Annotated in this window: 54 protein-coding genes (1 of these 54 only partly in view); 21 read left to right on the plus strand and 33 right to left on the minus strand. The window is 55.3% G+C overall.

What is annotated here, in order from left to right:
* Positions 1-245: 245 nt before the first annotated feature.
* The 7 genes from fecE to fecI all read right to left on the minus strand — a co-directional run bounded on the left by fecE (position 246) and on the right by fecI (position 7,815).
* Positions 246-1,013: a Fe(3+) dicitrate ABC transporter ATP-binding protein FecE gene (gene fecE, locus FE839_RS13080; protein WP_138361240.1), complete on the minus strand. Its 768-nt coding sequence runs from the start codon at positions 1,011-1,013 to the stop codon at positions 246-248.
* A complete protein-coding gene (gene fecD, locus FE839_RS13085; RefSeq protein ID WP_138361241.1) occupies positions 1,014-1,970 on the minus strand; it encodes a Fe(3+) dicitrate ABC transporter permease subunit FecD in 957 nt (318 codons plus the stop codon).
* Entirely contained in the window at positions 1,967-2,965 is a 999-nt protein-coding gene (gene fecC, locus FE839_RS13090) for an iron-dicitrate ABC transporter permease FecC (protein WP_138361242.1), read from the minus strand. The genes fecD and fecC overlap by 4 nt, the downstream gene beginning before the upstream one ends.
* Positions 2,962-3,864 (minus strand): Fe(3+) dicitrate ABC transporter substrate-binding protein FecB, encoded by a 903-nt coding sequence (locus FE839_RS13095; RefSeq protein WP_138361243.1) that lies wholly within the window; start codon positions 3,862-3,864, stop codon positions 2,962-2,964. The genes fecC and FE839_RS13095 overlap by 4 nt, the downstream gene beginning before the upstream one ends.
* A gap of 56 nt (positions 3,865-3,920) precedes the next feature.
* Complete coding sequence (gene fecA, locus FE839_RS13100; protein ID WP_138361244.1) at positions 3,921-6,251, minus strand: TonB-dependent Fe(3+) dicitrate receptor FecA; 2,331 nt, start codon at positions 6,249-6,251, stop codon at positions 3,921-3,923.
* Between the two features lie 98 nt (positions 6,252-6,349).
* Positions 6,350-7,297, minus strand: a complete 948-nt coding sequence (gene fecR, locus FE839_RS13105) for a ferric citrate uptake sigma factor regulator FecR (protein WP_138361245.1) — start codon at positions 7,295-7,297, stop codon at positions 6,350-6,352.
* Complete coding sequence (fecI, locus tag FE839_RS13110; protein ID WP_138361246.1) at positions 7,294-7,815, minus strand: ferric citrate uptake sigma factor FecI; 522 nt, start codon at positions 7,813-7,815, stop codon at positions 7,294-7,296. The genes fecR and fecI overlap by 4 nt, the downstream gene beginning before the upstream one ends.
* A 261-nt stretch (positions 7,816-8,076) precedes the next feature.
* On the opposite strand from fecI, the gene FE839_RS13115 reads away from it, so the two are divergent.
* The 4 genes from FE839_RS13115 to FE839_RS13130 all read left to right on the plus strand — a co-directional run bounded on the left by FE839_RS13115 (position 8,077) and on the right by FE839_RS13130 (position 11,433).
* Positions 8,077-8,847 carry a class I SAM-dependent methyltransferase gene (locus tag FE839_RS13115; RefSeq protein WP_138361247.1) on the plus strand — a complete coding sequence of 257 codons (771 nt, stop codon included), beginning with the start codon at positions 8,077-8,079 and terminating at the stop codon, positions 8,845-8,847.
* A gap of 563 nt (positions 8,848-9,410) precedes the next feature.
* Entirely contained in the window at positions 9,411-10,325 is a 915-nt protein-coding gene (gene lpxP, locus FE839_RS13120) for a kdo(2)-lipid IV(A) palmitoleoyltransferase (protein ID WP_138361248.1), read from the plus strand.
* A gap of 88 nt (positions 10,326-10,413) precedes the next feature.
* Entirely contained in the window at positions 10,414-11,052 is a 639-nt protein-coding gene (gene leuE, locus FE839_RS13125; RefSeq protein ID WP_138361249.1) for a leucine efflux protein LeuE, read from the plus strand.
* A gap of 117 nt (positions 11,053-11,169) precedes the next feature.
* Positions 11,170-11,433 (plus strand): DUF2534 family protein, encoded by a 264-nt coding sequence (locus FE839_RS13130; RefSeq protein ID WP_138361250.1) that lies wholly within the window; start codon positions 11,170-11,172, stop codon positions 11,431-11,433.
* 47 nt (positions 11,434-11,480) lie between these two features.
* On the opposite strand, the gene FE839_RS24880 is transcribed toward FE839_RS13130, so the two are convergent.
* The 3 genes from FE839_RS24880 to FE839_RS13140 form a co-directional block, all read right to left on the minus strand.
* On the minus strand, positions 11,481-11,612 hold the full coding sequence (locus FE839_RS24880) for a hypothetical protein (protein WP_241675628.1): 132 nt from the start codon (positions 11,610-11,612) through the stop codon (positions 11,481-11,483).
* Between the two features lie 140 nt (positions 11,613-11,752).
* Positions 11,753-11,827 carry a protein YoaJ gene (gene yoaJ / locus FE839_RS25115; protein WP_138361311.1) on the minus strand — a complete coding sequence of 25 codons (75 nt, stop codon included), beginning with the start codon at positions 11,825-11,827 and terminating at the stop codon, positions 11,753-11,755.
* Positions 11,827-11,928 carry a YoaK family small membrane protein gene (locus tag FE839_RS13140; protein WP_138361251.1) on the minus strand — a complete coding sequence of 34 codons (102 nt, stop codon included), beginning with the start codon at positions 11,926-11,928 and terminating at the stop codon, positions 11,827-11,829. The genes yoaJ and FE839_RS13140 overlap by 1 nt, the downstream gene beginning before the upstream one ends.
* A 432-nt stretch (positions 11,929-12,360) precedes the next feature.
* Between FE839_RS13140 and FE839_RS13145 the strand changes: the two genes are divergently transcribed.
* On the plus strand, positions 12,361-12,600 hold the full coding sequence (locus tag FE839_RS13145; RefSeq protein WP_138361252.1) for a putative hemolysin: 240 nt from the start codon (positions 12,361-12,363) through the stop codon (positions 12,598-12,600).
* Between the two features lie 3 nt (positions 12,601-12,603).
* Here the strand turns inward: FE839_RS13145 and FE839_RS13150 are convergent, their stop codons facing one another.
* Positions 12,604-12,951, minus strand: coding sequence for a DUF488 domain-containing protein (locus FE839_RS13150; protein ID WP_138361253.1), 348 nt, complete (start codon positions 12,949-12,951; stop codon positions 12,604-12,606).
* A 251-nt stretch (positions 12,952-13,202) separates the two neighbouring features.
* Between FE839_RS13150 and FE839_RS13155 the strand changes: the two genes are divergently transcribed.
* Entirely contained in the window at positions 13,203-13,895 is a 693-nt protein-coding gene (locus FE839_RS13155; RefSeq protein ID WP_138361254.1) for a CTP synthase C-terminal region-related (seleno)protein, read from the plus strand.
* Positions 13,896-13,935: 40 nt separating this feature from the next.
* Here the strand turns inward: FE839_RS13155 and FE839_RS13160 are convergent, their stop codons facing one another.
* Complete coding sequence (locus FE839_RS13160; RefSeq protein ID WP_138361255.1) at positions 13,936-15,120, minus strand: CynX/NimT family MFS transporter; 1,185 nt, start codon at positions 15,118-15,120, stop codon at positions 13,936-13,938.
* A gap of 100 nt (positions 15,121-15,220) precedes the next feature.
* On the opposite strand from FE839_RS13160, the gene FE839_RS13165 reads away from it, so the two are divergent.
* Entirely contained in the window at positions 15,221-16,012 is a 792-nt protein-coding gene (locus FE839_RS13165) for an AraC family transcriptional regulator (RefSeq protein WP_138361256.1), read from the plus strand.
* Here the strand turns inward: FE839_RS13165 and FE839_RS13170 are convergent.
* Together FE839_RS13170 and FE839_RS13175 are read right to left on the minus strand one after the other, a co-directional pair.
* Entirely contained in the window at positions 15,996-16,442 is a 447-nt protein-coding gene (locus tag FE839_RS13170; protein WP_138361257.1) for a DUF441 domain-containing protein, read from the minus strand. The genes FE839_RS13165 and FE839_RS13170 overlap by 17 nt on opposite strands.
* A gap of 197 nt (positions 16,443-16,639) precedes the next feature.
* The gene (locus tag FE839_RS13175; protein ID WP_138361258.1) at positions 16,640-17,140 is read right to left on the minus strand and encodes a YbaK/prolyl-tRNA synthetase associated domain-containing protein; all 501 of its coding nucleotides are present in this window, start codon (positions 17,138-17,140) and stop codon (positions 16,640-16,642) included.
* A 476-nt stretch (positions 17,141-17,616) separates the two neighbouring features.
* Here FE839_RS13175 and FE839_RS13180 point away from each other — a divergent pair, with 476 nt between their 5' ends.
* Positions 17,617-18,759 (plus strand): glycosyltransferase family 9 protein, encoded by a 1,143-nt coding sequence (locus tag FE839_RS13180; RefSeq protein WP_138361312.1) that lies wholly within the window; start codon positions 17,617-17,619, stop codon positions 18,757-18,759.
* Between the two features lie 66 nt (positions 18,760-18,825).
* Here FE839_RS13180 and FE839_RS13185 read toward each other — a convergent pair whose 3' ends face one another.
* Together FE839_RS13185 and yeaG are read right to left on the minus strand one after the other, a co-directional pair.
* On the minus strand, positions 18,826-20,109 hold the full coding sequence (locus FE839_RS13185) for a YeaH/YhbH family protein (protein WP_138361259.1): 1,284 nt from the start codon (positions 20,107-20,109) through the stop codon (positions 18,826-18,828).
* A gap of 296 nt (positions 20,110-20,405) precedes the next feature.
* Entirely contained in the window at positions 20,406-22,340 is a 1,935-nt protein-coding gene (yeaG, locus tag FE839_RS13190; protein WP_138361260.1) for a protein kinase YeaG, read from the minus strand.
* Between the two features lie 427 nt (positions 22,341-22,767).
* Here yeaG and FE839_RS13195 point away from each other — a divergent pair, with 427 nt between their 5' ends.
* Together FE839_RS13195 and FE839_RS13200 are read left to right on the plus strand one after the other, a co-directional pair.
* Positions 22,768-23,514, plus strand: coding sequence for a MipA/OmpV family protein (locus FE839_RS13195; RefSeq protein WP_138361261.1), 747 nt, complete (start codon positions 22,768-22,770; stop codon positions 23,512-23,514).
* A gap of 93 nt (positions 23,515-23,607) precedes the next feature.
* A complete protein-coding gene (locus FE839_RS13200; protein WP_138361262.1) occupies positions 23,608-24,462 on the plus strand; it encodes an aldo/keto reductase in 855 nt (284 codons plus the stop codon).
* A 283-nt stretch (positions 24,463-24,745) separates the two neighbouring features.
* Here FE839_RS13200 and FE839_RS13205 read toward each other — a convergent pair whose 3' ends face one another.
* Together FE839_RS13205 and gapA are read right to left on the minus strand one after the other, a co-directional pair.
* Positions 24,746-25,621: a D-hexose-6-phosphate mutarotase gene (locus FE839_RS13205; RefSeq protein ID WP_138361263.1), complete on the minus strand. Its 876-nt coding sequence runs from the start codon at positions 25,619-25,621 to the stop codon at positions 24,746-24,748.
* A gap of 336 nt (positions 25,622-25,957) precedes the next feature.
* Positions 25,958-26,953: a glyceraldehyde-3-phosphate dehydrogenase gene (gene gapA / locus FE839_RS13210; protein ID WP_138361264.1), complete on the minus strand. Its 996-nt coding sequence runs from the start codon at positions 26,951-26,953 to the stop codon at positions 25,958-25,960.
* A gap of 352 nt (positions 26,954-27,305) precedes the next feature.
* Between gapA and msrB the strand changes: the two genes are divergently transcribed.
* Both msrB and FE839_RS13220 read left to right on the plus strand, forming a co-directional pair.
* Positions 27,306-27,719: a peptide-methionine (R)-S-oxide reductase MsrB gene (gene msrB, locus FE839_RS13215; RefSeq protein WP_138361265.1), complete on the plus strand. Its 414-nt coding sequence runs from the start codon at positions 27,306-27,308 to the stop codon at positions 27,717-27,719.
* A gap of 42 nt (positions 27,720-27,761) precedes the next feature.
* A complete protein-coding gene (locus FE839_RS13220; RefSeq protein WP_138361266.1) occupies positions 27,762-28,037 on the plus strand; it encodes a YeaC family protein in 276 nt (91 codons plus the stop codon).
* Positions 28,038-28,299: 262 nt separating this feature from the next.
* Here FE839_RS13220 and FE839_RS13225 read toward each other — a convergent pair whose 3' ends face one another.
* The 12 genes from FE839_RS13225 to sppA form a co-directional block, all read right to left on the minus strand.
* Complete coding sequence (locus tag FE839_RS13225; protein ID WP_138361267.1) at positions 28,300-29,586, minus strand: Zn-dependent hydrolase; 1,287 nt, start codon at positions 29,584-29,586, stop codon at positions 28,300-28,302.
* Between the two features lie 24 nt (positions 29,587-29,610).
* On the minus strand, positions 29,611-31,059 hold the full coding sequence (gene hydA / locus FE839_RS13230; RefSeq protein ID WP_138361268.1) for a dihydropyrimidinase: 1,449 nt from the start codon (positions 31,057-31,059) through the stop codon (positions 29,611-29,613).
* A gap of 162 nt (positions 31,060-31,221) precedes the next feature.
* A complete protein-coding gene (preA, locus tag FE839_RS13235; RefSeq protein ID WP_138361269.1) occupies positions 31,222-32,526 on the minus strand; it encodes an NAD-dependent dihydropyrimidine dehydrogenase subunit PreA in 1,305 nt (434 codons plus the stop codon).
* Complete coding sequence (locus FE839_RS13240; protein ID WP_138361270.1) at positions 32,519-33,919, minus strand: NAD(P)-dependent oxidoreductase; 1,401 nt, start codon at positions 33,917-33,919, stop codon at positions 32,519-32,521. Before FE839_RS13240 ends, preA begins: the two co-directional genes overlap by 8 nt.
* 242 nt (positions 33,920-34,161) lie before the next feature.
* Positions 34,162-34,812, minus strand: coding sequence for a TetR/AcrR family transcriptional regulator (locus tag FE839_RS13245; RefSeq protein WP_241675629.1), 651 nt, complete (start codon positions 34,810-34,812; stop codon positions 34,162-34,164).
* Positions 34,813-34,848: 36 nt separating this feature from the next.
* Positions 34,849-35,865, minus strand: a complete 1,017-nt coding sequence (locus tag FE839_RS13250; RefSeq protein ID WP_138361271.1) for an ABC transporter substrate-binding protein — start codon at positions 35,863-35,865, stop codon at positions 34,849-34,851.
* Positions 35,866-35,914: 49 nt separating this feature from the next.
* Positions 35,915-36,985, minus strand: coding sequence for an ABC transporter permease (locus FE839_RS13255; protein WP_138361272.1), 1,071 nt, complete (start codon positions 36,983-36,985; stop codon positions 35,915-35,917).
* A complete protein-coding gene (locus FE839_RS13260; protein ID WP_138361273.1) occupies positions 36,985-37,866 on the minus strand; it encodes an ABC transporter permease in 882 nt (293 codons plus the stop codon). The genes FE839_RS13255 and FE839_RS13260 overlap by 1 nt, the downstream gene beginning before the upstream one ends.
* Positions 37,856-38,695: an ABC transporter ATP-binding protein gene (locus FE839_RS13265; RefSeq protein ID WP_138361274.1), complete on the minus strand. Its 840-nt coding sequence runs from the start codon at positions 38,693-38,695 to the stop codon at positions 37,856-37,858. Before FE839_RS13265 ends, FE839_RS13260 begins: the two co-directional genes overlap by 11 nt.
* 441 nt (positions 38,696-39,136) lie before the next feature.
* Complete coding sequence (pncA, locus tag FE839_RS13270; RefSeq protein WP_138361275.1) at positions 39,137-39,778, minus strand: bifunctional nicotinamidase/pyrazinamidase; 642 nt, start codon at positions 39,776-39,778, stop codon at positions 39,137-39,139.
* 158 nt (positions 39,779-39,936) lie between these two features.
* Entirely contained in the window at positions 39,937-40,953 is a 1,017-nt protein-coding gene (gene ansA, locus FE839_RS13275) for an asparaginase (RefSeq protein WP_138361276.1), read from the minus strand.
* A 134-nt stretch (positions 40,954-41,087) separates the two neighbouring features.
* Complete coding sequence (sppA, locus tag FE839_RS13280; RefSeq protein WP_138361277.1) at positions 41,088-42,941, minus strand: signal peptide peptidase SppA; 1,854 nt, start codon at positions 42,939-42,941, stop codon at positions 41,088-41,090.
* A gap of 166 nt (positions 42,942-43,107) precedes the next feature.
* Between sppA and FE839_RS13285 the strand changes: the two genes are divergently transcribed.
* The 3 genes from FE839_RS13285 (at position 43,108) to FE839_RS13295 (ending at position 46,925) form a co-directional block, all read left to right on the plus strand.
* Complete coding sequence (locus tag FE839_RS13285; protein WP_138361314.1) at positions 43,108-43,659, plus strand: NAD(P)H nitroreductase; 552 nt, start codon at positions 43,108-43,110, stop codon at positions 43,657-43,659.
* A 262-nt stretch (positions 43,660-43,921) separates the two neighbouring features.
* Complete coding sequence (gene selD / locus FE839_RS13290; protein ID WP_138361278.1) at positions 43,922-44,965, plus strand: selenide, water dikinase SelD; 1,044 nt, start codon at positions 43,922-43,924, stop codon at positions 44,963-44,965.
* A 4-nt stretch (positions 44,966-44,969) separates the two neighbouring features.
* Positions 44,970-46,925, plus strand: a complete 1,956-nt coding sequence (locus tag FE839_RS13295) for a DNA topoisomerase III (RefSeq protein ID WP_138361279.1) — start codon at positions 44,970-44,972, stop codon at positions 46,923-46,925.
* A 669-nt stretch (positions 46,926-47,594) separates the two neighbouring features.
* Here the strand turns inward: FE839_RS13295 and gdhA are convergent.
* The 3 genes from gdhA to xthA form a co-directional block, all read right to left on the minus strand.
* The gene (gene gdhA / locus FE839_RS13300) at positions 47,595-48,938 is read right to left on the minus strand and encodes an NADP-specific glutamate dehydrogenase (protein WP_138361280.1); all 1,344 of its coding nucleotides are present in this window, start codon (positions 48,936-48,938) and stop codon (positions 47,595-47,597) included.
* Positions 48,939-49,447: 509 nt separating this feature from the next.
* Positions 49,448-49,885, minus strand: a complete 438-nt coding sequence (locus FE839_RS13305) for a pyrimidine (deoxy)nucleoside triphosphate diphosphatase (protein ID WP_138361281.1) — start codon at positions 49,883-49,885, stop codon at positions 49,448-49,450.
* 124 nt (positions 49,886-50,009) lie between these two features.
* A complete protein-coding gene (xthA, locus tag FE839_RS13310; RefSeq protein WP_138361282.1) occupies positions 50,010-50,816 on the minus strand; it encodes an exodeoxyribonuclease III in 807 nt (268 codons plus the stop codon).
* 438 nt (positions 50,817-51,254) lie between these two features.
* On the opposite strand from xthA, the gene astC reads away from it, so the two are divergent.
* The 6 genes from astC to spy all read left to right on the plus strand — a co-directional run.
* Positions 51,255-52,475 (plus strand): succinylornithine/acetylornithine transaminase, encoded by a 1,221-nt coding sequence (astC, locus tag FE839_RS13315; RefSeq protein ID WP_138361283.1) that lies wholly within the window; start codon positions 51,255-51,257, stop codon positions 52,473-52,475.
* The gene (astA, locus tag FE839_RS13320) at positions 52,472-53,506 is read left to right on the plus strand and encodes an arginine N-succinyltransferase (RefSeq protein WP_138361284.1); all 1,035 of its coding nucleotides are present in this window, start codon (positions 52,472-52,474) and stop codon (positions 53,504-53,506) included. Before astC ends, astA begins: the two co-directional genes overlap by 4 nt.
* The gene (gene astD, locus FE839_RS13325) at positions 53,503-54,981 is read left to right on the plus strand and encodes a succinylglutamate-semialdehyde dehydrogenase (protein ID WP_138361285.1); all 1,479 of its coding nucleotides are present in this window, start codon (positions 53,503-53,505) and stop codon (positions 54,979-54,981) included. Before astA ends, astD begins: the two co-directional genes overlap by 4 nt.
* A complete protein-coding gene (astB, locus tag FE839_RS13330) occupies positions 54,978-56,303 on the plus strand; it encodes an N-succinylarginine dihydrolase (protein WP_138361286.1) in 1,326 nt (441 codons plus the stop codon). Before astD ends, astB begins: the two co-directional genes overlap by 4 nt.
* Positions 56,304-56,312: 9 nt before the next feature.
* Positions 56,313-57,275 (plus strand): succinylglutamate desuccinylase, encoded by a 963-nt coding sequence (gene astE, locus FE839_RS13335; RefSeq protein WP_138361287.1) that lies wholly within the window; start codon positions 56,313-56,315, stop codon positions 57,273-57,275.
* Between the two features lie 352 nt (positions 57,276-57,627).
* On the plus strand, positions 57,628-57,671 hold the 5' portion of the coding sequence (spy, locus tag FE839_RS13340; RefSeq protein WP_138361288.1) for an ATP-independent periplasmic protein-refolding chaperone Spy. The gene runs 439 nt beyond the window's last position; 44 of the gene's 483 nt are visible here — the first part of the coding sequence; it begins with the start codon at positions 57,628-57,630; the stop codon falls past the right edge of the window.

A 57,671-nucleotide genomic window follows, 5' to 3' on the forward strand; every position in this document is an offset into this window, starting at 1 on the left:
CCTGGCGGCCAGTCCTGGATGCGCGCCTGCGTTCTCGCCAGGTTTCCTTGATGCGCCCAACCCCCCTGCGGTGAGCCCGAGTTAAATAAGGGAACGTCTTAGCCGCTGTCGGTCGTAAAAACCGATTTTTGCCACTGCATCAGGCGTTCGCCAAAACCACGCTAAAAAAGACATTTCCCCCTGGCAACGGGTCTGCTTAAAAATCCAGATAACGCATTTAACGGACCAGTATTACTTATACCGGCCTATTTCACTACGCACATCGGGCGCTGCGACACCGGTTCCGGATGAATCTCCGCCTCCAGATGAAAAACCTCACGCAACATCTCCGGCGTAAGCACCGTCTCCGGCGAACCCTGAGCCTGAATGCGTCCTCCTTCCAGCACAATCAGATGATCACAATAGCGGCTGGCCTGGTTAAGATCGTGCAGTACGGTGACCACGGTTTTTCCCTGCATTTGCAGCTCGCGCATCAGCTTCATCAATTCCACCTGATGATTGATATCCAGCCAGGTCGTCGGTTCGTCGAGCAACACCAGCGGCGTATCCTGCGCCAGCAGTAACGCCAGAAAAGCCCGCTGCCGCTGGCCGCCGGAAAGGGCGCTTAGCGGCTGCTCCGCCAGTGAAGCGACGCCGGTTCGCATCAGCGCGTCCTCGACTCGCTGGCGATCCCGCGCCGACAGTCGCCCCCATAGCGGCAGCCACGGGCTGCGGCCATAGCCGACCAGTTCGCGGACGGTCACGCCTTCCGGTACATGATGCTGTTGCGGCAGCAGCGCCAGTCGTCGCGCCAGTTGCCGCGTCGATATTCGGTTTAATGTCGTATTACCGAGCCAGATTTCACCCGCTGTCGGCGTCAAAAGACGAGAGAAGCACTTCAGTAAGGTGGATTTGCCACAGCCGTTTGGCCCCAGCAAGGCGGTGATTTTCCCGGCCGGTAGGGTCAGATTGAGATCGTTGATAATGCGCTTGCCGTTATAGCCAGCGGTCAGATTTTCCGTTCGCAGTTCCATTTAACGCATTCTCACAAGTAGCCAGATAAACCAGGGGGCGCCGATAATCGCGGTTAACACGCCAGCCGGTAGTTCCATCGGCGGCTGGAGGGTTCGCGCTAACAGATCGGCAAACAGCAGCAACAGTCCACCGGCCAGGGCCGAAACCGGTAATACATAGCGATGACGACCGCCGAAGAGACGGCGAACAAGGTGCGGCACCACGAGGCTGATAAAAGCAACAGGGCCGCAGACCGCGACGCTCACCGAAGCGAGAGCCACCGCCAGGGTTAAGCCGTAGCCGTTAAGCCAGCGCATATTAACGCCAAGCGTCCCGGCGCGGTCGCTGCCCAGTGCCGCCAGATCCAGATCGCGGTGGAGAGCGAAACTCAGAGGGAGCAACACGGCCAGCAGCGGCAGGGCGACGATGACGAATGAACCGTCTCTGGCCCACAGGCTGCCGGTCAGCCACAGCAGCGCGTTATTGATATCCTGGGGGCGTGACAATAAAAGGTAATCGGTTATGCTGGCCCAGCAGGTTGATAACGCCACACCGGTCAACGCCAGGCGCATGGGACGGGAAAACCCTGCCAGGAGACTCAGCACGCCCATCGCCGTCATTCCGCCGATAAAGGCCAACAGCGGAAGCCACAGCAGGGATAACGCGGGCAAAAACCACAGAGCGCACACTGAGGCAAGGCTGGCGGCGTGATTAATGCCCAGAATATCCGGCGAGGCCAGCGGGTTACGCACGATTCCCTGTACCAGTACCCCGGAAACCGCCAGCGCGGCGCCGATACACAGCGCCAGGACAACGCGCGGCAGGCGATATTGCATCAGCACATAATGAGAATCACTGCCGGGATGCCAGCCATCAAGCAGCGCCTGCCACGGCAGCGGCACTGCGCCCATTCGCAGGGACAATACGGTTAACAGCGCCAGTATGAGCAGCAACAAAATAATGCGGCGGAGTCTCATCCGCGCCTCCTTGCCAGCCAGACGAAACAGGGAGCGCCGACCAGCGCCAGTACCGCGCCGGCAGGAAGCTCGCCCGGCCAGGCCAGCGCCCTGGCGAGAATATCCGCCAGCAGCATGAACAGCGCGCCGAGTATGGCGCTCATAGGCAGAAGCACTCGATGATCGTGGCCCGCCCAAAGCCGCGCCAGATGCGGGATCAGCAGGCCAATAAACGCGACTGGGCCGGCCACGCTGACGCAGCTACCGGTCAGCAATAACGTTGCGGCGTTGATGAACAGACGCAGGCGGAACAAATTTACCCCCAGTGAATGGGCGGTGTTATCGCCGACATTGAGCAGATTAAGCGCGTTAGACAGCAGCAATACGCCGGGAATAATCAGCGCTGTAAAGGGAAAAAGCTGCCAGAATTCGGCCCAGCGTACGTGGGAAACGCCGCCCGCAAGCCAGGTGAGAATTCCGTACGCGTGATCTTCCGCCAGTAACAGGGTGATGCGGGTCAGCGCCATACAGAGTGCCGAAAGGGCAATACCGGCGAGGATCAGCCGATGACGATCCAGTTCCTGACGCCAGCCGCCGCCGGCGGTCATCACCAGAAGCCAGCTTATTCCACCGCCGCAGGCGGCGATCAACGCCAGCGAATAACCTGCCAGCGGCGCCGGGCTGAAAGCGCTGGTCAGGGCCATCGCCAGCGCGGCGCCGCTATTAATACCCAGCAGCGAGGGCGATGCCAGCGGGTTATGCGTCAGGGTTTGCAGCAGCGAGCCTGATATCGCCAGGCTGGCGCCGAGCATCATCGCCACCAGGCTGCGGGGCAGACGCAGATTAAGCACTAACGCCTCCGCAAGGGGAGGCGTGTCAGGGGCGAGCAGCGCGTGAAGAGCGTTGAGCGGGGAGATGGGGATCGCCGCATAGCAGAACAGACTCAGCCAGAACAGGCCGGTTAGCGTCAGCAGCGGCAGCCCCCAGATAAAAAACGAACGATGGAACGGTCTCATGGCGTGGTATCGACCGCCTGATGGTGGACAATTTTTACCATGTCGCTGGCGATACGTTCGGCGGCAAAGATACCGCGCATCCGCGCCCAGCTGTTGCTGTCGACGGCGACAACCTGCTGATTTTGCTGCGCCTGCAACATGGACCAGAGCGGATCTTGCTGCCATTTTTTAACGATGCTTTCAGCGCGGTAATGCGCCACCAGCAGCCACTGGGGATTTATTGCCAGCAGTTGTTCGAGATTAATCGCCGTCATCGGCGTACCGTTGATGGGCTGTGGAACCTTTAGCCCGAGCGCCGTCAGTACGCTGCCGGTATAGGTTTGCGCCGAGTGAAGATTAAATTGCTGTTCGCGCGACGTGCCAAACAGCACGCTGGCTCCGGCCGGTAACTGACGGGCAAACGCCGCCATTGTTTGCCGATGCTGTGCCAGACGCTGCTGCATCTGCGTATCTTTGCCGACGACTTTGCCGATAATGGCCGCTGATTGCAGATTTTCTGCATAGGTTTCATTGCGCGATTTTAACAGCAGTACCGGAGCAATTTGCCGCAGGGCGGGGTAAATGCCCGTATGACGACTGCTATCGGCGATGATCAGATCCGGGTGTAGCGCGCTGATTGCCTCCAGAGAGGGCTGAGCACGGGTGCCGACCGACTGCCAGGACTTCAGGCGCGCACGCACCTCCGGCAGAATCCGCGAGGGGTCGTTATCATCAGCGACGCCAGCCGGGCTAACGTTGACCGCCGCCAGCGCGTCGACAAAAGAGAATTCAAGCACCACGATCCGTTGCGGCGTTTTATCAAGGGTAAAAGTACCGTGCTCATCCTGCACGGTAACGGCAAATACCGGGCCTGCCAGAAGCAACAGACTGAAAAGAAACCTGCGAGCAAGGGTAAACATAGTGAACTCCAGTGGGCGGACAGGGCGCTGACGCCGCTATCCGCCAAAAACAATCATCAGAACTTCATTGAGCCTTGCAGATACAGCGTGCGCGGCTGACCGGCGTAAAGGCCTTTATTGTTATCGTCGTATGAGCGGATGTAATACTCATGATCGAAGATATTTTTTACCCCCAGGGCAAGGTTGAGCCTGGCCATCTGCGGACCGAAATCGTAGGCGACGCGCGCGCCCCATAGCATATAGCCGGGAATACGCCCGGTACTGCCGTCAGCGCTCTCGGCAACGGTATTGGCGTTATCCGCAAACTGACTGGACTGGAAGTCGCTGTTAAGGTTAAACGTCCAGTTGCCGGGCTTATAATCGACGCCAAAGGTGCCTTTATGCTTCGGCGAGAAGGGAACCTGATTGCCATAGGTGTCGCCTTTCTCACGGATCACCGCATTGACGTACGCGTAGCTGGCGTAAACCGAAAGGTTATCCAGCGCGGGCGACAGCTCACCAAGATCGTAACGGGTTTGCGCCTCCAGGCCGCTATGGCGGGTTTTACCGCGGGCGGTAACCGTGTCATTGATCTGATTGGAGTCGTACTGATTGTTGAAGTTAATCAGGAACAGCCCCATTTCAGCGCTCAGCGCGCCGTCGTCGTAGCGGGTGCCGACCTCCCATGTGCGTGCTTTTTCCGGTTCCACATTGCCGCTTTGCACAGCCTTGCCAATTTGGCTGTACTGTACGGTGCCGAATGATCCTTCTGTGTTGGCATATAAATTCCAGCTGTCGGTGAGGTGATAAAGCACATTTAGAGCAGGAAGCGGCGCATTGTAGCTGACCTGCTCATGTGTGCCTTTCAGGTTGTTGTTCTGGTAAGACTCGATGTGCTCGAAGCGCATACCCGGCGTAATCGTCCAGTTGCCGATATCAATACGATCATCAATATACCAGGCGTGGGCCTCGGTGCCGGAACGGGTATCGCGATCGTACGGGCTGGCGGTGTCGGGCAGCACGCCGCTGGCGGTCGCGGTGTAATAACGCATCTCGTGGGTCGATTCGTTCACATAGCGGTAGCCAACGCCGATTTCATGAGCGGAGGGGCCGATCATAAAGCTCTGGCTATAGCGCGGTTCGATGCCGCGGACCCAATATTCGCGCGGCGAAAGGGTAATGTGCGAACCCTGTTGCAGGTAACCGCTACGCAGGGTATGGGTATAGAACCCCAGGATGTTAAATTTATGCTGGGCATCGGGCTGATATTGATAGCCGAGACTGGCAAGCTGGCGGCGCCCCCAGAAGCGATCGTAAGGCCGCGTGGACTGCCAGCGATCGGCATTGTAGTCGGCGCGGGAGAGACCGCCTGGCATATCGGCTTCGCCATCGTAGTATTGCAGCAGGCTGTTAAAGGTATGCACCTGATTGGGCGCATATTTGCTTTTCAGCATCACATCGTCAATACGCGTCGCGCTGTGTTCGCGCCAGTCGCTGCCACGGGTGCCTGAGTAGAGCAGGGCGGAGCCGAAGCCGTTATCCGCCGTGCCGCCAATCAGCAGGTTATGGGTTTCTTTCGGATTGTTTTGCGACGAGGTGGGGCTGAGTTGCCCCTCGACGCCGCCCGCAATACCAAAATCCTGCGGAATGGCGCGGGTAACAAAGTTCACCACGCCGCCGACGCTTTGCGGCCCGTAGCGCACCGCGCCGCCGCCGCGAACCACATCAATGGCATCCATATTGCCGAGGGACACCGGCGCCAGCGAAAGCTGCGGCTGGCCGTAGGGAGCAAAGGGAACCGGGATGCCGTCCATTAGCACCGTGGAGCGGCTGGCAAGGCGCGGGTTGAGTCCGCGAATACCGAAGTTCATGGCCAGATCGTGACTGCCGGTACCGTTATTTTCCGGGGCGTTAACGCCGGGAATGCGGTTCAGGACATCGCGCATGGTTGTCGCGCCGGTTTTGGCGAAATCATCCCGACGAATAACATCGCGGGCGCCGGCGTGTTCAAAAACATCATTTTCACGCGCGTCGCCGAGCCAGTCACCCACCACGGTTAAGGTGGATTCTGCGCTGACAGGCGAGGGCTCAAGGGTCCAGACATTATTGCCCAAAGACTTGAGCTGCAGTCCGCTGCCGTTGAGCAGCGTGCGTAAGCCCTCTTCGGTTTCATAGCTGCCATGCAGGCCAGCGCTATGTTTGCCGCGTGTCAGACCGGCGTCGGCAGAGAGGGTAATACCGCTGCGAGCGGCATATTGGTTGAGTACGTTGTCTAAATCTCCGGCTGCAATATCAAACTGCGTGGCGGCAAAGGCCGACGCGGCAGTCAGCCCCACTAACGGCAGCAGGCTTAAACGGATTGCCATCACCAGAGGCATCGGTTTGCGTAAAACGCGTAAAGGTGTCATGACTTCTCCATGATCGTTTTTGGTTGTCTTCAATGAATAAGTCGAACGAGTGAGGGAAAAAGGACAACAGCGAATGAGAATTTTTTGTGTTTTTTTTATCAGGCAGGCGTAAGCGTGACCCAGTAGCGGGTGATAAAGTGCAATTTTATCGGCATTGTTTGCGCGATAACCTTAAGAATTGCGTCGGGATCACTCAACGGGAAGGTACCGCTCAGGCGCAATCCGGCTACGGCGGGATCGCAACGCAGTACGCCGTAGCGGTAGCGGGAGACGGTGGCGATAACGTCGCTCAGCGGCGTATCACGAAAGGTCAGAATGCCCTGGATCCAGCTCCCTTCACCGTCCTTAAGCTTTGTCAGGGGGGCAAAGCGATCGCGGGTAAACCACAGGCTTTCACCGGCATTGACGCGTTGGGTGCGGCCAGAAGGTAACATCGCTTCAACGGCATGTTGCAGCACCATCAGTTGGGTTGCGTCGACAAACTGGCGCACCGTAAATTCGGTGCCGAGCGCCGTCAGTATCCCTTCACGTGTCTGTACCCGAAATGGCCGTCGCTGGCTATCGCTGGCGGTTTTGATAGCGATTTCGCCATAGCGCAGGTGGACCAGACGCTGGTGAGCGTCAAACCGGACATCCGCCGCGCTTTCGCTATTCAGCGTAAGCAGCGTTCCGTCGGCGAGCCGCTGCTGGTGAGGCAGACCTTTCGCCGTACGGTAATCGGCGCGTAGCCCTTCCGCCAGTTCAGAATCCCATAGCCGCCATCCGCCACCGGCGGCCAGTAACAGTAGCAACCCTTTCAGCACATGGCGGCGGGCGAGGCGGCTATCGTGAAGCGCCCGGCTGGCCAGGCCACCCGGCAATTGTCCCATTTGCTGACGCAGGTTTTCCACCTGTTGCCAGGCCCACTGATGATCGTTGTTTTGCTCATACCACTGCTGCCAGCGCGCTTCCTGCTGCGGACTCACGCAACCATCGCTCAGGACGGCGTACCAGTGAGAAGCGGAGCGTAATGCCTGGCGGCGGGAATCGGTCAGCGTCCGGTTCACAGGCCATTCTCCAGACGAAACAGCAGACAGTGTTCGGTGGCTTTAGCCATATATTTTTTAACCGAACTGACGGAGACCGACAGGCGTCTGGCTATTTCAGCGTAAGTCAGCCCTTCAAGCTGCGAGAGCAAAAAGGCTTCCCGCGCTTTGGCGTTCAGCCCGTCCAGCATGGCGTCAATCTGCTGTAAAAGCTCAAGCTGGCTTTGCCGCAGTTCAGGCGACGGGGCCAGCGCCTCCGGTAACTCAGAGAGCATCTCCAGCCATGCGCGCTCCAGCGCATGGCGGCGGTACAGGTCGATCATCACCCGTTTTGCGATGGTGCAAAGGAAGGACTTTGGATCGCGAATCGTGGTCAGCGAGTCGCTCCCCATGATCCGCACAAAGGTATCCTGCGCCACATCATCGGCGTCAAACGCGGATTGTAGCTTATGGGTAAGCCAGTTTTTCAGCCAACTGTGATTGTCGCTATACAGCGAAGCAAGCGTTAGCGGTGACGTCGTGGCGGAAGGCTGGGACATGGCCGGGTTCAGAACAATTCATCAATAGGTGTATGTTAATATGAGAATGTTTCTCATTTCAATTAAAACAGGCGCGCACTTAACACGATGTAGCGCGCTCTGTATGCTAAGTAATTGTTAAATATTGAATAGATTTTTGGTCAATACGCGACATTATATGCCTGTGTGGCGCCATACCAATAAAATTTATTCACGGCATTCCCCCGGTAATCATAATGTTGTATTTATAATGCATCTTATAAAATCAGAAAGGGGATGCTGATGAACACAAGCGAACAAGCTGGACATACGTTTTTGGCCAGACTGGGGAAAACCCGTTTACGCCCTGGGGGAATAGAGGCAACAGAGTGGTTGTTTCAGCAGGCGGGCTTTACCGCGGAGAGTAAAGTCCTGGAGGTGGCCTGTAATATGGGCACCACCGCGATTGAGCTGGCGCAACGTTTTCGTTGCAGCGTCTACGCGATTGATATGGATAAAGAGGCGCTGGCGAAAGCCCGACAAAATATCGTCCGTGAGGGCGTGGATAATCGGGTTGTGGTGCTGGAGGCCAATGCTAATCGTTTGCCCTTTCCCGACGCTACGTTTGATGTGGTGATTAATGAGGCGATGCTTACCATGTACGCCGATAAAGCGAAGGAGAAGCTGGCGGCGGAATATTTCCGCGTGCTGAAACCCGGCGGTCGTTTATTGACTCATGATATTATGTATTCTCAGGATGCGCTCGATGACGAAACGCGTCTTCAGCTTCAGGGGGTCGTGAAATCTCACGTCAGCCCGTTAAGCGCCGCGGGCTGGCAGGCGATTTTCCAGCGGGCAGGCTTTGCTTCCGTGCGTTTTCATCATGGACCGATGTCGCTGATGTCGCCGCTGGGGTTAATTAAAGATGAAGGATATAAACAGGCGCTCAGGATTGCCTGCAATGGTTTGTTGAAACGTGAGAATCGTCCGAGATTTTTGTCTATGATGCGTTTTTTCCGGCGCCAGAAAAAACGCCTGAACTTTATTTCCTGCTGTTCGGTTAAAGGGCCGTAGATAAAAATCTGCAATAATGGTTGCGCTATGAATCGCTGCGCTGAAAATTAACTATCAGCAGCGATAAAATAAGTGGATTCTTATTTCAGACGTTATCTCGATAATTACATTGTTTAATGTGGCTGACGGCAGGGCGCGATAAATGAATAGCGTATTCAGGCCTACTGCGGATCCGCGCCTCGTTGCGTTTTATTTCGCGGCGCTAAGGTTTTGGTTAATGCGAACCGCCGCGGGGCAGGCGATCGCAGCGCCTGCCGTGGCGTCAGCCACCGGGGGTTTACGGCGACGGCGCATCGAAATTGAGGGCGTTACAGTAGAATGAATCATTAGCGTGATAATCATTTTTGAGGCTATTTTTTATTACTTATTTATTTGTATTTTACATTTTGTTACAACTGTGCGGGTGTTGTGTTTTTTTATGCTGTCGCGGTTTTTTACTTGCCGGAATGAATTTATCAGGATTATTATTGTCTCAACTGTTACACGTACCGCCTAATGACAGATGAAGGGACTCGTTTTTTCCTTAAGCGTTACCTCATGTTCAGATGTTTACAGGAAAAAACATGTCTTGCGCTTTTAACAAAAGTTTACTCCACCCGCGTAACTGGGGGACCTGGTTTGGCCTGTCCATACTCTGGCTTATCGTTCAGTTACCTTATCCCATTTTGCACATTATCGGCAGCAGCGCCGGCCGGGCGTCACGACGTTTTCTCCGACGCCGGGAGCATATCGCCAGACGAAATCTCGAACTCTGCTTTCCGGATATGTCGCCGGCCGCCCGTGAGAAACTCATTGAACAGAACTTTATGTCGCTGGGAATGGGGCTTATTGAAACGGGAATGGCCTGGTTCTGGAGCGATGAGCGGGTCAGGAAATGGTTTGATGTTGAAGGCATGGCTAACCTTAATAATGCCCTGAACGCCGGAAAAGGCGTGATGGTGGTTGGCATACACTTTATGTCTCTTGAACTCGGTGGGCGTACGATGGGAATTTGTCGCCCTATGATGGCAACTTACCGTCCGCATAATAGCCCGCTGATGGAGTGGGTGCAGACGCGTGGTCGTTTACGTTCCAATAAAGCGATGATTGATCGCCGCAATTTGTCCGGCCTGGTACATGCGTTGAAATCTGGCGAAGCGGTGTGGTTCGCACCTGACCAGGACTACGGTCCGAAGGGAAGCGTTTTTGCGCCGTTCTTTTCGGTACAACAGGCGGCAACCACTAACGGCACCTATGTGCTGTCCCGCTTATCCGGCGCGAAAATGCTTACCATCAGTATGGTGCGCAAGGCGGATCGTAAAGGTTACAGTCTGCATATCAGCGACGTGATGAGTGATTATCCTGGCGAAGATAAGCAGGATGCGGCCAGCTATATCAATAAGGTTATTGAGAAAGAGATTCTGCGCGCGCCAGAGCAGTATTTGTGGGTTCACCGCCGCTTTAAGACCCGTCCGCTGGGGGAAGCTTCGCTCTATTAAGCGATCCGCACTTACAGCGCTTTCAAAATGGTCCCTGTTGCGTTAACGTGCGCGGGATCATTTGTTGTTGTAAGCGAAGGAGTGCGTTGTGTTCGCTGAGTTTGGTGTGTTGAATTACCTGACCTATCTGGTCGGGGCTATCTTTATCATTCTTGTCCCCGGCCCAAATACCCTTTTTGTTCTGAAGACCGGCATCGCTCACGGCGTTAAAAAGGGCTATCTGGCCGCGGCAGGTGTGTTCTTTGGTGATGCGGTGCTGATGTTTCTGGCTTTTGCCGGTGTCGCGACGCTTATCAAAACCACTCCGGTGCTGTTCAATATTGTTCGTTATCTGGGGGCGATTTATCTGCTGTGGATGGGCGGTAAAATGCTCTATGCGGTGCTAACCCAGCGCGAGGGTCATTCGGCTTCTGGGTCGGAACCGGGGAGCGCTATCCTGAAACGTTCTCTGACGCTCAGCCTGACGAATCCGAAAGCCATTCTGTTTTATGTTTCATTTTTCGTTCAGTTTATTGACGTTAATGCCAGAACGCCTGGCCTGGCGTTCTTTATTCTGGCGCTGACGCTGGAAGTTATTAGCTTCTTCTATATGAGTTTTCTGATTCTTTCCGGCTCTTTTGTCACCCGCTACGTGAAAACGAAAAAGAAACTGGCGAAAATTGGCAACAGCCTGATTGGCCTTATTTTTGTTGGTTTCGCCGCCCGTCTGGCGACGCTCCAGTCGTAATCATCGTGCCGGTATGCGCGTGGCCGACCGTTCTTTGTTTGTAACAAACGCCTTCAGTTTTGATTGCATTGGTGTTACATATACAGCTGATTATCGCGCATAAAAGAAGGGAACCGGATGATTCTGCAGAAACTGACTCACAATAAAAACAGCAAGAAGTTCTTCTTGTCGATCGCCACGGTGTTTATTATCGCGCTGTTTGTCGTTGGTCGTGCGACCTTTGGTGGGGTGGTAAGTGAGTATAATATGCCGTACTCAGAGTGGACGACGTCAATGTTCTTCCTGCAGGGGGCGATGGTTATGGTCTACAGCCTCGTGTTCACGCTTTTATTCTCTATTCCGCTGGGATTTCTGTTTTTAGGTTCAGATCGTCAGGATTAAGCTCAGGCAACAAGGCGAACAGACGTTCGCCTTGTTATGTTTTCGCGTTATCTCCATCCTCTGTCATCACAATGATAGTGGGGCGGCGGCGGCCCGCGATGATAGCCTGGGTCGATAATACATCCCGATAACAGCGTGCAAAGCGCGAGAATCAGCGGCAACACAATCGGTTTTTTCATTCCTCACTTCTCCCGTTAAATCCGTCCGCCGGGGCCAGCCGGCGGAGTCGGCTGATGAAGTGACTATATTCTTTTAACCTATTGAGTAGATAAGATAATTCTGCAATATCCCGCCGATGAGGAAGCGATTATTCCTGGATTTACCACCAGCCAAATTGCGTGCCCGCGACGGCCACAATGGCGACGATGAGCATTATAAGGGTGCTTTTTTTCATTATGCTCCGCCCGGCGCTGCATAACCTCCAATAAAGAACCAGCCCAGAAAAATAACCGCGACGATAAAAATCACGACCGGAAATAGAATACCCAGTTTCATTATGGTGTCCCTGTAGATGCAAGTGAGGCGTCATATCATAGCGGATTTCGCGTTCAATTAGTCCAGGCAAGATGAAAAATTCGCTGACGATAAGACCGTTATTGTGCTAAAGCGTGCGGCGGGCGTGATGCGATTCGGGAATACGCCACAACCTTAAAGGGGAAGATCACGCCGTTAATGAAGCCGCTGGCAAGTCAGCGCAGCTTACTGACGGGACAATTTTTAAATCAATTATCTTATTTGGTGGGTTTAACCCTAAAAAAACCCCGCCGGGGGAGGCGGGGAAAAAACTCATTGATTATGGAATGATCTGTTCTCTGGTCAGTTCGAGAACAGGAGCTACTCTACGAGGTAAAAGTGTGGCTAAAATGGAGAAATCGTGAAGATTCAGGGCGAAAGGCCGTATCGAACAATGACAATGAAGGAGCCGAAATGAAGTGGATGATAGTGATGTTTCCTCTGGTACTTGCGGGATGTGCGCAACCTCAACCGACTCAGCCCGCTCATCCGCCAGGGATGGCTAATCCGGCTTCGGTGTATTGCGGGCAACAGGGGGGCGTTCTGGTCCCGGTTCAAAGCCCGCAGGGCGTACGTAGTGACTGCAAACTTCCCGGCGGCGAAACCATAGACGAATGGGCGCTCTGGCGTCGCGATCACCCGAAGAAGTCATAATTTTTATTTAAGCGCGGTCAGCCAGTCTGCCAGCACCCGGGCATGGTTTTGCCGGGTATTTTTCGCTGCATAGAGCAGCGTCAGCGGCTGCTGGCGGGCCAGTGCGACGAGGCGCAGGCCTTCATCGCGCTGGTCATCAAGCTCCTTGCGGTAGCATTGACTAAAGTGGGCGAAATCAATCGTCTCGCTGTGAAATGCCTTACGTAAGTCAGCGGACGGCGCGAGGGCTTTGCACCATTCATCATAATGCAGCGCCGCCTTTTTTATCCCGCGCGGCCACAGGCGGTCGACCAGAACGCGATAGCCGTCGCGCTCTTCCGCGGGATCATAAACGCGTTTACATTGAATCATTGTGATCCTCCCTTCGTACCCGTCAGACACGTCATTGTGTATTCGCGAAGCCGGGAAGCGGCGCCTGAATCTGTTCGCTAACGCTGTCATTGTAGAGCAGATAGTGTCTGTACGTCATACCATAACGCCTGTGAGATGACATTGTACGTCTTCATCCGTTTTAGGAAATAAGGATTGTGTTCGGCCGCCGGGATCGTTAATCTGAGGTTCCTTGTGTTGTCTGATAATCGCTGTAACATAAGGAACCTGCTATGAACTCTCTCTTGCGTATCGCCCTGGTTGGTGATTACAACCCCGATGTCCTCGCTCACAAAGCGATTCCCCTGGCAATTGACGATGCTGCCGCCGTGCTGGATCTACCGTTGCGCTATGACTGGCTGGCAACCCGTGAGATAAACTCCGCCGATATGCTTGCCCACTATGATGCTATCTGGGTGGTTCCCGGCAGTCCTTATAAAAATACCGAAGGCGCGTTTATCGCCATTCGTCACGCGCGTGAAAACGGTGTGCCGTTCCTCGGTACCTGTGGCGGATTTCAGCATGCGATTATTGAATACGCGCGCAATGTCCTGGGCTGGCGGGATGCCGCGCATGCGGAGACCGATACCGAAGGACGAATGGTGATTGCACCGCTAAGTTGCTCACTGGTGGAAAAGTCGGACACAATTGAACTGCGCGCCAGTACGCTTATCGCCAGAGCCTATGGTCGTGACAGTATTGAAGAGGGATATCACTGTAGTTACGGGATTGCCGATGCGTTTGCCCGGGAGCTGGAGCAGGGCGATCTGCGGGTGACCGGCTGGGATGATGAAGGCGAGATCCGGGCGGTGGAACTGGTGACACATCCGTTCTTCGTCGCCACGCTATTCCAGCATGAACGCAATGCACTGGAAGGGCGGCCCGCACCATTGGTACAGGCGTTCTTACGCGCGGCAAACCAATGAGCACGCGCCCGGCAGTGAAGATTGCCGGGCGTGGGCAGTGTCAGCCGTGAATTTCTCGATTGCGTCCGGCCAGGGCGCCAGACACGGCCATCATGACGGACATCATCGCTACGGCGATCAGCGGAATATGCCAGTCGCCGTTGGCATCATGTATTTTCCCCATTATCGGCGGACCACAAGCGGCCAGCAGATAACCAACGGTTTGCGCCATTCCTGACAGCGCCGCCGCCTGGTGTGCTGAGCTGGCGCGCAGGCCGATAAAGGTCAGCCCCAGAATCATGGTCGCACCGGAACCAAAGCCGAAGATAATCGCCCACACGGCCGCCTGAGCGGGGAAAAACCACAGAGCAAGCGAGCTGGCTGCGCACATCAGGGCCGTCAGAACGGCAATGCCGCGCTGATCTTGCAAACGATGAAGCAGTAACGGGATGACCAGTCCTGGTGCGGCGGTGGCCAACTGGAGCAATCCGTGTAGCGAACCCGCCTGCGTTTCACTGTAGCCGATGCTTTGCAGAATGGCGGGGAGCCAGCCGATGATGATGTAATAGACCAGCGAATTAATCCCGAGAAAAAGCGTTACCTGCCAGGCCAGCGCCGAGCGCCAGATACCGCGACTGTGCATCGCGCCTGACCCCGTCAGAGTCGCGGGAACCTGGCGACGTGATTGCGGCAGCCAGACAAACAGCGCCAGTAAGGGGAAAACCATTAACATCAACAACGCGCCATGCCAGCCCATTCCGGTAAGCGCCAGTGGCACCACCATTGCCGACCCCAGCGCCGCCGCAGCGCCCATGGTCAGGGAGTATGCGCCGGTCATTCTGGCAATGTGCCGGGCGAAGTCTCGTTTGATCAGTCCCGGAAGCAGGACGTTGCCGAGGGCAATGCCGCACCCGATTATCGCGGTGCCGAAAAACAGTAGCGCAACGGAGGGCAGGGAGCGCAATCCGATCCCGAGGCAAATCAGAATCATTGCCAACAACAGGCTGCGCTCCATACCGAAACGGCGTGCAATGCCCGCAGCCAACGGGGAAACCAGACCAAAGGCCAGCAACGGCAGGGTGGTCAGTAAACCGGTTTGCGCCGTAGTCAGGCCATATTCACCGCGAATGGCATCCAGTAATGGCGCGGCGCCGGTAAATGCCACGCGTAAAGTCGTCGCAATAAGCAGTATGCCGACAATGAATAAAAAAGGGGGGCGTTCGGCAGCAGGTGAAACAAAATTCATGGCTATCTCAGACAAGGAAACGGGGCGTTAACAATAGCGTGTTTGCCACCTGTTTGAATCAAGCTAAAATGACAGATTATCGCTAAAATCGGACAATTTTATGATCGGACTCGGTCTTGATGGCTACGATCCGGATAGCGATCGTGATGCGGCGCTGGCTTTTCGCATCCAGGTCGTTGCCGACGAGCAGTACATTCCACGCCATCATCATCGCAAAGGGCAACTGATTCTTGCGCTACGCGGGGCGCTAACCTGCGAGGTGGAGAATGCGATGTGGATGGTTCCGCCGCAGTATGCGGTATGGGTGCCGGGTCAGGTGCCACACAGTAACCGCGCGACACCGCAGGCGCAGATCTGTTTTTTGTTTATTGAACCTGACGCCGCGCCGATGCCGCGGCGCTGCTGCACGTTAAAGATTTCACCGCTGGTTCGTGAGCTTATCCTCGCGATGGCCCAACGTGGCAGGGCCGGGGCGGATAAGCCGGAGACAGCGAGGCTGGTGCAGGTACTGTTCGACGAACTACCGCAGCAGCCGCAGGAGCATCTTCAGCTACCGGTATCCGGGCACCCTAAAATTCATCAAATGGCGGAAATGATAGCCGCCGAGCCGGCACGCTGGAAAACGCTGACGCAATGGGCGGAGGCATTCGCCATGAGTGAGCGTAATCTGGCGCGGCTGGTGGTGCGTGAGACGGGGCTGAATTTTCGCCGCTGGCGGCATCAGCTACAGTTAATCCTCTCTTTGCAGATGCTGATCCGCGGTCTGTCGGTGCAACAGACGGCCCAGAGCCTGGGCTATGACTCCACGACCGCTTTTATCACGATGTTTAAAAAGGGACTGGGACAAACACCAGGACGTTATCTTGCCAGTCTGACTACGCCTTACCAATAAACAGGGAGACGATCCCCGCGGCGATTAGCGGCCCGACCGGGACCCCGCGGAAGAGGGCGACGCCGAGCACGGTGCCGATCAGCAACCCGGCAACCAACTGCGGCTGTGAGCCCATCAGGGCGACGCCTCGACCGCCCAGCCAGGATACAAATACGCCCACGGCAATCGCCAGTAGCGATTTCCAGTTAACGAATGAATGGAGCAGCGTTGAGGGCGGCAGTGTCCCGCTGGCGATAGGGGCCATCACGCCAATGGTGAGGATAATAATACCGATGGTCAGCCCCTGCTTTTCTATCCATGGAAAGAACGCGTTCAGCGGTGTAACGCGAATGATAATTAAAACCAGGATTGAAATAGCGACGGTGGTGTTATGGCTAATAAAGCCGAGCGCTGCGAGGCCCAGCAGAATGAGCAGGGTAGTATCGAACATGTGCAGAGGTCCTTGCCAAAATATCAAAAGAGAAGCCTGTTTACTTTACGCATAATCGCGTGAGTAAACAGGCTTTTTTACCGTATGTTCGCTATTTCTGGGCCCGTGCCTTGTGTTTCCCCGCGGCGGAGCTTGCGGGTATTAACATCGGGAGAGTCACCTTGACCTCAGGCCACTGTTTCCGGGCCGAAAAGGTTTCAGTCCTGGCGGCGAAATACGGCCAGTTCCGGACGCGCAATTCGTAAATAGTCGTCAGTATCAAGAATAATCGACGTATCGAGTCTGCCCGCGTTAAAGGCGATTTCTGGGAAACGCTCAAACAGCAGCGGGTCGGCAACCAGCCGCAACGCCGGGTGGAAACTAAAGGGGGGGATCGCGCCAAATTCACAGGCGGTCAGCGTTTCCACCTCTGCCGGGCTGGCCAGCGAGGCTTTGCTGCCGCCAATATATTCGGCCAGACGGGCTAAATCCGCCTGCCGATCGGCGGCGAGGATAGCCAGTACGTGCTGGTTCACACCGTGACCTTTAACTTTGCATACCAGCGCTTTCGCCCCCTGGCCCAGAGCGGTACCGCGGATCGCCGACACGGCCTCGCATTTGCCGACAGCATCATGCTTCATGAGCCGGTAGCGCGCATGGTGTACGTCAAGCAGATTGAGCAACTGCTGGTGGGGGTTCTGTCTTACCGATCCGTTCATATCGACCTTTATCTTGTACATAAAGCTGTGAGTGTAATCCTCTCCGCAACGGATGAAAACCGGCGATGGCGTGTCGCATCCGGAAGCTGATTCATTAATTCTGGTGGTGCGTGGAGAATCAGGATTGAGAACGGAAATAATGCATATTGCGGAACAAAATGGTTAAACGTTTATAACCGCGTTGGTAAGGGCAAGTGATGGGCCAACGCACATGAACGCGATATATGCAATCAAGAAGTATATATTCCAGGCATATTTTCCCCCTGTGCAGAAGGGGGATTGCCTTTATATCTTCCACATTAACTCCACATTTAATGCGTTTTTTCTTCAATAAGATATGCTGGAATAAAAAAACATATTACTATCCTGCCAGTATCAAACGCTCAACGATTTTACTTATCGCGAGAACTTTTTTTGTTTTTATTAGTCATTAGGATGGCTAATATCGATGCTATTGATGTGGTTACGAGGTTATGATGACGGAGAAGGTAGCGGTGCAGGTATCCCCCAGAAAGTTCCAAAAAATAAGGGAGTTGAACAGACGCCGTAACTATTTTACCAAGAGAGTCCGTAGCGCGGTTCGGATTCATCTCGCGAAGGCGTTCTGGGATAGCCGCACGCGGCATGAGGTTGATTTATCGTCAGCGAAAACCGTGTTGCTGATGCGTAATGAAGGCGCTTTAGGCGATGTGGTCGTCGATTCCGCGCTGGTTAAATGCCTGCATGAAGCGGGAATGACCGTTGACTTTCTGTTGACGAAGTCGAACAGTCAGGTGATGCGGCATAACCCGCGAATTCGCCATATTTACGAAGCTGACAATGTCAGCTCAGCGGATTTTTTGCGTAAATTCACCCATAACGTGCCTAAGTCCATTATTAATGAGCTTGCGAATAATAAGTACGATATAGTTATTGACCCGTCATTGTTTGATATCCCGGTACACAGGATGTTGCTGTTACGGCAGATAAATGCTAAATCGGTACTGGGGTTTAATAAATGGCCATCAATTAATCACTATTCAAAGTCTTTTGATTTTGATTGCGAAAAATTGCACGTCAGTAAGACATTTGATCTTATCGCCGACTATCTGAAGCTGGATAAAAAACATCTCGCGTCTTATGATCTGCATATTCCACAGGATGTGTATCAGGAAGTGGGCGACTACATGGCGGGCCGGGAAGGGCGCAAGGTGGTGATTAATATTTTTGCCGGCAATCAGGATCGCAGTATGTCGCAGGAGCAACTGGCAACGCTTATCGCCAGACTGCGTACAGACTATCCTGATGTCAATATTATCTTGCTCGATCACCGTAATGAAATTCGCATTCCCTTAGCGGAAAAAGTGAGCGTTAATCCGTTTAAAACGCTACACCATTGCATGGCGTTAATTGCGCAAGCGGATTTGGTTATTTCGCCGGATACGTCGGTGGTACATATGGCGGCGGCATGGAAAAAACCGCTAGTCGCAGTCTATAAAGATGTGCTTTTAAATAATCGGCTGTGGGCGCCCGGATACGATAACGCGCGACAAATTATTGTTAAATGCGGCAAAGTGCATCAGATGGACAACCTGCCGGATCTCATTATGTCAGCGATTGATCCTGATCTGCTGCAATAGGCGCGGCTGGATAAAGTCAGCGTAAAAAACAGCCAGCGAAGCAGGATGCTGGCTGTTTTGCGAAGGTTAACTGTCTGCTTTCGATGCCTGCCTGTGAAACAGTTCGCGGAACACCGGGTAGATATCTTCCGGGTCGCGAATATGCTGCATGGCAAAATTATCAAATGTTGCCTGCAGGTGTTCGTACTCGCGCCACAGCGTCTGATGCGCCCGACGGGTGATCTCGATATAGCTGTAGTAACGCACGATTGGCAGGATTTTCTTCGCCAGCAGTTCGTGGCACAGCGGCGAGTCGTCCGCCCAGTTATCACCATCCGATGCCTGTGCGGCGTAGATATTCCACTGCGCAGGGTCGTAGCGCTCTTTGACCACTTCATCCATTAATTTCAGGGCGCTGGAGACAATCGTGCCGCCGGTTTCCTGGGAATAAAAGAATTCGTGCTCATCAACCTCCTTGGCCTGGGTATGGTGGCGAATATAGACCACTTCAACGTTTTTATAAGTCCGGCTGAGGAACAGATAGAGCAGGATGTAAAACCGTTTGGCCATATCCTTCGTTGCCTGGTCCATAGAGCCGGAAACGTCCATCAGGCAAAACATCACCGCCTGGCTTGAGGGTTCTGGCCGCTTTTCATAGTTCCGGTAACGCAGATCGAACGTATCAATAAACGGTACGCGCTCGATTTTTGCCCGTAACTCTGCGATTTCTCTACGTAGCCGTTCCTCTTCCAGCAGTTGTGCGGGTTCGCTTTTGCTGATGATATCCAGTTCGTTTTCCAGCGTATGCAGTTCACGACGTTTACTGGCCGTCATGGCGGTACGTCGCGCCAGCGAGTTTTGCAGCGAGCGAACGATGCTGATATTGGCCGGCACGCCATTGGCGGTGTAGCCTGCGCGATGGGTTTTAAACTCCGTCAACTGCCGCTGCTGGTTTTTCTTCAGATTTGGCAGCGCAAGATCTTCAAACAGCAGATCAAGGTATTCGTCTTTCGAAATCTGAAAGACAAATTCATCTTGCCCTTCGCCATCGGCGCTGGCTTGTCCCTGGCCGCCGCCACCTCCGCCACCGCCACCCTGTGGCCGTTCAATTCGGTCATTCTGGACAAAGTGATCGTTGCCGGGGTGTACGCGGTTGCGAAGTCCGCCGCGACCCTGATGAAACATCGGTTCGTTAATATCGTCCGTTGGAATGGAGACGGACTCTCCGCTCTGAATATCGGTCACCGAGCGTTTATTGATGGCCTCGGAGATCGACTGTTTTATCTGCGCTTTGTAACGGCGCAGAAAGCGCTGCCGGTTGACGGCGCTTTTGTTTTTCCCGTTCAGGCGTCGGTCTATGAACCAGGTCATATGCCCTCCTGTACTGCATTTGCCAACGATACCCGTCCTGTTTCATTGAGGGGTTATACCGTCATACTTCACGTTGCCTGCGCGTTGGCCTTCACTCGGCCCCTTCCTGAGCCTTGCCCCGCGGGGCCAGCGTAAGCGCCGTTCAACACGGTTAGCCGTGTTGTCCTGCAACGTGAAAGAGTCAGGGTATATGCCCTTACATGTCCGGGCTTCAGCGCACTTTATCCCACAACCCGAGTTAACGAGTTCTTCGCCGCTGTTATTAACCCGACAGAGATTGCCTGCCGGGCTTATTATCAGGATGATTTACGTACCCGCAGATACCATTCGCATAGCAGACGAACCTGCTTACGCGTATAGCCTTTCTCCATCATGCGATCGACAAAGTCATCGTGTTTCTTCTGTTCATCGGTTGACGTTTTGGTGTTGAAGGAAATCACCGGCAACAGTTCTTCGGTATTGGAGAACATTTTTTTCTCAATCACCGTGCGCAGTTTTTCGTAGCTGGTCCAGTTTGGATTGCGCCCGCTGTTGTGCGCCCGGGCACGCAAAACGAAGTTGACGATTTCGTTACGGAAGTCTTTCGGGTTACTGATCCCGGCGGGCTTCTCGACTTTCTCCAGCTCCGCGTTCAGCGATTCGCGGTCAAACAACTGACCGGTATCCGGATCGCGGTACTCCTGATCCTGAATCCAGAAGTCGGCGTAGGTGACATAGCGATCGAAAATGTTTTGTCCATATTCCGAGTAGGATTCGAGGTAAGCGGTCTGGATCTCTTTACCGATAAACTCGGCATATTTCGGGATCAGATAGCCTTTCAGGAATTCCAGATAGCGCTCTGCCTGCTCCTGGGGGAACTGCTCGCGCTCAATTTGCTGTTCCAGAACGTAGAACAGATGTACCGGGTTAGCGGCGACTTCCGTGTGGTCAAAGTTGAATACCCGCGAGAGAATTTTAAACGCGAAGCGCGTAGACAGGCCGTTCATGCCTTCATCGACGCCGGCATAATCACGATACTCCTGATAGGATTTCGCTTTCGGGTCGGTATCTTTCAGGCTTTCGCCGTCATAAACGCGCATTTTCGAGTAAATGCTTGAGTTTTCCGGCTCTTTCAGGCGCGACAGAATGGAGAAGCGCGCCAGCGTTTCCAGCGTCCCCGGCGCGCAGGGCGCATGGCTCAGCTCGCTGCTATTGAGCAGTTTTTCATAGATGCGGATCTCTTCCGAAATGCGCAGGCAATAAGGAACTTTGACAATATAAACGCGGTCGAGGAAAGCCTCATTGTTTTTGTTGTTACGGAAAGTCACCCACTCTGATTCGTTGGAGTGGGCAAGGATGATGCCGTTAAACGGCAGGGCGGATATCCCTTCGGTACCGTTATAGTTACCCTCCTGAGTCGCGGTCAGCAGGGGGTGCAGCACCTTGATGGGCGCCTTAAACATCTCCACAAACTCCATCAGTCCCTGGTTGGCGCGGCACAGGGCGCCGGAATAGCCGTAAGCATCCGGGTCATTCTGCGCGTAATGCTCCAGTTTACGGATATCCACTTTACCCACCAGCGCGGAGATGTCCTGGTTGTTCTCGTCCCCGGGTTCGGTTTTAGCGATGGCTATCTGCGCCAGAATCGATGGCCACACTTTTACCACGCGGAACTTTGTAATGTCGCCGCCGAACTCATGCAGGCGCTTGGCGGCCCAGGGCGACATAATGGTCCCCAGATAGCGGTTTGGAATGCCGTACTCTTTCTCAAGGATCTGCGCATCTTCGCGCGGGTTAAACAGGCATAACGGATGATCGTTGACCGGACTGCGTTCTCCGTTAGCGCTAAGCACGTAAATCGGAACACACTGCATCAGGGACTTCAGGCGTTCGGCCAGCGATGATTTACCGCCGCCCACAGGCCCCAGCAAATACAGAATCTGTTTCTTCTCTTCTAACCCTTGAGCGGCGTGTTTTAAGTAGGAAACAATCTGCTCAATGGCATCTTCCATACCGTAAAACTCTTCAAACGCCGGATAGCGTGCAACGACCCGGTTTGAAAAGAGACGGGATAGCCTGGGTTCCAGGGCCGTATCGACCATGACCGGCTCACCGATAGCCATCAGCAATCTTTCTGCTGCGTTAGCATAAGCACTGCGATCTTGCCGACAAATGGTAAGAAACTCCTGCAGTGTGAACTCTTCGTCCTTGGCAGCTTCATAGCGCTGGCGATAGTGATCGAATATATTCATGGCATGCCGTCCTTTCGTTTTTAGCACAGGTTGAGAGCCGTTCATATGAATAGTGGGAGCCCCCGGAAGAGGTAAGCCGCACAACGCTCACTGATTCTCCAGCAACCCTTATGCCAGGTTGGCGAAGTCGGTGAATAACGTGCCCCGGATTTACTTCTTCTAAATTAAAGCTTAGATGCATTTGGAAAACTTGCATGGCATGGCGAATCAATTTCAATGACATATCAATAACTCATCCGGAATAACGTCCTGTTGTCGCCCGGGTCAGACTCGGGGCGTCATTGCACTGTCATTGGATTGTCAGCCAGCGGTCATCTGGTGGTGAGAAATTGGTGAGTTCAATGTAATGACAGGTAAAGAATTTGAGACATGTTGTTTACAACGTTAAACTGCGTGCGCAGATAAGTTGACAACAGGAATATGGATCGTGACTAAAATCAAACTTCTGGCATTGGGTGCATTGATGGCAACGTCAGCATCTGCTGTTCACGCCGAGGGAAAGCTCAGTCTGGGAGCGGGTGTGGGGATCGTTGAACGCCCTTATAAACAGTATGATACTGATGTCTACCCGGTGCCGGTTATTAATTATGAGAGTGATAACGTTTGGTTTCGGGGTTTAGGTGGTGGTTACTACCTGTGGAATGATACTAACGATAAGCTTTCGGTGACCGCGTACTGGTCGCCAATGTACTTTAAGCCGGGTGACAGCGACAGTCAGCAAATGCGTCGTCTGGATAAGCGAAAATCCACGATGATGGCCGGGCTTGCCTATATTCACAATACGCAGTACGGTTTCTTGCGTACCTCGTTGGCTGGCGATACGCTGGATAACAGCAACGGCATTGTGTGGGATCTGGCCTGGCTGTATCGCTATAGCAACGGGAATCTGACGCTTACGCCGGGCGTTGGCGTTCAATGGAATAGCGATAACCAGAATGAGTACTACTACGGTGTTTCGCGCCATGAGTCCACTCGTAGCGGTATGCGCAGCTACGATCCTGACAGCAGCTGGAATCCGTATCTGGAGCTGTCGGCAAACTATCGTTTCCTCGGCGACTGGAGCGTATACGGCGTCGCGCGTTATACCCGCCTGTCTGACGAAATCACCGATAGTCCGATGGTGGATAAATCCTGGAGCGGCCTGATTTCTACCGGAATCACTTACTCTTTCTGATTGTGCTTTATAACAGGGCAATTCATGCATCAAAACAGGGCGAAACGCCCTGTTTTGCATTATGGTTGTGCAATGAAATTGCGGGAGGTATGTATGGCAGAAAGGGCAATACGTTTTGGCGAGCATCCGACAGTTCCCGTCATTGGACAGGGAACCTGGTATATGGGGGAAAACCGGGCGCGGCGTGCGCAGGAGGTGGCTGCACTACGCGCGGGCATCGACCTCGGGTTAACGGTTATCGATACCGCCGAAATGTACGCAGATGGTGGCGCGGAAGAGGTGGTCGGAGAGGCGATTCACGGGCAGCGCGATCGCGTGGTGCTGGTGTCAAAGGTTTATCCGTGGAATGCCGGGGGGCGCAAGCTGGTCAGCGCCTGTGAAGCCAGTCTGCGTCGCCTGAATACCGACTACCTTGATCTCTATTTACTGCACTGGCGCGGTGATTATTCACTGCAGGAAACGGTGGAGGGAATGGAGGCCCTGGTTGCTCAGGGGAAAATTCGCCGTTGGGGCGTGTCGAATCTTGATTACGATGATATGCAGCAGTTGTGGCAGGTGGCTGGCGGCGAGCAGTGCGCGACTAATCAGGTGCTCTACCACCTGGCCTCTCGCGGTATCGAGTATGACCTGCTGCCGTGGTGCCAGCAGCAACGGTTGCCGGTGATGGCGTATTGTCCGCTGGCCCAGGCCGGTCGGCTGCGCAATGGGCTTTTAAATCATACTGTTGTGAAAAGTATTGCGCAGCAGAGAGGGCTGACGGCGGCGCAGGTGCTGCTGGCGTGGGTGATTAGCCATCGGGGCGTGCTGGCGATTCCAAAGGCGGCAAGTATTGAGCATGTAACGGAAAATGCCGCTGCGCTGGAGATCGTGTTGTCCGCTGAGGAACGGGCGAGCCTGGATCGCGCTTATCCGGCGCCAGGAAGAAAAACGCCGCTGGATATTGTGTAAAGACGGTGCCGGACGGGCGTAATGTCGTTCAGTTGAGTCAATCCCAGGGCGGGCTTTACCCGGAAATCAGAGGGAATTGTGTTTTTTGGGGATTTGGGTCAGAAGCCGTTCCGATCCCCCTGAGTGGTGCGGGAATTGATTATACCCGCCGTGTGAACCGGCCTGCGGACGCACACCTTTGAAGCCAGCGCAAGCGCTGTTCAGAACGGTGACGCGTTTTGAACAGCAACTCGAATTATTCAGAACACAGACAACGGTTATCAGCCCGCAGAGTTCGCCGTATTTAGTATTTCACCACGCGAATAGTTTGCGCCAGCCGCGATGGATTCTCCTCGCTGGCCTTCTGCGGCACGGTCACGCAGCTGGTTTCGACGCAAACGAAGGTCTTGTAACCCTCGTCCGGCATATCGCCCATGCTTTGTGAAAGCGCAGGCCCCGGGTTCCATCCCACCACGTTGCTGTAATGATGATGAATAACGTTGATATTGCGACGTAGCGCATCGTCATGGATCACGCTGCAGGATTCAGCATTCAGATAAATCCGGTCAGTACGGTCAGGATAGGTTTGTACGCCGTCGCTTAATACCCCTTCTTCTGAGTTGTTAACTTTGTCAATGTAACGGTCGCCCAGACCGCTCACTTTCACTGCCGCAATATCGCCGACGTTGAAATAAGAGTGCAGGGCGGAAGTGGTTTCAAATTCGCCGTGCGCTTCCAGCTCAATCTCGCAGCTCTGGCCCAGTTTAAAACGCGCATACAGCGTGAAATCATGGGGCCAGTATTTCCGGGTTTCATCGCTGCTGTGCAGAGCAAACGTCAGCATCACGCCGTGTTCATCTTCATCGTGGCCTTTAAGCGTCCACGGCAGGATACGCGCAAAGCCATGGGACGGCTGCCGGGCAGGGCCAAACCATGGCCAGCAAACAGGAATACCGCCGCGCAGGGCAACGCCATGTTTAAACGGCGTGTTGTCGCTGAGCCACAGCACGTCTTCTTCTCCGGCAGGTTTCCACGAGAGCAGATGAGCCCCCTGATAAGCAACAGATGCCTTGACCTGCGGATGGTCAATAACGATCAGCTCCAGGTCGTCAAGCTGGCGACGAGAGAGAACGGGGGTAAGCTGTTCGATAACCGGGAGAGCAAAAATTTTATTAATCATTACACAATCCTTTTTATCTTAAATCATGCGGGAACTGGACAAAACGCGTAACCGTTTTGCGCAGCGCTTAGCTGGCCCTGAGGGCAAAGTCACAGGTGAATCCTGCGGCGAGTGAAGGGCAAATTTCGTCAGTACCCGATTTGTCCAACCGTGGATTGTCTGCGATCAGGAAGCTGGATGTCCCTGATTACGCCCGATGAGCTTACATTAGTCAGTGATCCGGATGAGTGAACGCAGGCGATATTATACCTGCTACCTGAAGCATGACGGATAGCTCTTCAGATCAAAAAAAAGAGCGACCGAAGTCGCTCTTACAGATTACTTTCTCATCTCAGCTTATTTGGAGATGTGGGCAATCAGATCCAGAACCTTGTTGGAGTAACCGGTTTCGTTATCGTACCAGGAAACCAGCTTAACGAAGTTGTCGTTCAGCGCGATGCCTGCTTTAGCATCGAACACGGAAGTGCAAACTTCACCGTTGAAATCGGTGGAAACAACGTCGTCTTCAGTGTAGCCCAGAACGCCTTTCATCGGGCCTTCGGAGGCAGCTTTGATCGCTTTCTTGATGTCTTCGTAAGAAGCCGCTTTTTCCAGGCGAACGGTCAGGTCAACAACGGATACGTTCGGAGTCGGAACGCGGAACGCCATACCGGTCAGTTTGCCGTTCAGTTCCGGCAGGACTTTACCTACCGCTTTAGCTGCGCCGGTAGAGGACGGGATGATGTTCTGAGCCGCGCCACGGCCGCCACGCCAGTCTTTGTGAGACGGGCCGTCAACGGTTTTCTGAGTTGCGGTGGTCGCGTGAACGGTTGTCATCAGGCCTTCGATGATGCCGAAGTTGTCGTTGATGACTTTTGCCAGCGGCGCCAGGCAGTTGGTGGTGCAGGAGGCGTTGGAAACGATGTCCTGGCCTGCGTATTTGTCGAAGTTAGCACCGCGAACGAACATCGGCGTATTGTCTTTGGACGGGCCAGTCAGAACGACTTTTTTCGCGCCAGCAGTGATGTGCTTACGCGCGGTTTCGTCAGTCAGGAAGATACCGGTTGCTTCAGCAACGACGTCAACACCAACTTCGTCCCACTTCAGGTTAGCCGGATCACGTTCAGCGGTAACACGGATTTTTTTACCGTTAACGATCAGATGACCGTCTTTCACTTCAACGGTACCGTCGAAACGGCCGTGAGTGGAGTCATACTTCAGCATGTAAGCCATGTAGTCAGCGTCTAACAGATCGTTGATTGCAACGATCTCAATGTCAGAACGTTTCTGAGCAGCACGGAAAACAATGCGACCGATACGGCCAAAACCGTTGATACCTACTTTGATAGTCATATATTCCACCAGCTATTTGTTAGTGAATAAAAGGTTGCCTGTAAAATTACAAAAACCTTACGCAGCGTCAAGCGGAATCGTGTCAATCATTGCGACAAATCAATACTAAGCCGGCCTCTGCGCGATTGATTTGCCTCACTTTCCCTTTGAGCTCGATTCCATATGGGGGCAGCGCGCGGAATTTTAAAGGGCGATTAAGATAAAATTGTGATGTGCGTCGCAATTATCTGCCTGCCTTATGGCATTGCCTAAGTTTAGAACAAAAGTCTACATTTCATTGTTAATATTTTGTTAGAATCGGCGTAAAGAAGGTGTTCTTACATAGCGAAAAGCAAGAGCGAGAAGCAAGCCAATGTCGAATAAACCCACCGCGGATGCGCTTAAAAAAAACCTGACCGAGATGCAGTTTTACGTGACGCAGAATCACGGTACTGAACCGCCGTTCACCGGGCGGCTCCTCCACAACAAACGAGATGGCGTCTACCATTGTCTGGTGTGCGATGCCGCGCTGTTTCACTCCCAGAGCAAGTATGATTCGGGCTGTGGCTGGCCGAGCTTTTATGAGCCGGTAAGTGAGGATGCGATCCGCTACCTGAATGATGACTCTCACGGTATGCAACGCACGGAAATTCGCTGCGGAAACTGCGATGCGCATCTTGGTCATGTTTTCCCGGATGGCCCACAGCCCACCGGTGAACGTTTTTGTGTTAATTCCGCTTCCCTGAGCTTCACTAACGATGAAAATGGTGAGCAAATCAAGGGTTGAAAAAACGATTCAGCTAATTATTCCAATCTTAAGGCGCGACAAATGGATATCGAACAAATTATCAGCAGTATGACGCCGGAAGTTTATCAGCGCCTGGCGACGGCGGTGGAACTGGGAAAATGGCCCGATGGGGTGGCGTTAACCCCGGAGCAGAAAGAAAACAGCCTGCAACTGGTGATGTTGTGGCAGGCCCGGCATAACGTTGATGCGCAACATATGACCATTGATACGAACGGGCAGATGGTGATGAAAAGCAAACAGCAATTAAAAGTTGAGTTTGGCATCACGCCGGAGCCTATTGCGCGGTTTAAATCCTGAATCTCGACGGATCCGGTAGTGGCCTGGCTAAAGCGTCATTTGCCCGCGCTGTGTTGTTGTGAAAGTCGTCAGAAGGAAATCCGACCTGACCGCGCAGCGGCAGGTTTTCAGCGCAATGCCGGGCATGGGGGCGAACGAAAAGGGCGCGACTTTCGTCAAAACCACGTTAAAAAAGTGATTCACGCTGGCGAAAAAACCGATGGCTCGCTTAACTGACCCGCACTATGCGGTCGCCAGCCATCGGCGTTTATAAGCAGGGCGATTACTCCCGCGAGACTACCCCGGCTTTTTCCAGCATCGCGTGTAACAGTACGTTTGCGCCAGCCGCAACCTGTTCCGGTGATGAGTACTCCGTCTCATTGTGGCTGATGCCATCTTTGCAGGGAATGAAAATCATACCGGTCGGCGCGAGCATGCTCATATACACGGCATCATGTCCTGCACCGGAGACGATATCCATCGCAGAGTAACCTAATTTTTGCGCAGCCCGCCGTACGGCTTCTTTGCAATCCGGGTGGAAAGGGGCGGCAGGATAGTGTGAGACCTGTTTAAGTTCCACATTCAGTCCGCTCTTCTGGGCGATTTCGGCAATGTACGCTTTTAACGCCGCGTCCATGTTATCAACGTCGGCATCGGTCATGTTGCGAAAATCAATGGAGAATTTCACGCTGCCGGGCACCACGTTGCGGCTGTTTGGATGCACCTGCACCATACCGACGGTTCCCCGTCCATGCGGAGAAAATTGCCCGGCAATATTGATGACTTCCTGCATAATATGGGTGGCGACCTGCAAAGCATCTTTACGCAGCGCCATCGGCGTGGGGCCCGCATGGGACTCCATCCCGGTGACGATGCAGTCATACCAGCGAATACCCAGTACGGCCTGTACCACGCCAATGGCGATATCCTGATCTTCAAGAATAGGGCCTTGTTCAATATGCGCTTCAAAGTAGGCGCCTATCGGGTGGGTGCCGGGGACCACCTCGCCCGCATAGCCAATATTGGACAGTTCATCTTTTACCGATTTACCTTCGGTGTCGGTTGCCGCATAGGCCATCTCCAGCGGAAAGATGCCGGCGAAAACCCCGGACCCCATCATAACCGGCACAAAACGCGATCCTTCTTCGTTGGTCCAGAAGACCATCTCAATCGGCGCTTCCGTTTCAATATTGCGATCGTTAAGGGTACGGATAACTTCCAGCGCCGAGAGTACGCCGAAATTGCCATCGAATTTTCCTCCGGTTGGCTGGGTGTCGATATGGCTACCCGCGACAATCGGCGGCAGGGTGTTGTTCTGGCCAGGTCGGCGCATAAAGACGTTGCCGATTTGATCTATTTCGACCGACAGCCCGGCCGCTTTACCCCAGCCGACGACTAAATCACGCCCCTGGCGATCAAGGTCAGTCAGCGTTAAACGGCAGACCCCGCCTTTGGGCGTGGCGCCAATGTGTGCGAGATCCATTAATGACTGCCACAAACGTTCGCCATCAATCCTCAGGTCACTGATATCAATGCGGTTCGTGTCTGGTGAAATGACTTCACTGTTCATGATTGTTTCCTCAATGTCAGGTGATTAACGGGCGACGGCCTGCGGGGCGTGCTGGCGCTCCCATGCCGCTGCGGCGCTGAAATCCGGGCCGAATGCCGGACGTTTGATATAGCGACCCGCCCCTTCACGGGCGCGCAGTTCGCCATCGGCCCATACCAGATGGCCCTGGCTAATGGTAAAAACAGGGATGCCGGTGACCGTCCGGCCTTCGAAAATATTGAAGTCATTGCGCGAATGATGTGTGCTGGCGGAAAGCGTTTTGCTGCCAGCCGGGTCCCAGAGGACCAGATCGGCATCCGCGCCTTGTGCAACACAGCCTTTGCGCGGGTAGATATTGAAGAGACGGGCGGTATTCGTTGAGGTAATTGCCACGAATTCGCCTGGCGTCAGGCGTCCGCTATTAACCCCGGCATCCCAGATGACGGCCATGCGCTCTTCCACACCGCCGCAGCCGTTCGGAATTTTGCCGAAATTATCCCTGCCCGCCGCTTTCTGGCTGGCGCAGAAGGTGCAGTGGTCGGTCGCCGTCGTGTGAAGCTGACCGGATTGCAGGCCGTGCCACAGCGCCGCCTGATGGGATTTTTCGCGAAACGGCGGGCTCATAACGTGGGCGGCGGCGAAGCCAAAGTCCGGATGGCGATAGACGCTATCGTCAATCACCAGATGTCCCGCCAGCACTTCGCCATAGACGCGCTGCCCGTTGGCGCGGGCGCGGGCAATGGCTGCGGCAGATTCGCGACATGAGACGTGTACCACATAAATCGGCACTCCCATAATACTGGCCACCGTGATGGCGCGGTTAGCGGCTTCCCCTTCGACTTCCGGCGGACGAGAGAGCGGGTGAGCTTCCGGGCCAGTGATACCCTGCTTAAGCATCTCTTGTTGCAGGAGGTATACCATCTCGCCATTTTCCGCGTGTACCGTCGGCATTGCGCCTAGTTCGAGGCAACGACGAAAGCTGTTCATCAGCGTTTCATCATCGCACATAATGGCGTTTTTGTAGGCCATAAAGTGCTTGAAACTATTGACGCCTTCCTGTTGTACCAGCGTTCCCATATCCTGGCGCACGCTTTCGTCCCACCAGGTGATGGCGACGTGGAAGCTGTAATCCGTTGCCGCTTTTTCCGCCCAGCCCCGCCACTGCTGATAGGCCTCCATAAGCGGCTGCTGTGGGTTAGGGATGACGAAATCGAGGAGGGTGGTTGTACCGCCCGCCAGCGCGGCCGCAGTGCCGCTGTAGAAGTCATCGACGGTGGTGGTACCCATAAACGGGAAGTTCATGTGGGTATGCGGGTCGATGCCGCCAGGCATCACGTACAATCCGCCAGCGTCGAGGGTTTCGGTGTCAACGGGAATATCCCACTGAGATGCATCGCCGACGGCCGCGATGATGCCATCGACACAGAGCACGTCGGCGCGGCGCTGATGGTCCGCGTTGATGACAGTACCGCCTTTAATCAACAGGTTACGCATTCGTTTTCTCCTGTAGTGCTTTGTTTGATGGGTTATGGTCTTTTCCCCTCAGCCTGACTCGCTCCCCGGCGAGGCGGCGCTTGCCAGCGCCGTTCTGTTTTTCACCCTCTCCCTTGAGGGCGCCGGGGCAGGGTGAGGGGGAACCGACCGCGCCGCCGCCCATTACGCCGGGGTGGTCAGCGGGTTATTGGGGTGCGTGGTCCAGTTGGCGTAAACATCGGTCACCACTTTTCCAGTCCGTTTATCTTTTTCGCCAGGCTGCAGGCTGCGCAGTGAAATGCAGTTCTCAACCGGGCAAATTGAGGCGCAAAGGTTGCAGCCGACGCAATCCTCCTCACGCACTTCAAAATGCCGGGTTTCCCCGGTGATGGCGGTAATCGCCTGATGCGACGTGTCCTCACAAACCAGGTGGCAGCGCCCGCACTTGATACACGACGCCTGGTCGATGATCGCTTTATTCACATGATTGAGATTGAGATAGCGCCAGTCAGTGACGCTCGGCAGCGCCATGCCGCGGAAGTCCTCAAGGGTCCGGAACCCTTTCTGATCCATATAGTTTTTCAGGCCGCTTATCATGTCGCGCACGATCTGGAAACCATGCACCATCGCCGCGGTACACACCTGCACCGTCCCGCACCCCAGGGCGATGAATTCCGCCGCATCGCGCCAGGTCGCAATACCGCCAATGCCGGAAATCGGTAAACCGCGGGTTTGCGGATCGCGGCCAATTTCCGAGACCATATTCAGCGCTATGGGCTTCACTGCCGGACCGCAGTAGCCGCCATGCGAGCCCTGATTACCGGTGTGCGGTAACATCAACATCTGCTCAAGATCGACGGCGATGATCGAATTAATGGTGTTGATCAGCGAAACAGCGTCAGCGCCACCCGCCTTCGCGGCCCGGGCCGGATAGCGAATATCGGTGATGTTCGGCGTCAGTTTGACGATCGTCGGCAGGCGGCAATATTGCTTGCACCAGCGGGTGACCATCTCGATATATTCCGGCACCTGGCCCACCGCGGCGCCCATTCCTCGCTCACTCATGCCGTGTGGGCAGCCAAAGTTAAGCTCGATACCGTCTGCGCCCGTGGCTTCAACCTGCGGTAAAATGGTTTTCCACGCTTCCTCTTCGCAGGGCACCATGATCGATACCACGACAGCCCGGTCCGGCCATCGCTGTTTGATACGGGTAATTTCCTCAAGATTGATGGCCAGAGAACGGTCGGTGATCAATTCAATGTTATTCAGACCAATAACGCGGCGGTCGCCGCCAGCAAGAGTGGCGTAGCGCGGCCCGCTAACGTTAACCACATGGGGATCTAAGCCGAGCGTTTTCCATACCACGCCGCCCCATCCGGCCTGAAAAGCGCGTTCCACGTTGTACTCTTTATCTGTAGGCGGTGCAGACGCCAGCCAGAATGGATTGGGGCTTTGAATGCCGAGAAAATCACTGTGCAGACTAGCCATGGGCATGCTCCTGAAAAGAGATGGCGTTAGCGGCGTTGTTGATGGCGAGGGCCAGAGAGATAGAGCGGGCAGCGAGTTTGCCCTGGCGCACGGCGTCGACCGTCAGGTCAAGACCGCCGGCACAGCAGTCGCCGCCGGCCCAGACGCCGGCCAGCGAGGTGCGGCCATTCTCATCGGTGGCGATGCGTCCCTGTTTTAACTGCACGGCTTGCCCGACCGGGGAACATTCGAAAGTCTGACCGATGGCTTTAAGCACCATGTCGGCTTCCAGCGTGAAGGTCTCGCCGCTGGTCGCGGTCCCCTGAACATCCTCGCGCGTTACGCTGAACGTCACGCCCGTAAGCTGATGGTTGCGCTGTTCGAACCGCAACGGGGTGGCCCACAGACGCACCGTTACGCCGTTCAGTTGCGCCCACTGCCGCTCTTTTTCCGATGCTTTCATTTGCGCTTCGCCGCGGCGGTAAACAAGGGTAACGTCCTGCGCGCCGAGTTTTTTTGCCTGTACGGCGGCGTCAACGGCGGTCATACCGCCGCCAATGACCACCACTTTACGGCCGACAGGGATTTGCCTCAGATCTGTGCACTGGCGTAAATCGGCGATAAAATCCACCGCTTCAAAAACACCGTCAGGTTCTGTGCCAGTGTTTTCCAGTTGATTCACGCTCGCCAGCCCAAGGCCGAGGAATACCGCGTCATGGCTGGCCTGCAGTTGGGCGAGGCTGATCTCTTTCCCCAGGGTTTTTCCGGCGTGCAGCGTAATTCCGCCCACGGAGAGCAACCAGGCCACTTCCCGCGCGGCGAAACCATCGGTGACTTTATAGCGGGCCAGACCATATTCGTTGAGACCGCCGGCTTTACTGCGGGCATCGAAGAGATCCACGCTGTGACCCGCAACCGCCAGCTGGTGAGCGACGGTCAGCCCCGCCGGACCCGCACCAACCACGGCAATCCGTTTCCCTGTTTCAGGCCCACGGATGAATAGCGGCTGACCGGGATGTGCAAAGAAATCATCCGTGGCATAGCGCTGGAGCAGTCCGATATTGAGCGGGCGACCGTCTCGCGCGTGACGCACGCAGGCGTGTTCGCATAATGTTTCTGTCGGACAGACGCGGCTACAGATCCCGCCTAACACATTGGCTCGCAGAATGACCTCCGCCGCGCCGCGATTGTTGTTCTGGGCGATACGTTGAATAAAGCTCGGTACATCGATATCGGCCGGGCAGGCCCGGGAGCAGGGGGCATCAAAGCAGTAGTAACAGCGTTCCGCTTCAATCACCGCCTGCGAGGCGGTTAACGGGGGCGCGCAGTCCGCAAACTCACGCGCATACGCGTCGGGCGCCAGCCGGGCGGCCTGGCGTCCGGGGGCGTCGATACCTGAACAGTCGCTCATCATGCTTCTCCTGAATGATTAGCAGGGTTATCTCTCCCTGCGTTTAAAATCTTGACCAGATGGTTAAGTTTTCACGTAATAACCATGCTAATTATGTGCCATTTCCAGCAGGTTCGCCGCAGAGCGTGTAAATTAAGGAAGGTAGGGCGTTGTGAATAATGCAGCATGCCTTTTTGTGGTATTTTTTGGTGCAATTTGCACCATATTTGCCGCTGTTTGCTGCATATTGCGGCAGAAGTCGTCAATCATTCCAGGCCGCAGATGCGGCAAACGCAGCGCAATACATGTTCTGTTGTTCGCGACTGCGCTGCCGCACTGCGCGAATCTTCCCCCAGTACGGCGGCAATCTGAATATCAAAATCTGCGTAGGTTTGGGTTATCGCCCAGACGGTAAAAAAGAAATGGGTGGTATCCAGTTGCCGCAGCTTACCCTGTGAAATCCAGCCATCAAGAATGCGCGCCTTCTCCTCCACCAGTCGCCTGAGCTGTGTCTTTAATAGCGGATGAACAGCCTGCGCGCCCTGAAGGATTTCGTTGGCAAACAGGCGGGAGGCTTCAGGGCGAGAAAAACTAAAGCCAATCTTTTTACGGACATACTCTTCCAGCGCCGTTTTGGGATCCGCATGCGCCGAGATCCCTTCCAGCGGCGCCAGCCAGTCGTGCAGAATGCACTCCAGTACGCGCAGATAGAGGTTTTTTTTGTGACCAAAATAGTAATGAAGATTGGCCTTTGGCAGGTCGGCGGCATCGGCGATCTGTTGCATGGTGGCGCCGCGAAATCCGTAACAGGCAAAGACGCGTTCGGCGGCAGCCATTATGATGGCTTCGTTATCCTGGCGAATACGCCCTTTTTCCAGCGATACCTCAATGCCGCCCAGCAGACTTTCATTCATCATTGGCTCCGGTGAAATCCGCCGTCCCTGGCGGGAGGACTATTTCAGCTTTGCCGCGGCATCCCAGACGATATGGGTCATCGCACTGTCACCCGGGTCTTTTTTAATCACCGGGGTATCGCCGCCGCTATGTAGCAGGACATCAATCGTATGGCGATAAGCCGCCGGATCGAGATAGCCAATTTGCGGCGTGTTGGCATTAGTGATCAGTTTCGCCACGTTTTCCATCTGGCGAGTTTGCACCGCTTCGGTAGACGCGCCGGAAGCATCTTCCGCTACCACGATTTTCGCTGCCTCTTGCGGATGCTTCACCGCATAATCCCAGCCTTTAAACGATGCCTTGAGGAACTTCGCCATTCTGGCGACGAAAGCCGGGTCTTTCAGGCTCGGAGCCAGCACGTACAGCCCGTCTTCCAGCGTGGATACGCCCTGATCCTCGTACGGGAAGGTGATCAAATCCGATTCTTTCAGGCCCGCATCGATCAACTGCCAGTATTCGTTATAGTTCATGGTGGAGATACAGGCTGCCTGATCCTGTAACAGTGGGTCAACGTTAAAGCCTTGTTTGAGAATAGTAATATCGGTGCCGGGTTTCAGTCCAAGCTTGTTCATCCAGTTGAAGAAGGGGTACTCGTTGCCGCCGTACCAGACACCCAGGGTTTTGCCTTTGAAATCGGCGGGGGTTTTAATCCCGCTCGATTTTTTACAGGTCAGCATCATGCCGGAACGATTGAAGATCTGGGCAATATTGACCAGCGGAACGCCCGCTTCACGTGAGGCCAGCGCATCAGGCAGCCAGTTAACGATCACATCTGCGGATTTCCCGGCAATCACCTGGACCGGAGAAATATCCGTTCCGCCGGGTTTGATCGTAACATCCAGCCCTTCGTCTTTATAAAACCCTTTTTCCTGCGCCACGTAGTAGCCAGCAAATTGTGCCTGTGGCACCCATTTCAACTGCAGCGTCACTTTCTCTGCTGCGTATGCTGAAAAAGTCAATGCCGCAGACATTGCCGCCAGCAACAACCCCCGGCGAAAAGCGGAACGTTTCATCATGGGATAACTCCTCGGGTTAGTGTGTGCATCATCATGTTTTTATGTTGTTTTACTTTTCCGCCGCCATCCCGCGAATCGAGGGATGCCAGAAATTTATGCGTCTGTCGAGGCGCACCAGCACGGTGTAAATCAGCGAACCGGCCAGTGACGACACCACAATCGCCGACCACACCACCGGCATATGCATTCGCGCCGATTCTGTGGAGATGCGAAAGCCCAGCCCGGCGGTGGGGGAGCCAAAATATTCGGCGACAATGGCGGTGATCAGCGCCAGGGTGGCGTTCACTTTCAGGGCGTTAAAAATAAACGGCATTGCGGCGGGAAGGCGCAGCATGCGCAACTGCTGATGAGGCGTGGCAGCGTAACAGTACATCAATTCCTGCTCCAGCTTGTCGCTCGCTTTCAGTCCGGCCAGCGTGCTGACCAGCGCCGGGAAAAAGGTCACCAGAATCACCACCGCGGCTTTTGACGGCCAGTCGAAACCAAACCACATCACGGCGATAGGGGCGACGCCCACCAGCGGCACCGTGCTGGTCAGACTGGCGACCGGGAGCAGCCCGCGCTGCAGGAAGGGAAGCCTGTCGATAAGCAGCGCCACGCCAATGCCTGCGCCGCAGCCCAGCAGATAACCCGCCAGCACCGATTTGAGAACGGTCTGCACCAGATCGCCCGCCAGCAGCGAAGCGCTGTCGATTAACGCGGTGAGGATATCAAGCGGGGCGGGCAGGATAACCTGGGGAACGGCAAATCCGCTGACCAGAATCTGCCAGAACCACAGCAACCAGACGCCGAGTAACGCGGCGACGGCTGCAGGTGGAACCGGCGCGCTGGCCAGACGTTGTACGCTCACCGCGGCGAGCAGCGCCAGGGCCAGAGTGAGCATGCCATTAAACGGTAATACCGCCAGCCAGAGCGCGCTGACAACGAGCGCGACCGCAAAGAGCAGGTTGCGCAAACTTTTTGTTGAGCAGGCCAACAGCGCACAGGCAATGAGCAGCAGCGCATTGAGGCGGAGTGCAGAAAACGTATGGTCAGCGGCGCTTAACTGAATAAGCGCCAGGATAGCGATGATAAACGCGCTTACTAACAGTAGCGAGCCAGGAATCGCGTGCTTTTTCATTACGCCCCCTTACGCTGGCGCATCACCAGCCGTTCAGTCAGCGTGACCATCCCGGTCAATGTCAGGCCCAGCAGTGACGCCATCACCAACGCAGACCAAATCTGAATGGTATTGCCGTAATAGGAGCCGGTCAGCAGTCTCGCCCCCAGCCCGGCCTGTGCGCCAGTCGGTAACTCCGCCACCATTGTGCCGACCAGACCGCTGGCGATGGCGACGCGAAACGCAGGGAAAAGATAGGGTAGCGAGGAGGGAAGACGAACCATCCAGAAAATATCGGCGCGTCGTGCGGCGTAGGTATGCACCAGTTCCATTTCCATTTTCTGCGGCGAACGCAGTCCCTGCACCATGGCGATGGTGACCGGAAAAAAGCACAGGTACATGGCGATGGTCGCTTTTGGCAACATGCCGGTGATCCCCAGACTGCCGAGGATAATCAATACGATAGGGGCGATAGCCAGGACCGGAATGGTTTGCGACGCGACGATCCACGGCATCAGCGCCTTATCCAGTGTGGGCGAGTGCACTATACCGATGGCCAGCAGAACACCCAATACCACCCCCATTGCGAAACCGGTCAGCGCCGCGCTGGCGGTGACCCATGTGTGCAGTAACAAATTTCTCGGCGAGTCGATCGGCCACTGCGTCAGGCTGTTCCAGATATCGACAAGCAACTGATGCGGCGCTGGCAGCAGCGGGCGGGTGGCGTTCAGGGCGGCGACGATCAAATCACGGCTGGTCCATGCGCCGCGCGGGGTCAATACCCGGTCGATCACGCCCGGTGCGTTCAGCGCGAAGGCCAGTACATACCAGAGGAACAGTGCCACCAGGAGTACGCTGCCGACGGGCAGAGCATAGAGATGCAGGCGTTGGCTAATGCTCATGATGTCCCTCCACCAGCGCCTTGCGAACATCGGCGGCAAGCTGCAAAAATGCCGGCGTATCACGAATGGCAAGGGAACGTTCTGCAGGCAGCGGCGACTCAATTACCTTCACAATTCTCCCTGGACGTGGCGACATCACCACGATTTTGGTAGAGAGGTATACCGCCTCGGAAATGGAGTGCGTCACGAAGACCATTGTGCGTTGTTCGTTAAACCACAACTGCTGTAATTGCTGGTTGAGGTTGTCGCGGGTCAGTTCATCCAGCGCACCAAAGGGCTCGTCCATCATCAGGATTTTAGGTTCAAAACCCAGCGCTCTGGCGATGGAGACACGCTGCTGCATGCCGCCGGAAAGCTGCCACGGGTATTTTTTCTCAAACCCTTTCAGCCCGACACGCGCCAGTTGTTCACGGGCGATGTCGTCGCAGCGCTCCGGCGGCATACCCTGGATTTGTAGCGGCAGTTTGACGTTTGCCAGTACGGTACGCCATGGCAACAGCACCGGAGCCTGAAAAACATACCCGTATGCGCCCCCCTGCCGGGCCTCTGAAGGCGACATATCATTAACCAGCACTTCACCGGAGGTGATGGGTTCCAGGTCGGCAATGGCGCGCAATAAGGTTGTTTTACCGCAACCGGAAGGTCCGATAAACGAAACAAACTCCCCCTGGCGAATGGTCAGATTAATATCTTTCAGCGCATGCACCGGCTGATCGGCCGCCGGGTAAATCACGTTGGCCTGGTTTACCCTGATGGCAGGGCGTGCGGTGGCGGTTATCGGTTTCAACGGCACGACCGCAGATTCCTCTGCGTAGATCAACTGGCTCATTCCCGGTCTCCCCCTTTTTTTGACTAACTGGTTAAGTTTGTATCCCCATGCCATTTTTGTGCCAGTCATGAAATGGCGCTATTTGTGGCGCATTCGCCGCATAATAAGGTTTTTTGATGACCAGTTTGGTGCAAATGTCGACGCGTTTGCGTGTTTGTGGGGCAATGAAGGAAAGGGGGGATGGTGCCGGGCAAAAAAACATGGCAGTGCAGAGGTTATACTCCCGCTGTACAAAGGCGGAAGGACAGTCTGAACCGGTTGACGTGGCAGATGGGCGCATCCCCTACGTATGGACATAATATGCTCAGTGAGGCGATCCGGGCAGGTTAAAGGGCGCGGGATTGTTATCTGCAAGAGGAAGCGTTATCCGGCCCGCGAAACGCCAGTCAGGACGTAACATGTGCGTAATGGAGAGGCCGGATAAGCTGCTGGCGTTAAGGCTCAGCGTTGTGTTTCTTGCCAGTCTGCCAGGGTATACAGCGTTGCGCCAGCCGCAGCCATTGCCATAAACGCCTGGGCGCTGTCCTGCGGATGAATATTTACGCCGCGGCAACCGTCGGTAATGACGTTGACGCGATAGTCCAGAGACAGCGCATCCAGCACGCTAAACTTGACACAGTAGTCGGTGGCGAGGCCCAGCACCGTCAGCTCGGTTATTCCGCGTTCACGTAACCACGCATCAAGCTCTGTTTTTTGCCGCCGACCGTTATCGAAAAACGCGCTGTAGCTATCGATGGCCGGATTTTCGCCCTTACGGAACACCGCGGTAATATCCTGCTGTTTAAGCAGCGGATGCAGCGCCGCGCCTGCGCTATTTTGCACACAGTGATCTGGCCAGAAGGTTTGCGCCAGACCGTCAAGCTCGCCCTGGGTATAGGGCTCCGCCTGATGCTGGCTGGCGAAGCTACCGTGATTTGCCGGATGCCAGTCCTGGCTGGCGACGACGATCTCGCCGCGCGCCAGACTCCAGTCGATAAGCTGATTGGCGATCTCCACCGTACTGTCGCCCTGCGGAACGGCCAGCGCGCCACCGGCGCAAAAATCGTTTTGTAAGTCAATCAATAACAGTGCACGCTGTGTCATCTATTCCTCCTTAGAGTCTATCCCACCAGGCGTTATTGGCGCAGCCAGTTTGAACACGGCCAGCGCGGAAGAACCGGAGCGTACACGTAGTACGTGAGGATTCTGAGCACTGCCCAGATTCAAAATGACAAGCAAAATAGCCCTAATGGGATAGGCTCTTACTCATCGGGTGTCAGTTCGCCACGCAGGTTTTCCTGCATCGCGTGGCGGATTGCCGCAACGTCCAGATCCTGGCTCAGCAAATAGTGTAGCTTGGTTAGCGTCGCTTCGACGGTCATATCGAAACCGCTAATCACTCCGGCCTGAGCCAGCGCGTTTCCGGTGGCGTAGCCGCCCATATTGACCTTTCCGGACATGCACTGGGTTAAATTAATCACCACAATACCCCGCTGGCTGGCTTCGGTCAGCACCTGAATAAAATCGCCATTCTGCGGCGCGTTGCCGACGCCATAAGAGCGCAGGATCAGCGCTTTAACTGGCTGGAGCAGGAAGTTACGCACCACATCGGCTGAGATGCCGGGGTAAATCGTCACCACGCCGATCGGCTGCGGTATGATAGGGTGAACCACCAGCTCGCCATTACCATGGGGCGCGGGAGGCGTGGTGAGGCGGCGAATATGAATTCCGGCTTCCAGCAGCGGCGCCAGGTTCGGTGAGGCAAAGGCGTTAAAGCCGTCGGCGTGGGCTTTCGTGGTGCGGTTGCCGCGATAAAGGCGATTGTTGAAGAAGAGCGAGACTTCGTTAATCGGATAGTTGGCTGCGATGTACAGCGCGTTGAGCAGGTTGATTTGTCCGTCGGAGCGCAGTTCGGCCAGCGGTATTTGTGACCCTGTCACAATGACCGGTTTCCCCAGATTCTCCAGCATAAAGGAGAGTGCCGAGGCGGTAAACGCCATGGTATCCGTACCGTGCAGGATCACGAAACCGTCATACTGGTCGTAATGGTCGCGAATATCGTCGGCAATATGCTGCCAGTCCTGCGGCGTCATGTCGGAAGAGTCCATCAATGGCGCGTATTCATGGATGGTGAAGTCAGGCATCTCCGGGCGGTGGAATTCGGGCATTAAAGCCAACTGGCGTTGTAAATGGCCGGAAACAGGGATGTAACCATGTTCTGAACGCTGCATACCGATGGTGCCGCCGGTATAGGCAACGTAAATAGATTTCTTCTGCATAGCATCACTTAGATTATATATGGACCGGCGAAGTATATACCGGCGACGCGGCAAGTGGCATAGGCGCTGGCGGGTTTCCTTCATTTCAGTCTGTCAGAAGACAGGCCGCCCCGAGGATAGGGGCGGCGGAAGGATTAATGAATATTGGCGCAGGTTAAGCAGAAAGCGTAGCGGTTCTGCGGATCGTTGAACGCCGCCAGCTTGTCGCTCTCGGTTTTCACCGCGTTAGCCGCAGCGGCGACCGGGGCGGGTAAATAGGCCTGAATCGCCGCCGGCAGCGCTGCACGGACTGAACCGGTCAGACTATCCACTACCATTGAGAACAAGCTGGGCTCTTCCTGGTAAAAATCGAGATGCCACTGTTTCAGCTTCGCCAGCTCCGCGGCTTTTGCTACCGCGTCGTCAAAGTCGCCGAGGCTGTCGACCAGGCCGTTAGCTTTCGCGTCTTCTCCGGTCCAGACATGACCCTGGGCGATTTGGTCGATTTTCTCCGGCGTGCTCTTGCGCGAGGTCGCCACCAGGGTAATAAAGCGCTTATAGCCGTTTTCGATACTCAACTGCATCAGTTGCTGCACTTCCGGCGGCAGCGCTTTGGTGGTAGAGACATCAGCCAGCGGCGAGGTTGAGACGCCGTCGGTATGCACGCCAATTGCGCCCAGCGTATTTTCAACGGTATTGATTACCCCAAAAATGCCGATGGAGCCGGTGAGGGTGCTCGGGTTTGCCACGATATAGTTCGCCGGGGTTGAGATCCAGTAGCCGCCGGAGGCCGCCATGCCACCCATTGATACGACGACCGGTTTACCCGCTGCTTTCGCCGCCGCCAGCTCTTCGCGAATCACTTCAGAGGCGCTGACGCTACCGCCCGGACTGTTGACTCGCAGCACGATGGCTTTCACTTTCGGATCCAGACGCGCATCGCGGATCTGCGCCGCAGTGGTATCGCCGCCGACATTGCCCGGCGTTTCTTCCCCGTCCATAATCGCGCCGTTGGCAAAGATAACCGCAATCGTCGCGCCCTGATCGGCAGGGGTTTTCAGCGCATAGTCGTAATAGCTGATTGCGCTATAGTCGTTGTCCGCCTTGCTCCAGCCAAACTGCTTCGTCAGCGCTTTGTCCACCTCAGCGGCGGTGCCAAGCTCATCAACCAGCTTGTTATCCAGCGCGTATTTCGCCGTGTCGCCATCGACTTTACGCAGGCCGTCAATCACGCCCTGTGCGCCAGGAAACAGCTGTTGGGCGGTAATCTGCCGGTTAGCGGCGATGGTGTTGAGGTAATTCTGCCACAGCTCGCCAATCCAGCGGCTATCCGCCTCACGGGCGGCGGGCGACATATCGTCGCGGATAAACGGCTCAACCGCCGACTTATAGGTGCCGACGCGGAAGACATGGGTTGAGACTTCGAGTTTATCCAGCAGCGATTTGTAGTACAGGCCGTTGGTGGCGAAACCATGCAGGTCCACTTCACCCTGCGGCGAGAGCCAGATCTTATTGGCGAAGCTGGCCAGATAGTACTGCGCCTGGCTGTAGCTGTTACCGATAGCGTACACCGGCTTACCGCTATCGCGGAATTCGCGCAGCGCCTTACCGATATACTGCATTGATGGCTGATCGCCACCGGCAAAATTTTTCAGATCCAGCACGATACCGGTGATATTCCGGTCATCTTTCGCCTGGCGTATCGTTTGCACGATATCGAACAGCGAATTTTCCTGCAGACGATCGGAACTGGCGCCAAAAAGCTGGCGGCCAATCACGCCAAGCTTGCTGCTGGCGGAGGGCTTATCGACGACGACGCCGGTGATATCCATCAGCAGCGCGCCGCGGGTGGTGTGCTCTGTCGTGGTACCGCTGAACTGAGACCAGATACCGATGCAAACCAGTACCAGCAGCAGGAAAACCACGTTCAGTGCGAGCTGGCGAATGAAATTGAGTACCCGCCATGTCCATTTAATCATTCCGGCGAGTAGTCGCCAAAGAGTGCGCATGTATTCTCCCTTACCATTATTAAAAATGAGCGAGCCGCCGGGGCAGCCGCGTCTGGCTATCCTAAAGAGAGTGCCGACGGTTGTCAGCAGGAATCACCTGTTGGGCTGTAACAAAATCCTTGCGCATGTTAATTTTATGAAAAATGACATGACAGGAGTTATACAGGTGGATGCTCTCGAACTATTGCTTAATCGCCGCAGCGCGTCACGTCTGACTGAGCCCGCCCCGGCAGGCGAACAGCTGGAAAATATTCTACGCGCAGGCCTGCGTGCGCCGGACCACGGGACGTTGCAGCCGTGGCGTTTCTTTATTATTGCCGATGAAGGTCGCGAACGCTTCAGCCAGTTGCTGGAAAAGGGCGCCATCGCGGCGGGGGCAGATGAAAAAGCGATTGAAAAGGCCCGTAGCGCGCCGTTTCGCGCACCGTTGATTATTACCGTGGTGGCCCGCTGCGAAGATCATCCGAAGGTGCCGAAATGGGAACAGGAGATGTCGGCAGGCTGCGCGGTGATGGCCATGCAAATGGCGGCAGTGGCGCAGGGTTTTAATGGGATCTGGCGTAGCGGGGCGTTGACCGAGAGCCCGGTGGTGCGCGAAGGGTTTGCCTGCCGGGAGCAGGATAAAATTGTCGGATTTCTCTATCTGGGGACGCCGATGTTGAAAGCCTCAACCAAAATAGCTTTGCCGGATACCGCGCCGTTCGTCACGCGCTTCTGACGGCGCTTGCCTTTTGTCGGGAAACGGTTGACGCCAGGCCCGGCCACGTGCTGCGTGCGCCGCGAGGGGCGCACGGACAGGTGCGCAGCGCCGCCTCATGGATCCCGCGACGACGAAACCCTGTTCACCAGGTACTTCTGCCGTTTTGCAAAGTCGTTTTTTGTCTGCTTAATGAGCAACCATACGCGATTTAGGACAGTGATACTTATCACCCCGACGTTTGAGCGCTACCATAGCGGGATTGCAATGACAGGAGATGTCCATGAGCGAGCAAACCATTCGTTTAACGCAATACAGCCACGGAGCCGGTTGCGGGTGTAAAATTTCGCCAAAAGTGCTGGAAACGATCCTCAAAAGCGACCAGGCGAAGTTTATCGATCCGAATTTACTGGTGGGTAATGAGACCAGCGACGATGCGGCCGTTTATGATCTCGGCAACGGTACGTCCATTATCAGCACCACCGACTTTTTTATGCCGATCGTTGATAATCCGTTCGACTTTGGACGCATAGCCGCCACCAACGCCATCAGCGATATTTTCGCCATGGGCGGTAAACCGATTATGGCGATTGCTATCCTCGGCTGGCCGATCAATACCCTGTCGCCGGAGATCGCCCGCGAGGTGGTTGACGGCGGGCGTTTTGCCTGTCAGCAGGCGGGAATTGCCCTGGCTGGCGGCCACTCAATTGACGCCCCCGAACCGATCTTCGGTCTCGCGGTGACCGGCGTCGTGTCAACCGATCGCATCAAGAAAAACAGTACCGCTCAGGCGGGGTGTAAACTCTATCTCACTAAACCGCTGGGTATTGGCGTGCTGACCACTGCGGAGAAGAAGTCGCTGCTCAAGCCTGAGCATCAGGGGCTGGCGACGGCAACCATGTGCCAGATGAATCTTGTCGGTTCGGCGTTTGCCAGCATCGATGGCGTAAAAGCGATGACCGACGTGACCGGTTTCGGGTTACTCGGCCACCTGAGCGAAGTGTGCCGTGGCGCAGGCGTTCAGGCGCAACTCTCCTATGCGGATATCCCGAAGCTGCCCGGTGTGGAAGCGTACATTGCAGCGGGCGCGGTACCGGGAGGGACCGGACGTAACTTTGCCAGCTACGGTCATCTTATGGGCGAGATGCCGCCAGCGTGGCGCGATCTGCTGTGCGATCCGCAAACCTCTGGCGGTCTGCTGCTGGCAGTGACGCCGGAGGCGGAGGCGGAGGTGCAAGCGGCGGCGGCCGAGTTTGGTATCACGCTTGCCGCCATTGGCGAACTGCTCACCGCGCGCGGTGGACGCCCCATGATTGAGATCCGTTGATTTCATGCGGCTGTTTATTGCAGAAAAGCCAAGTCTTGCGCGCGCCATTGCCGATGTGCTGCCAAAACCGCACCGCAAAGGCGACGGCTACATTGAGTGCGGCAACGGACAGGTGGTCACCTGGTGTATCGGCCACCTGCTGGAGCAGGCACAGCCTGATGTCTATGACGGGCGCTATGCGCGCTGGAACCTGCTCGACTTGCCCATTGTGCCGGACAAGTGGCAGCTTCAGCCCCGGCCGTCGGTAACCAAACAGCTTAACGTGATTAAGCGCCTTCTTGGCGAGGCTGAGGAGGTGATCCACGCGGGCGACCCGGACCGGGAAGGTCAGTTACTGGTGGATGAAGTGCTGGATTATCTGCAATTATCGCCGGAAAAGCGCCAGCAGGTGCAGCGCTGCCTGATTAATGACCTTAACCCGCAGGCGGTGGAGCGCGCGATTAACCGCCTGCGCGCCAACAGTGAATTTATTCCGTTATGCGTCTCGGCGCTGGCCCGCGCCCGCGCCGACTGGCTGTACGGGATCAATATGACCCGCGCCTATACCATCCTCGGACGTAACGCCGGTTATCAGGGCGTGTTATCGGTCGGACGCGTGCAGACGCCGGTGCTTGGCCTGGTGGTGCGTCGGGACGAAGAGATTGAAAACTTCGTCGCGAAAGATTTCTTCGATGTGAAGGCGCATATCGTTACCCCGAAGGATGAGCGTTTTGTGGCGACCTGGGTGCCCAGTGAGGCCTGCGAACCGTATCAGGATGAAGAAGGGCGACTGCTTCATCGTGCACTTGCTGAACATGTCGTTAAGCGGATTGAGGGCCAACCGGCGACGGTGACCGCCTATAACGACAAGCGCGACTCGGAGCCCGCGCCGCTGCCGTTCTCCCTTTCAGCGCTGCAGATTGAAGCGGCGAAGCGCTTTGGTTTTAGCGCGCAGAGCGTGCTGGATATCTGCCAGAAGCTGTATGAAACCCACAAGCTGATTACCTATCCGCGTTCGGATAGCCGCTATCTGCCGGAGGAGCATTTTGCCGGGCGTCATGCGGTGCTGAACGCCATTGGCGTCCACGCGGCGGATCTGCTGCCGCAGCCGGTGGTGGATCCGGAGATCCGCAACCGTTGCTGGGACGATAAAAAGGTTGATGCGCACCACGCGATAATTCCTACTGCGCGTAGCACGCAGGTGAAACTCAATGACAATGAGGAAAAAGTCTACGGCCTGATTGCCCGTCAGTATCTGATGCAATTCTGTCCGGATGCGGTATTCCGCAAATGTCAGATCGATCTCGATATCGCCAACGGCAAGTTTGTCGCCAAAGCCCGTTTTCTGGCGGAGGCTGGCTGGCGAACGCTGCTGGGCAATAAAGAGCGCGACGAGGAAAACGACGGTATGCCGCTGCCGGTGGTGGCAAAAGATGACGAACTGTTGTGCGAAAAGGGCGAAGTGGTGGCGCGGCAAACGCAGCCGCCGCGTCATTTTACCGATGCAACCCTGCTGTCGGCGATGACCGGTATTGCCCGCTTCGTGCAGGATAAAGATCTGAAGAAGATCCTGCGCGCGACGGATGGCCTCGGTACGGAGGCAACCCGCGCCGGGATTATCGAGCTGCTGTTTAAACGTGGTTTCCTGACCAAGAAAGGGCGCTATATCCACTCTACCGATGCGGGGAAAGCGCTGTTCCATTCGCTGCCTGAAATGGCGACCCGCCCGGATATGACCGCCCACTGGGAATCGGTTCTGACGCAAATTAGCGAAAAGCAGTGTCGCTATCAGGATTTTATGCAGCCGCTGGTGGGCACGTTGTTCCAGCTTATCGATCAGGCGCGTAGCACGCCGGTACGCCGCTTCCGTGGTATTGTCGCGCCGGGAGAGGGTAAGAAAGGTTTTAGTAAGCGTAAAGGTCGATCTGCAGCGAAAGGTGAGAAACCGGCATCTGACGCTGTGGCAGAAGGCCCGCAATAAAAACCCCCGGGGAAACCGGGCAATGCCGTTCACTTCAGCAAATCATCGGTGTTGTCTTTTGTTTTATTTGCCAGCGGCAATCGCATTATCGGTGGTTTAAACGAAAATCTAATTCTGCTGATTCGCTTACTGAGCTGATACGGGCTGAAATATAAAGGATATAACTTTTTTTATGATTTTCAGCCACTGAAAAGCCACTGACGAATAACGGACTCACCGCATGGGGGTTGGGCGCATCAAGGAAACCTGGCGAGAACGCAGGCGCGCATCCAGGACTGGCCGCCAGGACGGCGGCCAGAGGGCGGGTCGAGACAGGACGTCGAGTCCCGCCCGGTCCGCCAGATGAAGCCGGAGTGGAGCGGACCGCGCAGCGGCAGGTTTTCAGCGCAATGCCGGGGGTGCAGGGGGACGGGCGAAACGTCCCCCTGCCCGTTCACACGCTGTGGATATAACGAATATCCGTGAATTTATCGTGAACGGAACAGACCACGGAATCTGAATGGGCGAAAACGAAAAACGCGCCATGTTCGCCATAACCACCGATTGACAGAACCGCTCAACCAGTTATAAACACAACTGACGGCCCTTAACGGACCAGCATTATGGGAAACCGGGGCATCGCGCTGATCACCCGCAGCCGAAGCCATCCGCTTCTGACGACTCTCAGCGTTAAATCACACCCTGCGCCAGCATCGCGTCCGCGACTTTGACGAAACCGGCGATATTTGCCCCGCGCACGTAGTTGGTCTGCTTCGCGTCGCCGCCGTACTCCACGCAGGCATGGTGGATATCCAGCATGATGTGATGCAGACGGGCATCCACTTTCTCCGCTTTCCAGCCCATGCGCGCGGCGTTCTGCGCCATTTCCAGACCAGAGGTCGCCACGCCGCCGGCGTTAGCCGCTTTACCCGGCGCAAATAGCACGCCTGCGTCGAGGAACAGGTCAGTGGCGGCAATGGTGGTCGGCATATTGGCGCCTTCGGCCACCGCTTTCACGCCGTTAGCGATTAACTGACGCGCGGCGTCAACATCCAGTTCGTTCTGTGTGGCGCAGGGCAAGGCAATATCCGCCGGTACGGACCACGGCTGCTTGCCTTCAAGATAGGTCAGGCCAAACTCGCGGGCATAGTCGGACACGCGACCATCGCGGCTGGCTTTGATTTCACACAGGCGAGCCAGTTTTTCAGTGGTAAAGCCCGCTTCATCCACCACGGTGCCGCTGGAGTCAGAAGCGGTGATCACGCGCGCGCCCAACGCCATCGCTTTTTCAATCGCATACTGAGCAACGTTACCGGAACCGGAAACCGATACACGCATTCCCTCAAAGCCCATGCCGTGGCGCTTGAGCATCGCTTCAGTGAAGTATACCAGGCCGTAACCGGTTGCTTCCGGGCGAATCAGGCTGCCGCCGAAGGAGAGGCCTTTGCCGGTGAACACGCAGGCGCTGTTGTTGGAGAGTTTACGCATCATTCCGGCCATAAAGCCGACTTCACGCCCGCCCACGCCGATATCGCCGGCAGGTACGTCAGTATCCGGGCCGAGGTGGCGATAGAGTTCGGTCATCAGCGCCTGGCAGAAGCGCATTACTTCGCCGTCGCTCTTACCTTTAGGATCGAAGTCGCTGCCGCCTTTACCGCCGCCCATCGGCAGGGTGGTCAGGGCGTTTTTGAAGGTTTGTTCAAAACCAAGGAATTTGAGTATCGACAAATTGACTGAAGGGTGGAAACGCATGCCGCCTTTATACGGGCCGATAGCGGAGTTGAACTGTACGCGCCATGCGCGGTTAACCTGAACCTGGTTACGGTCATCAACCCAAACGACGCGAAACTGGATAGCCCGCTCCGGCTCAACCAGACGCTCCAGCAAATTCAGCTGACGATAGCGTGGGTTTTCCTCAATGAAAGGCCACAGGGTGGTCATCACCTCGCGAACGGCCTGAGCAAATTCAGTTTGATGGGGATCGCGCTGTTGAACGCGGGCGAGAAAGTTTTCCAGAGTGCACATCTGATCCATTGATATAAGTTCCTCTTATGGTTGTGATCGCATCTATACCCGTCATACTTCAAGTTGCATGTGCGTTGGCTTTCCTCGTTCACCCCAGTCACGTACTGGAGTACGCTCCCGGGGATTCACTGCGTCGCCGCCTTCCTGCAACTCGAATAATTTAGGGTATATACATGTCATCCCTGTGCCCGCTTTATGATTAACGGCAAAGATGCGCGGCCTGTGCGTGAGCCTCGTCCTTGCCGCTATCGTGCAGGCAGAATGATTAGCTGTATATACTCGTCATACTTCGAGTTGCATGTGTGTTGGCTGCGATCGTTCACCCCAGTCACATAGCTATCTATGCTCCTGGGGATTTACTCTCTTGCCGCCTTCATGCAACTCGAATTATTTAGAGTATATTTATTATTATTCGGCCCTTGAAAAGGCCGATTTTTCGACTATACCACTGGAAATCGTTAGTTGAGCAAGGAAAAATTGTTCAGAAAGGAATTTTTATGATTGCGTATTGGTCATAATTAAAAACGATGACTGGCCCGGCATAAATCATCGGGTAACAATGCAGGACGCCGGGCGATAAAGGCTTCCAGCAGGGGAATGTCCGCTGGGGCGAGATTGAAGGTTAACGCGTCCTGCGGCGAGCACCAGCATAGCTGGCTGTGGTAGCGAGCAGTGGGGGCCGGGCTAAAATGCGGAACCCACCAGGCATGAAGGTGAATCAGGCGCGCGGACACTTCACGCTGATGGCTGGCGATATAACGCGCTGGATGAGCGTGGATCCCCAGTTCCTCCTGAAGCTCGCGGGTCAGCGCCTGCGCCTGGGTCTCGCCGGGTTCAACTTTTCCACCGGCAAATTCCCACATTCCCGGTTGATCGGCGTGCGGGGGCCGCTGCGCCAGCAAAATTTGCCCGTTATGTTCGATAATGGCGGCTACAACATCAATGGTTTTGAGCATGTGAGTCATCGTACTGTACGTAATAGGGGCTTATTATCGCCATCCTTATATCTTCCCTTCCAGACAATCTTAAATCCGCCTGAAAACCATTGATCAATGCCGCCGCCTTACTGACAGCAATAATTTACGCTTTGAAGGTCGCCCATACCGGCGCATGGTCGGAGGGTTTTTCCATCCCGCGGATTTCGTAGTCGATACCGGTTTCGATACAGCGCTGCGCCAGCGGGGTGCTGGCCAGCAACAGGTCGATACGCAGACCGCGGTTGTCGTCAAATCCTTTCGAACGATAGTCAAACCACGAAAAATGCGCGTTGTCTTGCGGGTTGGCGTGGCGGTATGTATCCACCAGACCCCAGCCCAGCAGACGATCCATCCATTCACGCTCTTCCGGCAGGAATGAACACTTACCGGTGCGCAGCCAGCGTTTACGGTTCTCTTCACCGATGCCGATATCGAGATCGGTTGGGCTGATGTTCATATCGCCCATGATCAGCACCGGATTGTCTTTATTCAGTTCGTTATCGAGATAGTGTTGCAAATTCTGATAAAACGCCGCCTTAGCCGGGAATTTGGTTGCGTGATCGCGGCTCTCTCCCTGGGGGAAGTAGCCGTTAATCACCGTAACATTGCCAAACGGGGAAGGGACTTCCGCCATGATAATCCGGCGCTGGGCGTCTTCACCATCGTTCGGGAAGCCGCGACGCACGGAGACGGGCGTTTCTTTGGTCAGCAGCGCGACGCCGTAATGGCCTTTTTGCCCGTGATAAAAAACGTTGTAACCAAGTTTCGCCACTTCTTCGAGCGGAAACATATCGTCGTGAACTTTGGTTTCCTGCAGGCCGATGACGGCGGGCTGGTGTTTATCGATGATGGCGGCCAGCTGATGAGGGCGGGCACGCAGGCCGTTGATATTAAAAGAGACAAATTTCATAGTCGCTGCCACTGTGCAAGGTGAATAGTGCAGGGATGGTAGCAGAAATTCGCCGCCCTGGCTTCGTTAAGGCAGTTTATTCTGCCAATTGCAGCCATTGGCGAGCTGGCCAACTGCGCACCATTATGCAGCGCGATGCGCCAAAAAAGGGCGAATATTGCCGGTAAATTTCGTCTCTGATCACAATTGCAGAATTATATCTTACATATGAATAATCTTTCTTTTTTTTCCACTATTAAATGTGTATTTTGTGTTTTTATTCACTTTTTATGCATTTTAGGTGAATAATAGGTGCTTGTAACTTATTGATATTTCGTTGTCGACTTCACTTTATGCATTTTCTTCTCTGGCTGGCATGAACCGTGCAATCTACATTTACAGCGTAACAAACATAAAATTTAACATTATTTAAACTTTTTATTTACCGGAGAGGTCGATATGTGTCAGTCAATTACGCGTAGCCATTTTGATGAATGGATGATGCCCGTTTACGCGCCAGCGGCTTTTATTCCGGTACGCGGCGAAGGGTCACGCCTGTGGGATCAGCAGGGGAAAGAGTATATCGATTTTGCCGGCGGTATTGCGGTTAACGCCCTCGGTCATGCGCATCCGCAGTTGATTAACGCATTGAGCGAACAGGCGGGGAAATTCTGGCACACCGGCAACGGTTATACTAATGAGCCGGTACTGCGTCTGGCGAAACGGCTGATTGATGCCACCTTTGCCGACCGGGTTTTCTTCTGTAATTCCGGGGCAGAAGCCAATGAAGCGGCGCTAAAACTGGCGCGCAAATACGCCCACGACCATTTTGGCAGCCAGAAAAGCGGTATCGTGGCATTCAAAAATGCTTTTCACGGGCGCACGCTGTTCACCGTTTCCGCTGGCGGCCAGCCTGCCTATTCGCAGGATTTTGCGCCGCTGCCGCCGCAAATCCAGCATGCCATCTACAACGACCTCGATTCGGCAAAGGCGCTGATTAACGACGATACCTGCGCGGTAATCGTTGAGCCGATGCAGGGTGAAGGCGGAGTAGTGCCCGCGGATGCGGATTTTCTGCGTGGTTTACGCGAACTGTGCGATGCGCACAATGCGCTGTTGATATTCGATGAGGTGCAGACCGGTGTCGGGCGCACCGGCGAGCTGTACGCCTATATGCACTACGGCGTCACGCCTGACGTGCTCTCTACGGCTAAAGCGCTGGGCGGCGGCTTCCCGATTGGCGCGTTGCTGGCAACGGCGCGCTGCGCCAGCGTAATGACCGTCGGCACTCACGGTACCACTTATGGCGGTAACCCGTTGGCCTGCGCGGTGGCGGGGGAAGTGCTCTCCATCGTTAATACTCCGGCGGTGCTCAACGGCGTTAAGCTGCGTCATCAGTGGTTCAGCGAACGGCTGAATGCCATTAACGCCCGCTACGGCTTGTTTAAAGCGATCCGTGGACTCGGGTTGTTGATTGGCTGCGAGCTGAAAGACGAATATGCCGGAAAGGCGAAAGCCATCAGTCATCAGGCGGCGGAAGAGGGGCTGATGATCCTGATTGCCGGTGCCAGCGTGGTGCGCTTTGCGCCAGCGTTGATCGTCAGTGAAGAAGAGATTAATCGCGGGCTGGATCGCTTTGATCGGGCCTGTGAGCACTTTCTCGCGAGGGTCTTATCATGATGGTGATCCGTCCTGTAGAAAAAGAGGATCTGCCGGGGTTGATGGCCCTGGCTGGCGAGACTGGCGGTGGCCTGACGTCACTGCCCGCTGATGAAGCCGCGTTGGCGGCGCGGATTGAGCGCGCGCAGCTAACCTGGCGCGACGCACTGCCGAAAAGCGAGCAGGGCTATGTGTTCGTCCTTGAAGATTGCGCCAGCGGCGATATCGCGGGGATCTGCGCTATTGAGGTGGCAGTAGGCCTCAATGACCCCTGGTACAACTATCGTGTCGGCACCCAGGTTCATGCCTCGAAAGCGCTGAATGTGTACAACGCCATGCCGACGCTGTTTCTCAGTAACGATCATACCGGCAGCAGCGAACTGTGTACCTTATTCCTCGCCCCGAAATGGCGTAAGGCGGGTAACGGCTACCTGCTGTCGAAATCGCGTTTTCTGTTTATGGCCGCTTTTCGCCAACGCTTTAATGAAAAAGTGGTGGCGGAGATGCGTGGGGTGATCGATGAGCATGGCTATTCGCCATTCTGGGAAAGCCTCGGTAAGCGCTTTTTTGCGATGGAGTTCACCCGCGCCGACTATCTGTGCGGTACCGGACAAAAAGCGTTTATTGCCGCGCTGATGCCGAAACATCCGCTGTATATCGATTTTTTATCCGCCGAGGCGCAGGCGGCGATCGGCGAGGTGCATCCGCAAACGGCCCCGGCGCGCGCGGTGCTGGAGAAAGAGGGATTCCGCTATCTGAATTACGTCGATATCTTCGACGGCGGGCCGACGCTGGAGTGCGAGATTGACCGGGTGCGGGCTATCCGTGAAAGTCGGCTGGTTACCGTTGCACAAGGACAACCTGCCCCCGGCGAGTGGCCGCTTTGCCTGGCCGCTAATGAACAGTACCAGCAGTTCCGCGCCATTCTGGTTCATGCTGACCCCGACAGCCATCGTGTCGCGCTGAACCCGCGTGAACAGGACGCCCTGAAATGCCGCGCTGGTGACCAAATCCGTCTGGTTCGCCTGTGCGCTGAGGAGAAAACATCATGAGTTTATGGATTAACGGTCAATGGCAACGCGGTCACGGCCCGGTGCGCAGTAAAAGTAACCCGGTGAGCCAGGCATTACTTTGGCAGGGTAATGACGCCGATGCTGAGCAGGTTGCGCTGGCGGTCAGCGCCGCACGTCAGGCGTTTCCTGCGTGGGCGCGCCAGCCATTTGTCGCCCGTAAGGCTATCGCGGAAAAGTTTGCCGCGCTGCTGGAGGCGAACAAAACGCAATTGACGGCGATTATCGCTCAGGAAACGGCTAAGCCGCGCTGGGAGGCGGAAACGGAAATTACCGCGATGATTAACAAAATCGCGATTTCGGTGAATGCTTATCATCGCCGCACGGGGGAAGCGCAGACCGCAATGGCAGAGGGGGCGGCGACGCTGCGCCATCGGCCGCACGGCGTGCTGGCGGTATTCGGCCCCTATAATTTCCCCGGACATCTGCCTAACGGGCATATCGTACCGGCGCTGCTGGCGGGGAATACCGTGGTGTTTAAACCCAGCGAACTGACCCCGCAGAGCGGCGAGGCGGTGGTGAAACTATGGACTGAAGCGGGTTTGCCGCCAGGTGTGCTTAATTTGCTCCAGGGAGGGCGGGAAACGGGCGAAGCCCTGAGCAGCCAGGCGGATATCGACGGGCTACTGTTTACCGGTAGTTCCGCCACCGGCTTTCAACTGCACCGGCAACTGGCCGGACAGCCGGAAAAAATTCTCGCCCTTGAGATGGGCGGCAATAATCCGTTGATTGTTGATGAGCCGCAGGACATTGATGCCGCTGTGTATCTGACGATTCAGTCGGCGTTTATTACCGCCGGGCAGCGCTGCACCTGTGCGCGCCGGCTGCTGGTGAAACGCGGTGAAGCGGGGGACGCCTTTTTACAGCGGCTGGTGACAGTGTCACAAAAAATAATCCCCGGCACGTGGGATGCGGAACCTCAGCCTTTTATGGGGGGATTAATTTCGCCGCAGGCGGCGCAAAAGGTGCATCAGGCGTGGCTGGATCATGTGGCAAACGGCGGCAGGACGCTGCTGGAACCGCGTCTGTTGCAGGCCGGAACCTCGCTACTGACGCCGGGTATTATCGAGATGAGCGAGGCGACGCTGACGGCGGATGAAGAGGTTTTCGGTCCACTGCTCTGCGTCTGGCGCTATGACTCATTCGATGACGCTATTGCCCTGGCCAACGACACCCGATTCGGGCTTTCCTGCGGGCTGATCTCTGCCGAGCGCGCCAGATTTGACCGTCTGCTGCTGGAGGCGCGGGCCGGTATCGTTAACTGGAATAAACCGCTGACCGGCGCCGCCAGCACCGCGCCGTTTGGCGGCACCGGGGCGTCTGGTAACCATCGTCCGGGAGCGTGGTATGCCGCCGATTATTGCGCCTGGCCGATGGCCAGCCTGGAGTCGCCAACGCTGTCGTTACCGACAACGCTGAGTCCGGGGCTGGATTTCCGGCAGGAGGTATCGCGATGAAAGCCTGGGAAGTGAATTTTGACGGGCTGCCGGGCCCGACTCACCACTATGCGGGATTATCCTTTGGCAACGAAGCTTCGACTAAGCATCGCTATCGGATGTCGAATCCCCAACTGGCGGCAAAGCAGGGGCTGAAGAAGATGAAAGCCCTGGCGGATGCGGGCTATCCGCAGGCGCTGATCCCACCGCAGGAGCGGCCAAATATCCCGTTATTACGCCAGATTGGCTTTCGCGGCAGCGATGCGCAGGTGCTGGAAAAAGCGGCGCGTCAGGCGCCGGATCTGCTTTCGGCGGCGAGCTCAGCATCATCAATGTGGGTGGCAAACGCCGCTACGGTTTCGCCCTCTGCCGATACGCTGGATGGCCGGGTGCATCTGACCGTCGCCAGTCTGCATGATAAATTCCATCGCGCCAGCGAAGCGCCGACCACGGAAGCGCTGCTGCGGGCGATTTTTCCCGATGAGCAGCAGTTCGCCGTACACGGGGCGTTGCCTCAGGTGGCGCTGTTCGGCGATGAAGGGGCGGCAAATCATAACCGTCTCGGCGGCGAGTATGGTGCGCCGGGCGTGCAGCTATTTGTTTATGGTCGCCAGCAGGGAGGCGAGGACAACCCGCGGCGTTATCCGGCGCGGCAAACGCTGGAAGCCAGCCAGGCTGTCGCCCGTCTGAACCAGGTTAATCCCCGGCAACTGATTTTCGCCCGACAAAACCCGGCGGTGATCGATAAAGGCGTCTTTCATAACGACGTGATCGCGGTAAGCAATCAGCAGGTGTTGTTCTGCCATGAACAGGCGTTTGTTGACCAACCGCAACTTCTGCAACAGCTGGCCCGGCAGGTTGACGGATTTACGCCGATCGTCGTGCCCGCAAGCCAGGTCTCCGTTGAAGACGCGGTGGCGACCTATCTGTTTAACAGCCAGTTGTTAAGTAAGCCGCAGGGCGGGATGCGGCTTATTCTGCCGCTGGAGGCACAAGAGCACCCCGGCGTCTGGCGTTATCTGAATCGGCTGGTTGATGGCGATAATCCAGTTGATGAGTTACAGGTGTTCGATCTGCGTGAAAGCATGGCTAACGGCGGCGGACCAGCGTGTTTGCGCTTGCGGGTCGTCTTGAATGAAAGGGAGCTACGGGCGGTGAATCCGGCGGTTATGATCAACGATGCGCTGTTAGCGACGCTTAATGCCTGGGTGGAACGCTATTATCGCGATCGCCTGACTCAGGCCGATCTGGCCGATCCCCAACTGCTGAGCGAAGGATGCGAAGCGCTCGACCGCTTAACGCAAATTTTGCGTCTGGGGTCAGTCTATCCGTTCCAGCAATAAGGAGGCGTTGTGGAAGATTTTCTGGCATTAACTCTGTCGGGGCGTCTGCCTCACCATTTTCATGGTCAAACCGCGCGCTTTCGCTGGCAGTGGATTGACTGGGGTATTTTACAGCTCATCCCCCATGAACCGTGTGAAGGTTCGCTGGTTTTGTCATCCGGGCTTCATGGTAATGAAACCGCACCGGTTGAAATCACTGATTTACTGCTGCGCCAGCTGTGCGGCGGGGAGTCGCCGCTGCGCTGGCGGCTGTTGGTGGTGCTGGGTAATCCGCCTGCGCTGAGAGCCAACCAGCGCTATATGCATAGCGATATCAACCGCATGTTCGGCGAGCGCTGGCGGTCATTTAGCCCCAGCGATGAAACCGCCCGTGCCCGGCAACTGGAGCATGTGCTGACCCGCTTTTATCAGGCAGGTTCCGGTGAACGCTGGCACCTTGATTTACATACTGCGATTCGCGGTTCTCTGCATACCCGCTTTGGCGTCCTTCCGGCGCGGGAAAAACCATGGGATGAGTTTTTTTTGCGCTGGCTGGGGGGCGCGGGGCTGGAAGCGCTGGTATTTCATCAGCGACCGGGGGGAACGTTTACGCATTTCAGCAGTGAACGTTTCGGCGCGTACTCCTGTACCCTGGAACTGGGAAAGGCGCTACCGTTTGGCGACAACGAACTGAGTCAGTTTAGCGCCACGCAGCATGCGCTACTACGTCTGCTGGCTGGCGATAGGGGGGCGGGAGAGGGGAATATGCCACTGCGCTACCGGGTGGTGCAGCAGATCACCCGCAGCAGCGACAAGTTTCAGTTATATATGTCGGCGCAAACCCTGAATTTCACGCCATTCAGAGCAGGGACGTTGCTTGCTGAAGATGGCGATACTCGTTACGTGGCGGCAAAAGCGCAGGAGTATGTACTGTTTCCCAACCCCGGCGTCGCCTGCGGACAGCGCGCCGGGCTGATGCTGGAACGCTGCTGAATATGCTGTCGTCCGGGCGGGCGACAGAATTTATTTTGTGGTTTGTTTTTATCCCGTAATGTTATTTTTTGTTCTTCTGTTGATTGATTACAGATTATTCCTGGTTTAATTCTTTTTTTTCAATCCCTGCTGTTTTATAATTCACTTGATTTATATATAAAACAGTCTGTTAGTTATTTTTTCTTGCGTTTATCTCCTTGTTTTCCATATTTCCTCCACAATTGATGAGAAAATGTTTTTTACACTTTCATTGTTTTACGCTTGTTCTGACTAATTGACGATAAATACCGTAAAGTTTATCTCGTCAACACGGCAACGCGCCGTAAGAATAACGCAAAGTAAGGATTTAACGATGAAGAAGATTACTGCACTGTTTGTTGCCTCTACTCTGGCGCT

This window comes from Klebsiella indica (assembly GCF_005860775.1).
GTDB lineage: Bacteria > Pseudomonadota > Gammaproteobacteria > Enterobacterales > Enterobacteriaceae > Klebsiella > Klebsiella indica.

Coding starts and splice junctions, on each gene's coding strand:
- FE839_RS13170 (WP_138361257.1), bottom strand. CDS start 16,442: ATGTTCGATACTACCCTGCTCATTCTGCTGGGCCTCGCAGCGCTCGGC.
- lpxP (WP_138361248.1), top strand. CDS start 9,411: ATGTCTTGCGCTTTTAACAAAAGTTTACTCCACCCGCGTAACTGGGGG.
- FE839_RS13225 (WP_138361267.1), bottom strand. CDS start 29,586: ATGAACAGTGAAGTCATTTCACCAGACACGAACCGCATTGATATCAGT.
- gapA (WP_138361264.1), bottom strand. CDS start 26,953: ATGACTATCAAAGTAGGTATCAACGGTTTTGGCCGTATCGGTCGCATT.
- FE839_RS13095 (WP_138361243.1), bottom strand. CDS start 3,864: ATGTTTACCCTTGCTCGCAGGTTTCTTTTCAGTCTGTTGCTTCTGGCA.
- pncA (WP_138361275.1), bottom strand. CDS start 39,778: ATGACACAGCGTGCACTGTTATTGATTGACTTACAAAACGATTTTTGC.
- fecA (WP_138361244.1), bottom strand. CDS start 6,251: ATGACACCTTTACGCGTTTTACGCAAACCGATGCCTCTGGTGATGGCA.
- FE839_RS13145 (WP_138361252.1), top strand. CDS start 12,361: ATGAAGTGGATGATAGTGATGTTTCCTCTGGTACTTGCGGGATGTGCG.
- FE839_RS13175 (WP_138361258.1), bottom strand. CDS start 17,140: ATGAACGGATCGGTAAGACAGAACCCCCACCAGCAGTTGCTCAATCTG.
- FE839_RS13265 (WP_138361274.1), bottom strand. CDS start 38,695: ATGAGCCAGTTGATCTACGCAGAGGAATCTGCGGTCGTGCCGTTGAAA.
- astB (WP_138361286.1), top strand. CDS start 54,978: ATGAAAGCCTGGGAAGTGAATTTTGACGGGCTGCCGGGCCCGACTCAC.
- fecC (WP_138361242.1), bottom strand. CDS start 2,965: ATGAGACCGTTCCATCGTTCGTTTTTTATCTGGGGGCTGCCGCTGCTG.
- astA (WP_138361284.1), top strand. CDS start 52,472: ATGATGGTGATCCGTCCTGTAGAAAAAGAGGATCTGCCGGGGTTGATG.
- selD (WP_138361278.1), top strand. CDS start 43,922: ATGAGCGAGCAAACCATTCGTTTAACGCAATACAGCCACGGAGCCGGT.
- FE839_RS13205 (WP_138361263.1), bottom strand. CDS start 25,621: ATGATTAATAAAATTTTTGCTCTCCCGGTTATCGAACAGCTTACCCCC.
- FE839_RS13260 (WP_138361273.1), bottom strand. CDS start 37,866: ATGAGCATTAGCCAACGCCTGCATCTCTATGCTCTGCCCGTCGGCAGC.
- astD (WP_138361285.1), top strand. CDS start 53,503: ATGAGTTTATGGATTAACGGTCAATGGCAACGCGGTCACGGCCCGGTG.
- FE839_RS13155 (WP_138361254.1), top strand. CDS start 13,203: ATGAACTCTCTCTTGCGTATCGCCCTGGTTGGTGATTACAACCCCGAT.
- xthA (WP_138361282.1), bottom strand. CDS start 50,816: ATGAAATTTGTCTCTTTTAATATCAACGGCCTGCGTGCCCGCCCTCAT.
- FE839_RS13140 (WP_138361251.1), bottom strand. CDS start 11,928: ATGAAACTGGGTATTCTATTTCCGGTCGTGATTTTTATCGTCGCGGTT.
- astC (WP_138361283.1), top strand. CDS start 51,255: ATGTGTCAGTCAATTACGCGTAGCCATTTTGATGAATGGATGATGCCC.
- ansA (WP_138361276.1), bottom strand. CDS start 40,953: ATGCAGAAGAAATCTATTTACGTTGCCTATACCGGCGGCACCATCGGT.
- FE839_RS13250 (WP_138361271.1), bottom strand. CDS start 35,865: ATGATGAAACGTTCCGCTTTTCGCCGGGGGTTGTTGCTGGCGGCAATG.
- FE839_RS13240 (WP_138361270.1), bottom strand. CDS start 33,919: ATGATGAGCGACTGTTCAGGTATCGACGCCCCCGGACGCCAGGCCGCC.
- FE839_RS13200 (WP_138361262.1), top strand. CDS start 23,608: ATGGCAGAAAGGGCAATACGTTTTGGCGAGCATCCGACAGTTCCCGTC.
- FE839_RS13160 (WP_138361255.1), bottom strand. CDS start 15,120: ATGAATTTTGTTTCACCTGCTGCCGAACGCCCCCCTTTTTTATTCATT.
- FE839_RS13150 (WP_138361253.1), bottom strand. CDS start 12,951: ATGATTCAATGTAAACGCGTTTATGATCCCGCGGAAGAGCGCGACGGC.
- preA (WP_138361269.1), bottom strand. CDS start 32,526: ATGGCTAGTCTGCACAGTGATTTTCTCGGCATTCAAAGCCCCAATCCA.
- yeaG (WP_138361260.1), bottom strand. CDS start 22,340: ATGAATATATTCGATCACTATCGCCAGCGCTATGAAGCTGCCAAGGAC.
- FE839_RS13115 (WP_138361247.1), top strand. CDS start 8,077: ATGAACACAAGCGAACAAGCTGGACATACGTTTTTGGCCAGACTGGGG.
- FE839_RS13130 (WP_138361250.1), top strand. CDS start 11,170: ATGATTCTGCAGAAACTGACTCACAATAAAAACAGCAAGAAGTTCTTC.
- fecI (WP_138361246.1), bottom strand. CDS start 7,815: ATGTCCCAGCCTTCCGCCACGACGTCACCGCTAACGCTTGCTTCGCTG.
- FE839_RS13165 (WP_138361256.1), top strand. CDS start 15,221: ATGATCGGACTCGGTCTTGATGGCTACGATCCGGATAGCGATCGTGAT.
- fecD (WP_138361241.1), bottom strand. CDS start 1,970: ATGAGACTCCGCCGCATTATTTTGTTGCTGCTCATACTGGCGCTGTTA.
- hydA (WP_138361268.1), bottom strand. CDS start 31,059: ATGCGTAACCTGTTGATTAAAGGCGGTACTGTCATCAACGCGGACCAT.
- FE839_RS13295 (WP_138361279.1), top strand. CDS start 44,970: ATGCGGCTGTTTATTGCAGAAAAGCCAAGTCTTGCGCGCGCCATTGCC.
- FE839_RS13185 (WP_138361259.1), bottom strand. CDS start 20,109: ATGACCTGGTTCATAGACCGACGCCTGAACGGGAAAAACAAAAGCGCC.
- sppA (WP_138361277.1), bottom strand. CDS start 42,941: ATGCGCACTCTTTGGCGACTACTCGCCGGAATGATTAAATGGACATGG.
- FE839_RS13180 (WP_138361312.1), top strand. CDS start 17,617: ATGACGGAGAAGGTAGCGGTGCAGGTATCCCCCAGAAAGTTCCAAAAA.
- FE839_RS13255 (WP_138361272.1), bottom strand. CDS start 36,985: ATGAAAAAGCACGCGATTCCTGGCTCGCTACTGTTAGTAAGCGCGTTT.
- FE839_RS13245 (WP_241675629.1), bottom strand. CDS start 34,812: ATGATGAATGAAAGTCTGCTGGGCGGCATTGAGGTATCGCTGGAAAAA.
- FE839_RS13220 (WP_138361266.1), top strand. CDS start 27,762: ATGGATATCGAACAAATTATCAGCAGTATGACGCCGGAAGTTTATCAG.
- FE839_RS13305 (WP_138361281.1), bottom strand. CDS start 49,885: ATGCTCAAAACCATTGATGTTGTAGCCGCCATTATCGAACATAACGGG.
- FE839_RS24880 (WP_241675628.1), bottom strand. CDS start 11,612: ATGAAAAAACCGATTGTGTTGCCGCTGATTCTCGCGCTTTGCACGCTG.
- fecE (WP_138361240.1), bottom strand. CDS start 1,013: ATGGAACTGCGAACGGAAAATCTGACCGCTGGCTATAACGGCAAGCGC.
- msrB (WP_138361265.1), top strand. CDS start 27,306: ATGTCGAATAAACCCACCGCGGATGCGCTTAAAAAAAACCTGACCGAG.
- gdhA (WP_138361280.1), bottom strand. CDS start 48,938: ATGGATCAGATGTGCACTCTGGAAAACTTTCTCGCCCGCGTTCAACAG.